This window comes from Chryseobacterium endophyticum, assembly GCF_056333165.1.
Window position 1 is genome coordinate 387,458 of record NZ_JBWGXE010000002.1, and the last position, 57,671, is coordinate 445,128.

Sequence of the window (57,671 nt, forward strand, 5' to 3'; positions counted from 1 at the left end):
AATTAAAATAAACTTTGTTTATTCTTAACCTTTACACATAACGTTCTACTCATAAATAATTTTTCAACCTAAAAAAATCTTAACTCCTTAATGTTTAAATATAAGTAGAATGCGAAAAGACCAGTCCGGCGTAAATATTATTTAATTCAAATTTAAAGTTGTTGTAACCTCCGGAAACTTTTCGATCAATAGTTTTGCGCAAAAAATTAAATGAAGTTTTATCCGCTGGCTGTTATCTTTATATTGCTCGGCATTGCCGCAATGTCTTTTAATCCCGTACACAAAGGCTATGCCTCTGAAAATTCCATCATTAATGCAGGCTTAACGGATTTTAAAACAAAACTCGACCATTTAAAATCAGATGCCTACCGATTTTCCGATGATAAAATAGCGCTTGAAGAACTCCGCAAAACATTAAGAGAAACCAGGAACGCTTTCAAGGAAATAGAATTCTACGTCGCATACCATTATCCCGAATTCACCAAAACGCATCTCAATGCTGCGCCCTTGTTCCATATCGAAGCGGCGGGTACTACGGCTTATACACTGCCTCCCGAAGGGCTTCAGGTTCTGGACGAGATGATATTTTCCGACGAAGCCGATGAAAAAAAGGAAGAAATAAAAACCATCACCGATTTTCTTTTTAACAGCTATGCTAATTTTTATATCAGCTCCGTAAAGAACGGACTCAGCAAGGGAAACAATAAAACCCTCCCGCTGAGAGTGGAACTTATAAGAATATACAGCCTTGGGGTTACCGGATTCGATACCCCGGGATCGCTCAACATCTCCGAAGAAACGCGGCATGCATTTTCAGGGATGCAAAAATACATGAATGACGATCCTTACTTTAAGAATTACAAAACGGAAAAAGCCAATGCTTTATTCACTTCAGGCATAGAATACCTTTGGGCCTATACTGATTTCGAAAGTTTCGACCGGATCGAATTTTACAAAAAATACATTCAGCCCTTATACAAAGAACTCGGAAACTGGGACGGAAGAACGGATGACCTGAAAGAATTTTCCGGTTGGAATGCCGCCAGTACCGATTTTTTCAGCAGCGATTTCCTCGATCCGTATTTCTATACATTGCTTGATAAAGAAGAAGACAGCGAAACATTACGAAAACTGGGAAAACAGATCTTTTACGACACCAACATCAGCGACAACGGCAAAATGAGCTGTGCAACCTGCCATCTTCCCGAAAATGCATTCACCGATCTTAAGGCCAAATCCCAGAGCAACGTCGACGGAAAGACCGTGTTAAGAAATTCGCCTACTTTATACAATGCCGTTTTTGCCAAAAGATTCTTTTATGATCTGAGAGCATTCTACCTTGAGCAACAGGCCGAACACGTTATTTACAACAAAGACGAATTCAACACCAGTTACGAAAACATCATTAAAAAGCTCAGAGCAAAACCCGAATACAAAAAAGCATTTGCCAAAGCTTTCGGCAACCGTAATATCAGTCGCGAGCATTTTTCAAAAGCCCTCAGTTCATATGTAGCCTCCTTATATTCTTACGAAAGTGACTTCGATCAATTCATGAGGAATGAAAAAGAAATCTCTGCCGATGCCAGACAGGGCTTTAATCTGTTTATGGGAAAGGCCAACTGTGCGACCTGTCACTTTGCCCCCAACTTCTCAGGACTGGTTCCCCCCTTATTTAATGAAAATGAATCTGAAGTACTGGGCGTAACGGCAAAACCGATCAATCAGAAACCGGTTGAGCTCGATGCCGACAAAGGAAGAATCAACAGCCCGGTAAGGAAAGAGAATTCATGGATCTACGAAAACTCTTTCAAGACCGTCACCGTAAGAAATATTGCATTGACAAAACCGTATTTCCACAACGGTGCTTTCAATACCTTGGAAGAAGTTCTCGATTTCTACAACGAAGGCGGGGGAGAAGGATTAGGAATAAAAATGAAAAACCAGACCCTCGCTCCCGACAAGCTCAATCTCTCAAAGACTGAAATCAGGCAGATCATCGCATTCCTTAATTCGCTTACCGACATCAGCAAAACGAAGGTTAAGTAATTACTCCCGCAGATTGTGCAGATTGAGCAGATTAAAAAAAATCTGCATAATCACCATGATCTGCGGGAGCTTATTTTTCGGTAGCACCTATATTCATCACCATTTTAACCGAGTGCAAAACGTCATTTACCTACTGCAAACGATATTTGCCTGCAATAATCACCATTTACCTGCTGCAAATCCATTTTAACCGAGTGCAAAACGCTATTTACCTATTGCAAATCGATATTTGTCTGCAATAATCACCATTTACCTGCTGCAAATCCATTTTAACCGAGTGCAAAACGCTATTAACCTACTGCAAACCCTCTTTAATCAAGTGAAGTAAGGTTTTAACCATGAAAAAGAGCCGTCAGCCATGTTAACTAAGCAATAATCCGGGTGCAGTAAGCAATAATTCATGCAAAACAGCCGACAGCCATGAAAATCTCAGATTTTTATTCTTATGTGTTCTGACTATCTTCACGCTGAGCAGCTTAAATCTTTTGTAACTTTTGACTTCGTCGAATCTTCGATTTGTGGTTAAAACTTTAACCCGTTTTTACTCTCTATAAATCCTGAGCATCATTTAACACAAACTTAACCCCATTAACATTAAATTTTCCATTAATTAATATTTGGGCAGATTTATTTAAACTCCTATTAATAGGCAGTTCACCGCAAAAAAATAGTTTTGCAATGTCTTAATAAATCGAAATTTAAAATGAAAAGAAAACTACTAACAGTTGCAGCTCTTGCAATGGTCACGGGTTCTTTATTGAACGCCCAGACCTTTATCTTCAACAAGAATTCTTCTTGGAAGTACAACGACACCAACACCGCACTGGCTTCACAATGGAAAAATGCCAACTTTGATGTATCGGCATGGTCACAGGGTAACGGACCGCTGGGATATGGTGATCCTGTAACCACAACAACCGCTACAGGGCTTATCACGGCTTATTTTGCTAAAGATTTTACCGTAAATCTTAATGACCTTTCTTCCACCATGGAATTTGGGGTAATGAGAGATGACGGAATCATTGTGTACCTGAACGGAGAAGAGGTGGTAAGAGACAACATGCCTTCAGGAGCAGTTGATTTCACGACCTGGTCTTCAACGACCATCAGCGGTTCTGATGAAAATATTTACAATATTTTTTCCATTCCCAAATCAAAATTCGTAAACGGAACCAACAGGATTTCGATCGAACTTCACAACAGAGGCGCAGAAAGCTCAGATCTTAGAATAGATGCTTACCTGAAAACAACCGGTACCGGAACGCCTGTTCCTTGTAATGCTGCCCATATCAGCTGCTTTACATCCATCGTACCGACTGCGCAAACCGGAAAACTGATCATCCCTGCAGAACACAAATATCAGCTGATCCTGAAAGAAGGAGACAACTATACTGAAGGAGGAGGATTAGTAGGCGGACAGAATGACTTTACAGCTTATGTCGCTAAAAACGCCAGCAGCACCAACGGTTATCTTTCCGTAAACCATGAAACCAACCCGGGCGGGGTTACCATGGCGGAAATCAACTATAATGCAACATCTAAACTTTGGGAGCTGACAAGATCCAGAGCGGTAAGCTTCTCTGCACCGAGCCTTGTACAGACCATCAGAAACTGTTCGGGAGGCGTTACCCCTTGGGGAACCATCGTAACGGCAGAAGAGCAGACGACTTCCAATGACGTGAATGCAGACGGAATGAGAGATTACGGATGGCTGGTAGAAATCGATCCTGTAACCGCTCAGGTGATTTCTCAGAACGCCGACGGATCTAAAGGAAAACTTTGGCAGATGGGTATCATGAACCACGAGAATGTCGTGATCAACAATGCCGGAACTATAGCTTATTACGGTGAAGACGGCGGTACGCACATGGTATATAAATATGTAATGGATACGCCGAACAACCTTTCTTCAGGAAACCTTTATGTACTGAAACTTGATCAGGGATTAAGCGGAGGAGATCCTGTAGCTACTACGGCAACATGGGTTCAGGTTCCTAATAAAACAAAAGCCGATCAGAACAACACGGCATCTCTGGCACAATCTCTTGGAGGGACTTCTTTCAACGGGATTGAAGATGTCGATATCAGTCCGATCGACGGGAAAATTTATTTTACCGCTAAAGGATTGAATAAAGTATATCGATTAAAAGACGACGGAACTACCGCTTCACAGGTGGAAACTTTCGTGGGAGGTCTTAATACGAACTATTCTTTTGAAACCGCTCAGGGAACAAAAACGGAAGCCTGGGGGGACGGAAACGACAACCTTACGTTTGATGAACTTGGAAACCTTTGGGTACTTCAGGATGGTGGTAAAAACTACATCTGGGTCGTAGCTCCGGATCACACGCAGGCCAACCCTAAAGTGAGATTATTTGCTTCCATGCCGGCAGGTTCGGAACCGACAGGTCTTACCTTTACCCCGGATCATAAATTCGGATTCTTCTCGGTTCAGCATCCGGATTCTACCATCTCTACCGATGTTGATGCTACAGGAAACACCATCGACTACAGAGGAAAATCTGCAACGGTGGTTATCGCTCTTAAAAACAATTTAGGAACAACCGGAACACTAGGTACGATCGATACCCATACGGAAAATACAGTGACTGTAGCTCCGAACCCTACCTCAGGAATGGTAAAGATCAACGCTCCGAAAGGATTGAAGAATATTGCGGTAACGGCTTACAGCATTGACGGTAAAATTGTTTTCACCCAGAAATATTCAGGGCTGAACAAAATGCTGGACCTTGATTTTACGAGACAGCTTGAGGCCTCAAGAGTTTTGATTTTAAATATCGAAGCAGAAGGAGGATTCCAGCAGACCGTAAAATTGCTGAAAAAATAAATTATTAATTACTACACAGCTGCCGGTAATCTTCATTGCCGGTAGCTTTTTCTATTCTATGAAAAAGTTGTTTTTCTCTGTCTTTATCCTTATCCTTTCACAGGCAAAAGCCCAGATCGATCCTGTAAAATATCCCACCTACACCAATGTAGACGAGGCGCTGAATAGCGGGAAGAAGGTCTACAGCATGAGCTTCAGGGGTAAAAAGATCTTTAATCTTCCGGCTGACATCCAAAAACTCAATTCCATATTCTTTCTGAATTTAATGGAAAACAAGCTTGAGAAAATGGATGAATCGATCTTTAAACTGAAAGAATTATCGATCTTAAATCTTAATGAAAACAGCATTAAGTATATTCCGGATGAAATCGCCGAGCTTCAGAAGCTGGAAAGCTTTTCCATTAATTTAAACGGCCTGACAAGCATTAACCCGAACCTGGCCAAACTTCAGAAACTGAAAGTCATTCATCTGGATGCCAACAATCTTAATGTTTTCCCGGAAGCTTTACTAAAGATTCCAAGCCTGGAAGAGATCAACCTGCAGGGAAACCAGATCAGTTATATGGCGAAAGACCTTGATGAAATTAAAAATTTAAAATCATTAAACCTTTCTGCCAATCAGCTCAACGACCTGGGAGCGCTGGAATTTCCGAAGCAGATCAAATACCTGGAACTGCAGCAGAATTCTATTAGGAAACTTCCTGACGGTTTATTCAGATCAAAAAATCTTGAGTTTTTAAATGTAAGCCAGAACAGCATCCAGGAAATTTCACCCAAAGTAAAAGGCCTCAAAAATGTAGTCAGCATGAACCTGGCGAATAACAACCTGAAAGATCTCCCGAAGGAATTTTCAAAGCTTAAAAATCTTAAAACCTTAATATTAACCGGAAACCCGATGGAAAAAACAACCATCGAAAACCTGAAAAAAATAATGCCGGAAACGCAGATTTATTTTTGAAAAATATTGGAATATATTTTTAACGCAATGATCGCAAGGATTGATTGAAATGGTTGCGTATATTTTTTTGATCGCGAAGGCACTTCGTTCAGCAAATGATAGCAGAACACTTAAATCAAATGAAAATTGAAGATTGGATATAATCGATGCGAATATGAACGAAAAAAAACACTCTACATCCGTGTAGTTTCGCAAATATTACGTTAAAAACAATTCTTAAATCTTAAGGCTCAGACTTTTATAATTTAAACCGCAAAAACTTCTTTTCTGCTACCATTTGCTGAATGAAATGCCCTTGCGATCGAAGATATACGCAATAATTTCAACAAATCCTTGCGATCCTCGCGTTTGAAAACGAGCTTTAGTAAAACAAACCTATCCGCCGACTCTTTTGGTTTTATACCCCATTTCTTTAAGGATATTCATGATCTTATCACGGTTATCACCCTGAATAATGATCGTTCCATCCTTTTCAGAGCCACCGATTCCTAAGGTGGTTTTTATTTTTTTAGATACTTTCTTAAGATCTTCTTCACTGCCTTCCCATCCTTCAACAATGGTTACGGGTTTACCGTTCCGGCCTTTCTTCTCAAATTTACAGATAAGCGGTTCTTTTTGTTTAAATGCTTCTTCAGGCATTTCAAAATCCTGCTCCTCATGATCAGGAAAAAGGTTTTTTAGTTGATCTCTTAAGTCCATGAGGCAAAATTAATAAAATATTTTTCCAAAATTTTCAAATCCTTATAGGTAAAACTCAATTTTAAACAAATTTTAAGTCTGCCTGTTCTTAAATTCATTTCAAAATAGATAAATTTGTCATACAAAAGTTTATACAAAATGTCGAAAAAAGCAATATTGGCCATCCTTGACGGATGGGGATTGGGAATGAATCCGGACGTTTCAGCCATTGACAAAGCAAACACTCCATTTATAGATAACTGTCTTAAAAATTTTCCGCACACCACGCTTGAAGCGAGCGGACTGGCCGTAGGATTACCTGCCGGGCAGATGGGAAACTCTGAAGTAGGACACATGAACCTGGGCGCAGGAAGAGTCGTATACCAAAATCTTGTAAAGCTGAACATGGCCGTGGAAAACGGATCATTGGGCCAGCAGAAAGTGATTCAGGATGCCTTCGAATATGCTAAAAGAGAAAATAAAAAACTGCACTTTATCGGGCTGGTTTCCGATGGTGGTGTACATTCGCATATCAATCACCTGAAAGGCCTTTTAACGGCTGCTCACGAATTCGGTTTACATGAAAATGTTTTTGTTCACGCCTTCACCGACGGCCGTGATTGCGATCCGCATTCCGGAAAAGGATTTATTGAAGATCTCCAGCACCACATGGAAAAAACAGTCGGAAAGCTGGCTACCGTAGTAGGAAGATACTACGCGATGGACAGAGACAAGAGATGGGAGCGTGTAAAAATTGCTTACGATGCAATGGTAGAAGGTGTAGGTGCCCAAACGACCAATGCATTACTGGAGATTCAAAAGTCTTATGACGAAAATATTACCGATGAATTCATGAAGCCGATCATCATGATCGATTCTACAGCGATCGGAAATGTTGTTCCTGTTGCTAAAATCAACGATCATGATGTCGTGATCTGTTTCAATTTCCGTACAGACCGGGGCCGTGAGATCACAGAAGTGCTTACCCAGCAGGATCACCCGGATTATTTTATGAGAAAACTGCCGCTTTATTATGTGACTTTGACCAATTATGATAAAACCTTTAAAGATGTACATGTCGTTTTCGATGAAGAAGTCCTTAAGGAAACCATGGGTGAAATCCTTGAAAGAAACCACAAAACACAGATCAGAATCGCAGAAACGGAGAAATATCCGCACGTAACCTTCTTCTTTTCAGGAGGAAGAGAAGAACCTTTCAACGGGGAAAAAAGATTACTGTGCCCGAGCCCTAAAGACGTACCGACGTATGACCTTAAGCCGGAAATGTCAGCGTATGATATTACCGATGCCATCGTTCCTGAACTGGAGAATGAAACCGCAGATTTTGTTTGTTTAAATTTCGCCAATACCGATATGGTAGGGCATACCGGTGTTTTTGAAGCAGCGGTAAAAGCAGCGGAAACAGTAGACAAGTGCATAGAAAAGGTAGCGACTACGGCTTATGAACATGGCTATGCCGTTTTCATTCTTGCCGACCACGGAAATTCTGACGTGATGATCAACCCGGACGGTACCCCGAATACACAGCATTCCACGAATCTGGTTCCTTTCATTGTCATGGATAAAGACCACACCTGGAATCTGAAACCCGGCAAACTTGGTGATGTGGCCCCGACCATTTTAAAGGTAATGGGAGTAGAAATCCCGGAGATTATGACAGGGGATATATTAGTGAGCTAGGTACAGAATAATATAGAAAAATTGCCGTTATACTTTATATGACGGCAATTTTTATGACCAATATCAGAAGAATTAACAGAATATTATGTTTTAAATAATAAATAAAACTTTAACTTTGCGAATTAATCCTAAATTTAAAAAATGTATCAAAAGCTTGTAAGGAAAGAAGTAATGGGAATTTTGGAAAAGGAAGTGGGCTCTTTTCTGGATAAATTTTTAACGCCAATTGAAAAAATTTGGCAGCCTTCAGACTATCTTCCTGATCCTTCAAGCAATGAATTTAAATATGATCTTGAAGAGATCCAGACCTTTGCCCGCGAAATGCCGTATGATCTTTTCGTAACCCTGATTGGTGACTGTATTACGGAAGAAGCATTGCCCTCTTACGAATCATGGCTTATGGGCGTGGATGGCGTAGACCAGGAACAGCGAGAGATCGGATGGGCACACTGGGTAAGAGCATGGACCGCTGAAGAAAACCGCCACGGAGATCTTCTCAGCAAATACCTTTACCTCTGCGGAAGGGTAAATATGAGAGAAGTAGAAGTGACAACCCAATATCTGATCAACGATGGTTTCGATCTGGGAACAAGTATGGATCCTTACCGTAACTTTATATACACAAGCTTTCAGGAAACCGCTACCAATATTTCTCACCGAAGAGTAGGTACACTAGCAAAACAATCAGGTAACGGAAAACTTGCCAAAATGTGCGGGGTGATCGCAGCAGATGAAGCAAGACACGCCAAAGCATACAAACATTTCGTAGCTAAAATCCTCGAAATCGATCCTTCCGAAATGATCCTTGCCTTTGAAGATATGATGCGTAAGAAAATCGTGATGCCGGCTCACATGATGAGACAATCCGGTCAGAAAGCGGGAGAGCTTTGGGGTCACTTTTCAGACGCCGCACAAAGATGTATGGTCTATACCGGACAGGATTACATCAATATCATGAAAGAACTCCTTGACGAATGGAAGATCGAGCATGTGAAAGGTCTTAACGAAAAAGCCGAGAAAGCACAGGAATACCTGATGAAACTTCCGGCAAGACTTCAGAAAATTACAGACAGGATTTCAACGCCTGATCTTCAGTTTCAGTTCAATTGGGTGAAAAGTTAATTTAACCCTTAAATTATAAAAGTAAAGAGTGCCGAATTATTTCTGGCACTTTTTTTATTTGTATCTTTGCATCTCTAAAAACAAATTCACAGAATGAATAACAAAAAAATTGCTGTTGATTTCGACGGAACTATTGTTGATGATGCTTATCCGGCAATCGGCAAGCCCAAAATTTTTGCTTTTGAAACCTTAAAAAAACTTCAGGCTGAAGGATACCGTCTTATTTTATGGACGTACCGACATGGAAAAACACTGGATGAAGCGGTAGAATTCTGCAAGAAACAAGGTGTTGAATTTTATGCGGTAAACTCAAGTTTTGAAGGAGAAGTTTTTGATTCTGAAAATCAATCCAGAAAAATTGATGCAGACTGGTTCATCGACGACAGGAATTTGGGAGGTTTTCCGGGTTGGGGAGAAATCTATAATATTATTCAGGAAAGAATAGAATTCCGCGTAGAAGGAAAAGAAGTTTTGGCCTATTCAAAACTTAAAAAAGAAAAGAAAAAAGGATTATTCTGGTAAAGAATAAATCTAACAATGTATCAGTGTAACAGCTTACCAATTTTTAATTGTTACATTGTTAATTTTTAAATTGTTACATTAATTTACATGATTCAGTTAAAAACAATAGACGAATTGCGTCTTATGAAGCAAAGTGCTCAGTTGGTTTCCAGAACATTGGGGATGCTGGCCAAAGAGATCAAACCTGGAGTTACCACTTTGCATTTAGATAAACTGGCACACGATTTTATCAAAGATCACGGTGCCGAACCTGCATTTTTAGGATACGGAGGATTTCCGTATTCACTATGTATTTCACCGAACGAACAGGTTGTTCATGGTTTTCCGAGCAAAGAAGAGATCAAAGAAGGAGATGTATTATCCGTAGATTGCGGTGCCATCTTAAACGGATTTGTCGGAGATCATGCCTATACATTCGAAATCGGAGAGGTAAAACCCGAAACCAAAAAACTCCTGAAAGTTGCCAAAGAATCTCTTTATAAGGGGATCGCGCAGTGTGTAAGAGGGAAAAGGATCGGAGACATTTCACATGCGATCCAGGCACATTGTGAGAAAGAAGGCTATGGCGTGGTGAGAGAACTGGTAGGTCATGGAGTAGGAAGACAGATGCATGAGGATCCGCAGGTTCCTAATTACGGAAGACAGGGAAGCGGAAAAGTTATCAAAGACGGTTTAACGATTGCAATTGAACCGATGATCAATCTCGGCACCGAAAAAGTGAAGTTTCACAATGACGGATGGACGGTTACCACTCTTGACAATCAGCCGTCTGCGCATTTCGAGCATGATGTGGCCGTCATTAACGGTAAACCGGTGCTGTTATCCACTTTCCAATATATTTACGATGCTTTGGGCATTGTAAGTGACGAGGAAAAAGCTTTCCAATTGGATTTTTAATGAAAAAGGTTGCTAAACTTGTATTAAATAAAATTCCCCGACCGATGCTAATTAAAATAAGCATTTGGGCGAGACCTCTCATTTATCAGCTTTTTAAAGGTGACCGCTTCGTTGATCCTATCGACGGGAGGTCGTACAGGAAATTCCTTCCTTACGGCTACGGAAAACAAAGGGAAAATGCATTGTCACCCGGCACATTGAGCCTGGAAAGACACCGCCAGATGTGGCTGTACCTTCAGAATGAAACTGATTTTTTCATTAAAAATTATAAGGTCCTACACATCGCTCCGGAACAGGAATTTTTACGTAAATTTAAGAGAATGAGAAACCTGAATTATATTTCAGCAGATTTATTTTCTCCGATTGTGGACGTAAAAGCAGATATTCTTGATCTCCCTTTCGAAAACGAAAGTTTCGATATTATTTTCTGTAATCATGTACTCGAACATATCGAAGACGACTCCAAAGCAATGAGCGAACTCTACAGGGTTTTAAGACCAGGCGGATGGGGAATTCTCCAGGTTCCTATGAAAAATGCTCTGGAAAAAACGTACGAAGATTTTACCATTAAAGATCCAAAAGAACGTCAAAAACACTTTGGGCAGTATGACCACGTTCGATGGTACGGTATGGATTATTTCGACCGGCTTCAGAAAGCAGGTTTTGAAACGGATGCCAATTTCTATTCCCAGCAGTTTTCTGATGAAGAAATTATGAAATACGGACTCAGAAAAAATGAAATTTTACCTTTAGTATATAAAAAATAAAGTCTCCGGATCGGGAGACTTTTTTTCATCTTTATTCTTTTATAAATTTTTGAGGTTTTCTTCCCTGAACGATCACGAAATACTGGCCTATAACGATATCTGCCGTATTGATCTGAGTTTCTTTTCCGGATGTTTTTCCTTCAATAACGATCTGTCCTGCAGCATTTACAATCTGAAAAGAAAGACCGGGCTCAACATTTCTCAATACAAGATTTTCTTTGACAGGATTCTGCGAAATCAAAAAAGATTCTTTTTTTGAGGTTTCTTTGCTTTAAAGAAAAAAACTGTTGTAATATATTTTATTGCCATTGGTACTGTCTGTAATCACGAGACTTTTCCCCGAACCGTTAGAGACCACCTGGTAATTAAAGACATAACCGGCAGGTTTTAGATAAAAGCTGCAATTCTTCTGGTCATACGCCTGAACGGCTGCCATATTGCTTCCCCAGTAATCCTGCAACGTACACCCACCAGTATTTACAATGGAAAAGGAATCTGCCGTCCCGGAAAAAACCAGTGAAAAACCACTTGAATTAACATACTTTGAATTAAAAATATAATTCCCCGATGATAAAGTAAATACAGACGGCTGCAGGACTATATCCATAGCAGGAGTAGAAGTTGTCTGCGAACCTTCGGTCATCTGTGAAATATACCAGTTTGTGTTAAGCAATTCAGAAGTGTTTTGTGCAGAGAGGGAAATACCGGCAAGTAAAAACAGTAAAGTTTTTTTCATAATATTAGTTTTTGCTAAGATATAAAATTTAATTTCCTCTAATTTAAATTTAGTGTGAAGAAACCGCTTTTAAGCCGACAACAGACCCGATAAGCGTCACAATAAAAAATATTCTCCAAAAACTTACGGGATCTTTAAAAAAGAAAATTCCCATCAGTGCTGTTCCTACGGCACCGATTCCTGTCCAGACTGCATAGGCGGTTCCGATGGGCAGGGTCTGTGTTGCTTTGATGAGTAAAAGCATACTGATGGTCAGCGAAACCAGGAAACCTGCAAACCACCAGTACATCGTCGTTCCGGTGGTTTCTTTTACTTTTCCGAGACAAGATGCGAAGGCAACTTCAAATAATCCTGCAATAACTAAGATAATCCAATTCATTTTTCCTGTTTATGCTGCAAAGTTCAGAATTTAAAAACAAAAATCAGAAAAAACTGATTTTAAAAAGGTTTAATTAAGAATTTAAAATGAGCTTCAGATATAAATTTTCCGGTTGATAATTTTCACAAAATCTTCTCTTTCAAGCTTTTTGATGGTTCTGATGACTGTTTCTACACGTAAAGCGGTGATGGATGCAATCTGCTGCCTGGTGAGCGGTACCTCGAACGAAAATTTAGACTGGTCGGCACTGAAGCTTTTCTGGTAATTAAGCGCTCCTTTGATCCGTACATCAGGACGCAGGGAAGCATTATTTTCAAGCATAATATATTTCTGATAAAGACGCTCGGATAAAAATTTATTGATATCTCTTGAAGTCTGTGGGTTTTCATCAAGAAGTCTGACGAAATATGCTTTTGGCAATTTTAATACGGTTGTATCCTCAAAGGCAATGGCATTGACGGGGTATTTTTCATCGATAAACAGGAGTAGCTCACACACGCTCAGCCCTTTGCTCAATATGGCCAGAATGAGTTCTTTCCCCTCATCGTTATAATGGTTAAGCTTTATTCTGCCGTTGATGATCTGGTAATAATAGCGGGGCGTACTGTTTTCTTCAAATATAACATCTGAAGGTTTAAAGTCTTCTTTTTCGGCTCCGTAAGAAAGTAAAAGTTCTTCTTCAATTAACATAAAATAAAAAGGTTTTATTTAAACATAACCTCTGATACCACATTGATTAAATGTATTAAAAGGGAAAGATGATGTTTATGACTGAGATCATAAAGATAAACAATAAAATCTTATGTTGATCAAAACCCGGTACCACTTGTGATCTCTGTCATAAAATTGATATGAATAATTAAATAAGTTTGATCACATCAAAAAAATTAAGATATATGAAAAAGATTATTCTTGCAGCATGCGTGCTGTATCTCCTCACGGCCTGTACCAAGTCTGAAACACAGTATACCGATCAGAACAATAAAAGAGAATCTGTAAATAATCCACAGTCGGATACGATCAATACTTTGGAACAGCGATCAGACACCCTTCAGGACCAGGACCGCCTTAAAGATGTACATACAGACAATGAATAATTTAACGGCTAAAAAAGATTCAGATATGGTTCCGAAAGGCAGGCTTGTTATGTTAAGAAACTCTGAAGAAATTGCTGAAAACGAAAATAAAAACCGCGATCAGCACTCCTTTTTGTGTAATATCCTCAAAACAATGAAAGTGGATAAACGAACTCCGTTGGAATTTGTCATCACAGGAGACGGCAAATATGAAATTATAAAAATGTACTCTGAAAAGCTGCTGGAGGCAGGATATCACAACTTCAACTTCCTGAACGTTAGTAGTGAAGACAAAAACCAGGAAATGGTTTCATCCCGTCTCGCAAGGGCTAATATCGTCATCTTTATGGATGATCCTGCCAACATCTGCCGCATTCTGCAGAAATCTTCGATATTAAAAATTCTTTACAAAAAATATCTTCTGGAAGAAAGTTTTATGATTATCGGGATCAATGTCGGAGCTATGTGTATTCCGGGTGCTTTTATGCATGGATCGAGAGTGGTAAACGGGCTGGGATTTGTCAACAGCTGCATTATCGACACGGAATTCGATTACGAGACAGGATTCAGAAAGCTTATTAAAACCGTGATTCTCAATAAAGAATATTTCGGACTAGGGTTGAGTGATAATACGGCACTTATTATTGAAGAAGGCGTAAAAGCTACATGTAAGGGAGATGGTCCGGTGATGCTTATTAATGCCAGGAACGTTAAGAATTTCAACACCAGAGATTTCAACAGCGGCAAAACAATGTTTGTGAAAAATCTTAAAGGACATATTCTCATTGACGGCTGTACCCTGAATCTCAATAGTGGGGAAGTAACCACTCAGAAATTTTAATAAAAATCACACCTTTAAAAAGTTTTCTGCGGCGAATGTTAAACAATTACTTTAATAAGACTGTGATTCTTAAAGTGGTTTTCGGCTAAAGATAATAAACCCCTGATTTACACAGGGGTTTAGAAATTGAAAGTATATATTTAAGTGAAAAAGTGTTGTCAGTCTTTATTCAAACACTGTGCCGTGAATTATGATTTTTAAAGAAAATATATGACCTGCTTTTTAAATTTTGTTAATATTATTTCTAAAACATTGATTTAGTGGAATAAATATTGCTGCGTGTTTTAGAGATTTTTTTTTAAGCCTGAAAATAAGTTGATCCTGCTGTGGCAGGCACAAGTATAATCACGAAAACATGAGTGTTTTTCGGAATATTGTAAGTATTTTTGAGGTTAAACTAAATATAATTAATTATTGATTTTACATTTCTATGATCTTAATTGTTGATGATAACCAGAGTAATCTTTATTCCCTGAAAAAACTTCTGGAATCAAAAGATTTTCAGGTAGATACGGCTGACTCTGGAGAAAAGGCGTTGGGAAAAGCACTGAAAAATGATTATGCTTTAATTATTTTAGATGTACAGATGCCGGATATGGATGGCTTTGAGGTAGCAGAAACACTTGCCGGATATAGCAAAACCAAGGAGGTGCCCATCATTTTTCTATCTGCCGTCAATACCGAAAAGAAATTCATCACCCGGGGTTATGCATCAGGAGGTAAAGATTACGTGACAAAGCCCGTAGATCCTGAAATTCTTTTGCTGAAGGTAAAAACGTTTTACAATCTTCAGGAGCGGAATCTGGCGATGAAAAAAACGCAGCAGAGCCTGGAACTTGAAGTAAAGGGAAGAAGAGAATCCCAGGTTACCCTGAAATCCCAGATTGACCATTTTCATCTGATGCTGGAATCGCTTCCACAAATTGCGTTTACCCTTAATGACAAAGGTGTCATAGATTTTGTTAACCGTAAATGGAACGAATATTCAGAATCGGCGGAAGAATTCCCGGAAACACATCCGGATGACTTCAATATCAGAGAAGAACTGGAACGATGCCGAAAGAAAGGAAACGCCCTTGAACTGGAAATCAGAATAAAAAATATTGAATCGGAAAATTACCGTTATCACCTTCTTCGGGTGACACCGGTATATGAAGGAGACATCATTAAAAACTGGGTAGGAACGTTTACCGACATCGACGATCAGAAAAAAGTGGAGAAGGAAAAAGATGAATTCCTGAGCATTGCAAGCCACGAACTCAAAACTCCTTTAACCAGCATTAAAGCTTATGTTCAGCTTTTGGAAAGAAAATTGAAACTCGATAAAGAAAGTGCTGAAGCCGGTTTTGTTACCAAAGTTCAGGATCAGATTGAAAAATTAAATACCCTGATCACAGATTTGCTTGATGTTTCAAAAATAGAAAACGGCAAATTAAAAATAAATAAAAAACCCACCAATCTGGAAAATGTTATCAGCAATGCCATTGACACCATCCTTCAGACTCATGATGAAAACCGTGTCAAAATAAAAAGAGACGGCATCAGGCCGGATATTCTTATTCCTCTGGATGAGATCCGTATCGAGCAGGTTTTGATCAACTTTTTAACCAATGCCATCAAATATTCCCCTAAAAACAACCAGGTAATTGTAACTACTTTTGTAGATGAAGAGGAGCAGGAAGTAAAAGTAAACGTTACCGATTTCGGAATCGGAATTCCTGATTTTAAGCAGGAAGCTGTTTTCCGTAAGTTCTACCGTGTTGAAGAATCTTCTCTCCAGTTTCAGGGGATGGGAATTGGTTTGTTTATCTGCGCCGAGATCATCAAGCAGCATCACGGAAACATCGGAGTTTCCAGTAAAGTAGATGAGGGGTCTACATTTTATTTCACACTACCATTAAATTAATTTTCATGCCGAAAAAAATCATAAGAAATCTTCAGGTTGGAGTAGGGCTTTCTTTAGTCATCCTGATTGCAAGTTCTGTTGCTTCGTATATAAGTATACAAAAACAGATGGAGAACCGGGAAAGCCTCTCAAAAAGCCGCAGATCCATCACTGCGGTTAAAGATGTCTTAGTCGCTTTACTGGACGCCGAAACGGGAAACAGGGGATATCAGCTTACGGGAAAAGAAAATTTCCTGGATCCATTTAACCGGAGCCTTATTGAATTTCCGAAAGCCATCGAACGGGCAAAAAATTTAGATATCGGCGATCAGAGCCAGGTCGGGCGTCTTCATGAGCTCGAACGAAATGTCAATACGAATATTTCAAACCTGAAACATTTTGTTGACAACAGGAAAAAAGGCATTGTCATGACCCAGGAACAGGTACTGCTGAGTAAAGTCTACATGGACAGATGCCGGAAGCTTGTTCAAGAATTTGTACAGTATGAAGAAGTTCAGCTGGCACTGAAAAATAAAGACCTGAACAAATCATCAAATACAACCGTTCTCTTCATCATATTTTCTGCCATTGCAGCGATTGTGGTAACGACCTTCTTTTATCTTAAATTAAGAGCCGATCTTATCCGAAGAGATAAACTGGAAAAAGCACTTCAGGCCAAAGATCTTGAAATCAGCAGAAGGGTAAGCGCTATTCAGCAGATTGCGAACAGGGTAGCTAACGGAGACTACAGCCAGAGAGCAATCGATCATTCTGAGGATGACCTTGGAGATCTTGCAGAATCGTTGAACCACATGACGGAATCTCTTAAAATATCATTCGATAAAATTAATGCCAGCGATTGGCGTCAGAAAGGATTGGCCATGCTTAACGAACATATGATGGGTAATAAATCTGTACAGGAAGTTTCAGATAATGCCCTTCAGCAGATCATTGAGTACGGAAAATGCATCAATGGTGCACTGTACCTGTACGATGACGGTTTGCTGAAATTAAAAGCGGCTTTCGGTCTTGAAAACAACATGAAAAAGATTTTTGAACCTGGAGAAGGAATGGTAGGACAAACTTTCGTGAGTGAAAAAACACAGGTTTATAACAATCTTCATGAAGACGACTTCGTGGTAACCTTTGCCAGCAGCACCATACAGATTTACGGCATTCTTTTGCTTCCTGTCTTTGCCGACGGCAATGTCATAGGAGTGTTGGAATTGGGATCTACCGATAATTTTGACGAAAGCAGAGTTGATTATTTCATTGAATGCACCAGAAATATCGGCGTTGCACTAAGCGCAGCCAAAGGGCGTGAAAAAGAACAGCAACTTTTAGAAGAAACCCAGGCACAGTCGGAAGAATTGCAGGTACAGCATTCGGAGCTTGAAAACCTGAATACTGAACTGGAAGCACAAACCCAGAAACTGCAGGCTTCGGAAGAAGAACTCAAAGTACAGCAGGAAGAGCTCATGCAGGCCAATGCAGAATTAGAGGAGCGTTCAAGATTACTGGAAGAGAAAAATCATCTTATTGCTGAAAGAAACAACGAGATTCAGAAAAAAGTAGAAGAGCTTGCCTTAAGCACAAAATACAAATCGGAATTCCTGGCGAATATGTCTCACGAACTCCGTACTCCACTGAATTCAATCCTTCTGCTGTCTCGTCTGATGGCTGAAAATCCGGAGGAGAACCTCAATGAAGATCAGATCGAATCGGCCAAGGTAATTCAAAGTTCTGGAAGCAGTCTGCTGACCTTAATTGACGAAATCCTCGATCTTGCTAAAATTGAATCCGGTAAAATGACCCTGGAATACCAGGAAGTGCCGATTTATGATATTGTAAAGGATTTAAAAAGTCTTTTCAATCCGATATTCCAGGAGAAAAAACTTGACTTTAATATCCAGATCGATAATGATTTGAGTAATACGATTGAAACTGATCGTTTAAGAGTGGACCAGGTTCTGAGAAATTTACTGTCAAACGCTTTAAAATTTACCACAGAAGGTAGTATCGATTTAAACATTAAAAAAGATCCTAAAAAGAAAGATTTCATCATATTCTCCGTAAAAGATACGGGAATTGGTATTGCAGAAGATAAGCAGAAAATTATTTTTGAAGCATTTCAGCAGGCTGATGGTTCTACCAGAAGAAAATTTGGAGGAACAGGTCTTGGATTATCGATCAGCAGGGAAATTGCGAGGCTTTTAGGCGGCGAACTCACCCTGGAGAGCCATGTGAATGAAGGAAGTGAATTCTGCCTGATCATTCCTGTAAAAGCCATCGCTGAATCTGAAATCGAGCATATCGAAACCGATCAGGATCTGGTAGAGATCATTCGTGAAGATGTCACGGAAATAAAAAATATCCTGGATGACGGAGAAGAAGAATATTACAATACCATCAACACCCTGGAAATTCCTGAGAGTGTGCCGGATGACAGGGAAAATATTCAGGACGGCGACAGGGTAATTTTAATCATCGAAGACGACACCAATTTTGCCAAAGCACTTCTGAAATATGCCCGCATGCAAAAGTATAAGGCTGTCGTAGTGGTACGAGGAGATCATGGCCTTTCTGCGGCTCTGCAGTACCGTCCGCATGCTATTCTTCTGGATGTACAGCTTCCGGTAAAAGACGGCTGGCAGGTTATGGATGACCTTAAATCCGATCCTGAGACCAAGCATATTCCGGTACACATGATGTCGGTTCTTCACGTGAAGAAAGAAAGCCTGATGAAAGGAGCCATTGATTTTATCAACAAGCCTGTAGCACTGGATCAGATGAACGAAGTCTTCAGGAAGATTGAGGAAGTCATCAGAAAATCTCCGCAGAAAGTTCTTATTGTAGAGGAAAATGCGAAACATGCCAGCGCGCTTTCGTATTTCCTGGGCAATTTCAACATCTCATTGTCTGTGGAAAATAATGTAGAAGATAGTGTAAAAGCCCTTACGGAAGGCCACGCAGACTGTGTCATTCTGGATATCGGCTCGTCGAGAGGGAATGAATACGAGATTATAGAATCCATTAAAAGCTATGACGGTCTGGAGAACCTTCCGATCATCATATTTACGGAACGGAACCTGTCGAAGTCGGAGGAACTGAAAATAAAGCAATATGCCGATTCCATTGTGGTAAAAACGGCACATTCTTACCAGAGAATCCTGGATGAAGTCGGTTTGTTCCTGCATCTTGTGGAAGAGAAAAATAACTCTATCGAAACGGTAAGAAGCAAAACTTTGGGCTCGCTAACGGAAGTTCTGAGCGGAAAAAAGATTCTCATAACTGATGATGATGTACGGAATATATTTTCGCTTACGAAAGCTCTCGAGAAATATAAGGTAGAGGTCGTGGTTGCCATGGACGGAAGGCATGCCCTTCAGCAAATGAAAGAACATCCTGATGTAGACGTTATTCTGATGGATATGATGATGCCAGAAATGGATGGTTATGAAACCATAAGACAGATCCGGAAAATGCCTATGTTTACAAGACTCCCGATCATTGCCATTACGGCAAAATCCATGATCGGAGAACGTGAAAAATGTATCACTGCAGGGGCTTCGGATTACATCTCGAAACCTGTGGACATCGATCAGCTTTTATCCTTACTTAGAGTCTGGTTATATGAAAATTAAACAGCTAAAATTCTGATGAATAAAAAAGTTTTAATTGTGGACGACGATCCGCGAAATATATTTGCCCTCAAACTGACCCTGAAATCGCGGGGCTATCAGATTGAAAGCTGTACCATGGCCCAGGAAGCTATTGACATCCTGAAAAAAGACCATCATTTCAATGCTGTTCTTATGGACATGATGATGCCCGAAATGGATGGCTATGAAGCCACAAGGATTATAAGAGAAACGCCTTTTATCAGTGAAATACCGGTAATTGCAGTGACCGCACAGGCCATGCCTGAAGACAGACAGAAATGCCTTGATGCAGGGGCAAACGATTATATATCGAAGCCTATAGACGTAGATCAGTTAATAAAAGCCCTGGAAAAACTATCGTAAATGCTTGAGCCCAGTATCATAAAAGACGAAGAGGTAGAATACTTGATTAAAGATGTTTATGAAATGTATGGCTACGATTTTTCGGAATACAGCAGAGCTTCGTTCAAACGCAGGGTAAATCGGATATGCCTTATCGACCGTTTCACCAGCTTTGCCGAACTTCGGTATACCATTCTGAATGATCCCGAGTACCTGAAACGTTTTATCGAGGAAATTACCGTGAATGTAACAGAAATGTTCCGTGATCCGTTGTTCTTTAAAGCTTTAAGAGAGAAAATACTTCCTCAGCTGGGAACGTATCCTTTAATAAGAATCTGGGTAGCAGGATGTTCTACGGGAGAAGAGGCTTATTCCATAGCCATTCTACTGAAGGAAGCGAATCTGTATCACAAATCACTGATTTACGGAACAGACCTCAATCCATCTGTGCTGGAAACGGCAAGAGCAGGGGTTTTCCCGCTTCAACAGATGAAATTGTATTCGGAAAATTATATTTCATCAGGAGGAAAAAAGGATTTTTCAGATTACTACACGGCAAATTATGACAGCGTGAAATTTGATAAAAGCCTTCAGGAAAAACTGATTTTGTCGACCCACAATCTGGTTTCAGACAGCTCTTTCAACAGCTTCCAGCTGATCGTGTGCCGGAATGTTCTGATCTATTTTGACCGCGGCCTGCAGGAAAGAGTTTTTCGTTTATTCGATAATAGCTTAGAAAATTTAGGTTTTTTAGCTTTAGGAGCGAAAGAAACACTAAGATTTTCTAAATTAGATGAAAATTATCATCAGGTGGATGACCAGAGGATCTGGAAAAAACTGGACCATAATTAATGATTTTAAATAAAGGAAATATAAAAACGGAATTGATTGTCATCGGAGGCTCTGCGGGGAGTCTTCAGGTCATCCTTGAGATGATCCGGAAGATTGATGAAAACCTGGCGGTTCCGATTCTCCTGGTGCTGCATCGCAAGGCACATTCCACCAATATACTACAGGCACTGCTACAACAGCTTACTCCTGTGGAAGTCATAGAGATCGATGATAAAACAGAAATCGAACCCAATAAAATATACATTACGCCGGCAGACTATCATCTTCTTTTTGAAGACCGGAAAATAATGTCGCTGGACAGTTCCGAAAAGATGAATTACTCACGTCCGTCCATTGATGTGACTTTCAAATCGGCAGCAGAGATTTATGGTGAAAACCTTATCGGAGTCCTTCTGTCCGGAGCCAATGCCGACGGCGTGGAAGGTTTATCTTACATCAAGAAAAACGGCGGAAAAGTCTGGATTCAGGATCCGAAGACTGCTGAAGTAGATTACATGCCGAGACAGGCCATGGAGCAAATTAAATATGATATGATCATCAGACCCGATGATCTTCCAATATACATTAATCAATTATAATAGTAAATCCCTAACAATTACGTAAGAATATGAACAAAAAGAAAATCCTGATTTTTGATGATGACACCACCATTCTGGAAGTGATCAGCATCATTTTTGAAGAAAATGGTTATCAGGTGGAAATTTCCGAAACCTCACACGACATTTTGGAGCGGGTCGAAAGATACAAGCCGGACGTTATTCTTATGGATAACTGGATTCCAAAAATCGGCGGGGTGGAAGCAACAAAACTCCTGAAGAATCATGAGGACTTCAAGCACATTCCGGTCATCTATGTAACGGCCAATAATGATATCGTTGCCCTTGCCAAGCAGGCGCAGGCAGACGATTATGTTGCTAAACCATTTAATCTTGAAGACCTGGAAAATAAGGTTGCTAATTTTTTACAGTAACATGATGAAAAAACTTTTACGCGCTTAATCAGCAAACAAAAATCCCGGTAGCATCTACCGGGATATATTATGTCATTTGGATGTGTTGCGAATCTGATCCCTGTATTAATTTTAGTTTTGATTTAATAAATTCCCAACTGCATTTTTCGTAGTTAATTTCCGCAATCAATGAGGTTAAAAATAACTTCAGAGCCGGTCTACCAAGTATCTTTTGGGTAAAAGTAGGCGCTATAATAGGCTTTTTCGAAACAATATTTTCCGTTAACGTATATTCTTTTTCAAGATCTATGTCCATATCAAACTGAGATTTTACACTCGTCGTTAGATATTTTCTGATCATCTTTGTCATTTCTGCATTCCGTGTCATCGTTTGGTATTTTTATTTAAATACTATAAATATCTGTGCCACAAATCATATTATGTGAAAAATTTAGCATTTTTTATTATTATTTAAATATTTAATAAAAACGGATGATGCACCATACGATACATCATCCGTCTGTCAATGAGGAATGTTATTTTTTATTTTCCGCCGCCGCCGTTCTTCTCAACATCGGTTTTGGTATTTTCTTTTACCTTCTGGTTTCCAAAACGTTTTACAAATGAAATGGAAGCGCCGTACCAGTCCCAGGTTGATGCACTACGCACAAATCCCTGTTGATTGTAAGTGGTTGCATCATAGTTGGGTCTCTGGAAAATATTCATCAGCTGAAGGCTGACTTCCATCTGGGTTTTAGGGAATATCTTGGTTACGGAAATATTGTGAAAAATATTGGCCTTGTTCGTCGTAGAGTTCCCGTTGTTCTGGTTGGAGATCTCCATCCATGCGCTTACGTTAATATTTTTATTGAAAAGATTGGTATAAGAGAGATTCGTAGATGCGCTCAGGTAGCTGATGTAAGCGTTTCCTTCAATGCCATTTTTCATATTAAAATCACTGTTATCAATATAGTACCATCCAAGTCCAAGATTTACAGTAAATTTATTTTTAAAGAAGGTCTGATTGGTATTGGCATACAGATAATATTTGTGAACCTTTCCGGTAAAATTTGACGGTTGAGTAATATTGATCTTCTTCTTTCCGGTACCATCCGGAATCTCTTCCTGCAAATAGTCGGTCCAGTAATCCTGGTCTGTGTACATGTATCTTGCAGAAATAAAATACTTCTTCAAAATACCGAGCTTCATGTAGAGCCTGTCGCTTGGGTTAGGATCCAGATCAATATTCCCGCGGCTGTAAATTCCGTTGGTATTGGGTGTCATAAAAGGATTGAATTCTGCGTACCACGGTCTCCAGATATTGCGGTTGTAGGTCAAGCTTAAATCATATTTATCCGAGAATGTATATTTCACTAGAATATTAGGAAGGAAAGTACCGTAAGAGTCTTTTCGAGAAGCACCAGCCACATCCTGACGGAGTTTATAATCGATATATTCGTAACGAAGGCCGATTCTGGTTTCTAGCTTTTTAAAAAACGTCCTGCTGTAGTTCGCATATAGTGAGCCTATATAATCTTCGTAATGGAAAACATCGTGACTGCTGAGGCCACTGAGCATATTTCCGGATAAATTATTCGGAATGACATTATTATTAAAATTTATCTTTCCTCCGACTTCAAAGTTTGCTCCGGATTTACCCAAAGGCTGGGTGTAATCTATTTTTGCATAGTAATTCCGATTTTCAGTGTCGGTGATGACACCAAGGGTCTCAGTACCGTCAGTCCCGACCGGTGCAGGAATAGTGTTTCTGATAAAATAACTGTCTTCTGCCTGTCCGTAATAATTGGTTCCGAGATTGACATCCAGAATTTTATTCTTTTCCTTATCGTACCATTTGTAAAAAATATTGGTTCCCAGATTGCGGTTGAGACCTGTTGAATTCTGGTTTTGTTCGGAAGAACTTTTAAAAATATTGTCGATATAATCAGTTCTGTCGGCACTGGAATTTGAAGTGGAATTACTCTGGTAATATTCAAGGATAACCCCAACGGTATTTTTGGCATCAATTTCATATTCTGAAGTGGAGGAAACCGACGGACTCTTGTTTCTGCCAATGACATAGCTATTGATCTGGTTGGTAGAATTATCGGCGTACCACGAGTAAAAACTTGAATCTTTCTGCACATACGTATTGTCACTGTAGCTTCCGATAAGCGTTTGGGTAAAATTCTTTTTATGGTAATTCAGGTTAAAATTGGTGTATTGTGAATTCTTGGTGTTCTGGCGGTTGTTGAGCGTTACGCTTCCCTTCAATCCTTCGTCATCGCGTTTTTTCAGGACAATATTAATAACGGTTCCTGTCGCTTCGTATCTTGAGGAAGGGCTGGTAATAACCTCAATTTTCATCAGATTATCAGCGGGAATCGTCTTCAGGTATTCTTTAAGCTCTTTGCCCGTAAATACGGATTTCCTGTCGTTGATGTAAACCGTTACAGATTCTCCTTCTGCTTTTATCGCATCATTATTGTCGATACTTACAAGAGGAGTCATTCTCAGAACATCCCAGGTGGTATTACCGGCAAGTATGGAGCTGTTGGAAACATTGAAGACCGTTCGGTCTACTTTAGACTCTACCGTTGGTTTTCTTACGGTAACGGTTACGCCTTCAATTTCTTTTTCTTTGGATTTTATAGTATCTTTTTCTGTTTGTGCAAATGTCAGAATACCTGCCAGTAAAGCGATCGATGTTAAAATGATTTTCATTATGAAACTAGGTTTTACATATAAGACACTCCAGGGTGGATTATTGTTACATCGGCAGAATTAATTTTATTTTATTTTTTCTTAATCTAAAGTTTACAAGGAAGTTATGTATCGAATAAAAATGAAATTATTTAAATTATTATATTTTTGCTGAAATTATCATGGCTATGAAGAATGCGTTAAGCTGGATCCTCGTTTTATTCATTCTCGTTTCAGTTTTCAACAACTGTCTGAATCATTCGGTAAAGAAAGAAATAAGACAAAAAGCGGCTTTTATGGACAACCTGAGAACATTGTATTCTTCAGGTGATTCTTCAAGTTGGCCTAAACCGATCCTCGATCCCGAATCGGTTTCATCATTTTCTGAAATCGGTCATTTGCCGGAAATCTCTTTTCCTGCTGACAATCCGTATTCTGTTGATAAAGAATTATTGGGGAAAACACTTTTTTTTGATCCACGGCTTTCAAAATCCAATCAGATAGCCTGTGCTTCATGCCACGATCCTGAACTGGGCTGGTGCGACAACAGAACTTTTTCTTTTGGCCACGATCGCCAGCAGGGATCCCGCAATGCCATGAGTATTTTCAATGTGGCCTATGCCAGGGCCTTATTTTGGGATGGCCGCGCCGCATCGCTGGAAGATCAGTCTAGGATGCCTATTGAGGACCATAGGGAAATGGGGGAGCACATGGATATGGCAACGGGTAAAATTTCAAAGATAAAAGGATACGAAACCTTATTGAAAAGGTTTTTGGCGATAAGGCCGTAACGAAAGACCGTATATCAAAAGCGATCGCCACTTTTGAGAGGAAAGTGGTAAGCTCACCAAGTAAGTTCGACCTCTTCATCGACGGAAAATCCGATCTTTATACCGATGATGAACTTATGGGACTGCATCTTTTCAGAACGAAGGCTCAATGCATGAACTGCCATAATTCAGGGTACTTTTCAAATAACCAGTTTGAAAATATAGGAACATCGTTGTTGGGCGAAAAAGGAGAGGACGCGGGTAGGTATCTTATGACAAAGGATCGCAGTGACGCCGGAAAATTCCGGGTGCCGGGGCTGAGAGAAGTATCTATGACAGGACCTTATTTTCACAACGGATCCATGAAAACCCTGGAAGAAGTAATCCGGTTTTACAGCAATGGAAATCCGGAGCATTCCCAAAGACGGGCAACCATTCACGAAGGTATATCATTGAAGTCTGAAAAATCAGGAATGGTCAGGATGCTCGATTTATCCGATCGGGAAATATCGCAGCTGGAAGCTTTTCTGCGTACACTCACTTCTAAGCCTGAGAAAGTTTCAGTTCCTCAATTGCCACAATAAAACAAAAAGCAGCTGTACAAAATATTGTAAAACTGCTTCCCCTAAGATTAATATACTAATTTATAAAATTAATTCTCTGAAAAAGAGAGCACTCCCATTTGGGAGCGTCTCTCATATAAAATATTCCCTTTACTTTTTATTAGCGACAAAGGTTTAAATCTTAATTACCTTTTGTCTTGAGTAAAAATATTAATAAAGAATAATATATTGAATTACTGGATAAAATTTAGGTATAAATACTTTTTAACGTTATTTTTAAAGAATTAAATTCTTTAAATTTGTTTTAAAATTGATATTTAAAGAATATTATTCTATGGACAACCTCGATGACAAAGATCTGCAGCTCCTCAGACTCCTTCAAAAAGATGCAAAACTGACCGTTAAAGAACTTGCGAAAGAAGTAAACCTGTCACCGTCACCGGTTTTTGAAAGGGTGAAAAGACTGGAACAGGAAGGATACATTAAAAAATATGCGGCTTTACTCGATGCTGAAAAACTCAATCTGGGCCTGACGGTTTACTGTCAGCTTAAATTAAAAAGCAACGACAGCTACCTGGCGATAGAGTTTGAACGCGAAATTCTGGAAATTGAAGAAGTGGCAGAATGCTACAGTATTTCCGGGGATTTTGATTTTTTGCTGAAAGTATATGTAAAAGATATGAAGCAGTATCAGAATTTTGTATTCAATATCCTTGGTGCGGTACCGTCCATCGGCAGTACACACAGTACTTTCGTAATGGCCCAGGTGAAGAACACTTACGGACTGACCATCTGAGAACGGAAGATCAGGCATAAAAAAAGAGGTCTGTGCCAGACCTCTTATATTTGATTAAATTTTTGATTACATTGCTTTGCTGTTAAGGTTGGTGTCAGCAACTTTAGTCAGTAGCTGGTCACATTTTTTTTCTTCGTTTAAGGTTTCCAGAAGGTGTTTAAGGCAATCTTCTTCCTGGAGAACTTTTGCAAAAGCGGCCAGCGTACCGTAAGTGGCGATTTCATAATGTTCCACTTTCTGAGCTGCTGCGATGATCCCTGCATCTCTAACGGTTCCGGGTTCTGTTTCTTCGATGATGCTTTTGCCTTCGTCAAGAAGTCCCTGCATGGCATCACATTTTTTTGCCTGAGCTTTTTTGCCTAATGCTTTAAAGCACTCTTCCAGTCTTTGCACATGGGTTTCTGTTTCGGCAAGGTGATTTTCAATGGCAGTTTTCAGCTTCTCGTCGGTAGCATTTTTCATCATGGTCGGTAATGCTTTTACCAATGCTTTTTCAGCCCAGTAAATATCTTTTAATGAATCTTCAAACAGATCTTTCAGTTCTTTTGCCGCACTTTTTTTAGCCGGCGTTTTTGAAGTTGATCTTGAGGTAGTCTTCGCTGAAGTAGTCTTTTTTGCAGCCGTTTTCTTTGCTGGTGTTTTAGTTTCCATAATAAATTGTATTTAGTGATTATTGATTGGTGATGAATCTGCAACTATAAGACCATCTTTGACCCAAAAAGCAAGATGTGGTATCTAAAAATTTAATGATTATGAGGCGACTCATAAACGCAGACCTTTCTTTTGGTGTACATTTAAAAATCATCAAATCTAAAGACAATATGAGTGCAAAGAAAACTTTAAATCTTACCCTGAAAATCTGGAGACAGAAAAACAGAAATACCAAAGGACAGTTTGAAATATACAAAGTTTCTGATATTTCAACAGACACCTCTTTCCTGGAAATGCTGGATATTTTAAATGAACAGCTGATCCGTGAAAACAAAGAGCCTGTCGCTTTTGACCACGACTGTAGGGAAGGAATCTGCGGAACGTGCTCACTGTACATTAATGGAAGAGCACACGGACCCGATACCGGAATTACTACCTGTCAGCTTCACATGAGAATGTTTACGGACGGTGAAACCATTGTAGTGGAACCCTGGAGAAGTGTGGCATTCCCGGTCATCAAAGATCTCATCACCGACCGCAGTGCTTTTGACAGGATCATGGCGGCGGGCGGATTTATTTCCGTCAATACTTCAGGAAGTACTCTTGATGCCAATGCTATTGCAGTTCCCAAAGAAAATGCGGATAAAGCCATGGACGCCGCCTCATGCATAAGCTGCGGTGCCTGTGTTGCCTGTTGTCCGAATGGTGCTGCGATGCTTTTCGTGGGTGCCAAGGTTTCTCATTTTGCCCTTTTACCCCAGGGAAGGGTGGAAGCAAAAAGAAGAGTACTGAATATGGTTAAAGCTATGGATGAAGAAGGTTTCGGAAACTGCTCCGTTATAGGAGCCTGCGAAGTGGAATGTCCCAAAAAGATCTCCCTGGACAATATAGCCCGGATGAACAGAGAATATATGAATGCATGGATCACGAAAAAGTGATTCATGCTAATCATCATTTCAGAAATCAAGTAATCCTTCGGCCAGCATCTTCCATTGGATTTTAGAAAACCCCATCATGCCTCCCACAGCAATCATAAAGTTTCTTATTTTATCTAAAAATCCTGCATCAAAATTGGGTTTTTCATTTCTGCCGTAGATAGCTGCTTTTAATGTATTTCCCTCTTTGGCAATCATGAAGTTGGAAGTAGCTGAAGCGCTGTAAAAATGCGCGACACGGCCTTTGGGCTGGTTCGGGTCTTTTGATGGCATGCAGGAAATAAGATACGATTCATCATTATCAATCTGCCGGTGAGCAATATGGGTTACTTCCACCCAGTCGTAGCCGCCGGCTTCTTCCGTACCCGGTCCGGGAATACCGATCCTGATGAAATCTCCGCGTCGAGGAACCCTATCAACCGGCTGCCCGGATTCACTAAAATGTTTAAATTCTGATGAGGCCTTTCCTGAGTATTCCCTCCAATGATTAATTGAAAAAAAACGCTTTTTCAGGATCTCGAATTTAGCATCAGCTTCGGTAGCTTTGTATTGCTTTATGCTTTCAGTATCATGAAATCCTCCGCTTTTTTGCTGAGGAACTCCCGGGATCTGTTTAGGTTTCATATCTTATTTTATGGGTGTTTAACAAAGATAGCATCTGCCGCGTAAAATGATTATGAGCAGAATCACATCCATCTATCCACAATTGACTTCAATCATACGTTTTATTAAATTTATTATTGAAATTAGTATTGAATAATGATTAAACATGAATTGCCATATATGAACGGAGTAATCATTCAATATTTTCACTGGTATTATAAAGGCCACCTTTGGAATGAATTTGCAGAACAGACAGAATATCTAAAAGACTTAGGCATCACTGCAGCCTGGCTTCCTCCTGCTACCAAATGTAATCTCGGTCTTGATGGGAGAGGATATGATATATATGATCTTTATGATCTCGGAGAATTTGATCAGAAGGGAGGAATTCCAACGCGTTACGGTACAAAAGAAGAATATATCCATGCTATTGAAAAAGCGCATCAGCAGGGAATTGCAGTGTATGCCGATATCGTGCTCAACCACAGGATGGGCGGTGATGAAGAAGAGAGTATCACCGTTCACAAAGTCAATGAAGATGACCGCAATCAGGTAACTTCCGGTGCGTTTGAAGTTTTAGCCAACACAAAATTCACTTTTCCCGGTAGAAATGGAAAATATTCAGATTTTATTTGGGATCATCAGTGTTTCAGCGGTATTGATGTTGTTCAGAAAGACGGCGAAAAGCTTTATGGAATTTTCAAAATTCATAATGATTACGGAACGGAATGGACAAATGACGTAAGCCACCAGTTTGGAAACTACGACTACCTGATGGGTGCAGATGTAGAATACCGCAATCCCAAAGTGAAGCAGGAAATGAAAGGCTGGATTAAATGGTATCTTGAAACAACAAAGGCAGACGGCCTCCGGCTGGATGCACTGAAACACCTTTCATCTGATTTTCTGAAAGAATGGATCACTTACATAAAAACAGAGCTGAATCCCAATTGTTTCGTACTCGGTGAATTCTGGAAAGACGATGCTGAAAAAATAAGATCTTTTTCTGATAAAATGAGCGATCTCATCTCATGTTTTGATGCTCCTTTACATTATAATTTTTTTAAAGCTTCCAAAGAGGGAAAAGACTATGATCTTTCTCAAATTTTAGAGGGAAGTTTCTTAGAGCAAAAGCCTTTACTGTCGGTGTCATTTGTCGAAAACCACGATACTCAAAAGCTTCAGGCACTGGAATCGGCTGTCAAAAGTTGGTTCAAACCTCTCGCTTATGCAATCATCTTACTTTCGGAAGATGCTTATCCCTGCGTCTTTTATCCTGATCTGTTCGGAGCGGAATATACCGATATGATAAACGGTGAGGAAATAAAAATCATTATGCCTAAGATTGAAATTCTTCCAAAACTTCTCAAAGCCCGGCAACGGTTTGCCATAGGGCAACAGATCAGGTACTTCGATCATTCGAACTGTATTGGCTGGGTTAGAAAGGGAAGTGACGATCTTTTCGGATGTGTGACCATCATCTCAAATAACGAAGAAGGATTTAAAGAAATCAATCTTGGAAAAGAGCATGCCAATTCCATATTTAAAGATTTCCTTCATAACAGAGAAGAAGAAATAATGACAAATGAAGAAGGGAAGGCTGTTTTTACAGTAAATCCCTGCTCAGTGAGCGTCTGGGTTAAAGCAGATGTGATGTAGCCTTAGATTATTTAAATATAAAAGCCTGAAAATTTCAAATGAGATTTCCAGGCCTTCTTTAATTTACCAAATTTTTACTTTTTACTTTTTACTTTTTACTAAAATAATTTGTTAATGCTTCATGATCTTTTTCACTGAAGTTTTTCCATCGTCGAAGGTTGCTTTCAGGAAGTATACCCCTTTAGGTGCATCGGAAATATCCAACTTCTGATCGGTCATTTTTGTGCTCATCACCTGTCCGGAAACGCTTATTACTTCAGCCGATTTTATTTTTTTGTTGTCTTTAATGTTAATTATCCCAGTCGTAGGGTTAGGATACACAGCGAATGAATCATCTTTTTTAATATCATTTACAGAAAGGCTGTTTAAGGCAATTCTTTTTACAGCAGTACCATTTTGAGAGTAGGCTACAAGGAGGTAATTGTTTACGTTGTCTATTGCAATATCATTAAAAGTAGAAACTCCTGATGAGATAAAATCGCCACCCACTTTTTGCCAGCTTCCGGTAGAGGCATTTAAAGTATACACAAAGTTTCTTCCATGATCGGAAAAAGAGCTGTCCCAGATCCCGGCAACCACAAAAGGAGTTCCGTTTGCTGACACCGCCAGCCCCGTATTATTGACTACCGTATCCGAAAAGTTTGCATTACCGACCTGCACCCACGACGTCCCGTCGAATTTTTTTACGTTTAATTTCCTGCCTTCAGCTGCACTTGAAACATACAGGATAAAAGGCGTGTTATTGTACAGCGCAATATCCGAATAAGAATTGTCTGAGCTATAGGCATTTCCGGCAGCCGCTCCGCCAACCTGCGTCCATGTGTCTGAAGAGGAAGCATCAGCATTTATGCTGTACACTTTAATACTGCCGCTGTTTAGCTGACAGGTATAAATTTTGTTATCCGGACTTACCACCATTTTGGCAAATGTAGCGCCACCCGCAAAACCTGCATTTCCAACCTGCTCCCAGGTTCCGTTTTTATATCTTCTTACCGTTCCTGCACCGTCTGATCCATAGGCATAAAGGATATTGGAAGATGAAACAGCAATGGCCTGATACGTTAAGCTCGAGGTTGATGCCGGCGGCAAAGCGCTCCAAGCTCCTGCACTGTATTTTCTGACTTCCATACCCGTACCCGGATAGCTGGCCTGGTTACTGTAATAAACATTTCCCTGCCCATCTACGGTTAATGCATTAAAGGTGGCAACCCCATTGGTAATTCCTGCTGAACCTCCGAGATAAGACCATGATGTTCCGTCGAATTTCTGTACAGAACCTTTTGCTACAGAGACATCATAATAAGAAACATAATAATTGCCCGACGCATCAACGGATAAATTATTATACCCCGAATTTCCTGCAGAGATAATTTCAGAAGAACCAATGTTCTCCCACGATTGGGCATTTACAAAAAGACTACATCCCAGCCCTAAAAGAGCCAAAGTTTTTTTGAATGTAAAAGAAGAGTTTTTTACCATAACGAATAATGTTTAATAAGTGTGAATTTTTTAGATTTTAGTTTTAATATGATGTGAATGGTATGGTGTTTCTGACATTTGAATACATTAACAAATTTATAGATTTCTTTACATAAATCACATTTTAACCATCAATATGATAAAATATCACGTGCTCATTTGATACTTTTATTGTTGATTCGACGTTATTTTTACGATATTACCAATTGTAAATTAAATTTAATACGTTGAAAGTAAATGAAAAACGGACCAGAAAAATATCCGGTCCGTTTATTTTGATTATTCAGAAATACCAGTAAAAAATTTCACTAAATATTATCTATCCAGTTATAAATATCTACAGATTGAGGAATTTCCAACTTTTTTCTGATTCTGTATTTCTTGTTCTGAACCGTTCTTGTCTCGATGAAGGTATATTTTGCGATTTCTTTAGTAGAAAGTTTTAATTTCAAAAGTGCACAAAATTCAATTTCCGACTGTTGCAGCTCGGGATTGATCTTTAGCAATTTATCGGAAAATTCAGGAAAAGCATTTTCAAAAGCAAACATAAATCCCGGATCATTGTTTTGCAACAACGCGATAAGGTGGTGATAGAGATCATGCAGATTCTGATTTTTTTCCACGACTTTTTTCTTTCTCAATTTTAGATAAAAGAATATGGAAACCGCCAGAACGATCATTATGGAAACTGCCCAGATGAAAAAATTCAGGGTCAGTTTTTTATTTTGCTCTTCTTCATCTTTATTCATCACTTCCTGAAGTGAATTGTATTTACTCTGAAGCATCTGAAGATCATTTTGCTTAATTTTATTTTCATAAAAATCGGCACTGTCTTTTCTTCCCGTCTCCAAGTAAATCTCCTGTAAAGATTTGTAAGTATCGTTGATATTCAGCTCAATCCCTGTGCGCTGACTGATTTTCAATGCTTTGTGGAAATTTTCTATAGATTTTCCATACTCCTTCCTTTTCCGGTAGTATTTTCCGATGACTGTAAAATTTCCAATCATCGATTTCTCCTCAGAAATGCCGGCAGGTTTTATGTCAATCGATTTATTAGCGAAATAAAATGCGGAATCCAGATTGTATTCGGAGTAAATGCTTGAAAGATTCGAATAGTTCAGATACTGAAACTCGTCATATTCATTTTTGTTTTTTATTTCATGCCCGGTTTTTATTTCCTGCAGTATTTTTTTAACAGCATTCCTGGGCTCTCCTTTGTCCAGATAAACATTCGCAAAACTGCTGAGTACATTGGCTTTGGCATAAAATATCTTTTTACTGTCAGAATGATCTTTTTGCAGGATAGAATAGGCATTATCCAAATGGACAATAGCTTTGTCATACAATTTATTTACAGAATAAGTCTCGGCAATATAAACATTCGCCATCGCTTCGTAATAGACGTTGCGATAGCGGTCTGAAACCTTCTGCAATTGTTCTGAAGAAATAATAAGGCTGTCGACAAGATTCTTATTATAAAAATACCTGCATTTTTTTTCCAGCAGCTGCATCTCCGACAGAGAATCTTTGAGAATTCTGGAAGTCCTGATAAGCCCGTTAAGCTCGACATAAGCTTTATTGATATCCGAAATGAAGAGCTTTGAATTGGCCTTTACTTTACTTTTGAATTTCTCACGGTTGTTTTTAGACTGAGAAAAGATCAGAGAATGAAAGAATAAGATAAATAAAAATGCCAGACGAACGTTTCTCATCATTAAATACGATACAACTTAAAATTACGGATTCTGTGTAAATTTAAGAATAAAATTAATATTTCGTACAAATTTTAGAATTAACAAATAATAAATACAACATTACCGGCAATAGTTCATTAATATCCAAATACAAAGGTTTTCATTTCATTAAATTTATTAATAATATATTTGTAATGAATTTTTAAAAACTGAAAAATATTTTTATGGATGATATCAGGATGATCGTAACGGATATGGACGGAACTTTTCTCAATTCAGAACATGAAGTAAGTCCCGACTTTCCGAAGGTCTATGAAGAACTTAAGAAAAGAAATATTTTATTTGTTCCGGCGAGCGGCAGACAGATGCTCGGTATTACCAAATACTTTGGAGATCAGGAAAATGAAATGGCTTTCATTGCTGAAAACGGAGGCTATGTAATCTATAAAAATAAAGAGCTTTTTGCCGATAGGATGGAGCAGGAGTACATTGCTGAGATTATCACGGCCATACGAAAAATCCCGGGGGCTACAGCTGTCCTTTCCGGAAAGAAAAAAGCCTATGTAGAAACTGATAATCCCGATTTTATCAACTATATTTCACAATTTTACACTGACAATGAAGTGGTGGAAGACCTTACCTTTGAAAACAGCGACATTTTTTTTAAAATTGCCGTTTATCATCCTGAAGGCTCTGAATTAAACGTTTATCCTTTTGTGAAAGATTTTGAAAAATACAACCTGGAAGTCGTTGTTTCCGGGCAGTACTGGCTGGATATCATGAATAAAAATATCAATAAAGGAAACGCGCTGGAAAAACTTCAGGCCGCACTGGATATCACACCCCAGCAAACCATGGCTTTCGGAGATTATATGAATGATATAGAAATGCTGAAAAACTCCAAATACTCTTATGCGATGAAAAATGCTCATCCGTCTGTAAAAAAAGCAGCCAATTTTGAAGCATGTTCCAATGATAATTTCGGAGTTCTGAAAATCATAAAAGACTATCTTAACGAAAATTAGATCAAAAAAAAAGATGCTGTATCAATGTGATACAGCATCTTTCTGATTGGAAAATATATTATAATTAAGATTCGGTGCCTACTAATCCGTAGTTCATGGTTGCCGGTTCTTTTCCGAAAAGGCAGGAGAAAATATTCTGGAACTCGTGAATGTATTTACATCTGATCGAGTTTCCATAAATTTTTAATCCGTCTACGATTTTTCTTGAGCTGAGATCAATATCATATTTTATAAATGCTTCCGGTCTTTCGTATCTTATACGCTGCTCTGAGCTGTATGTTCTTGAAAAACCGAATTTCTCCAGCCATTCTTCAGTAATCTGAATCGGCTTAATAGATTCTGCCGGAACAGAAAGACTGTAAATGTCGTTTTCAATTTTCACAAAATAATCTTTTTCATTATCCTGAAATATTTCAGTGATATTATAAATCTGATTTTTGTATTCTACTAAATTTTTGATTTTTAAATCTGCAACGTTCATGATATTTTGTGTGTTTGAGTTTGTATTCCAAATTAGGTGAAGTGTCGTGTGTAACTATTTACAAATACTATGCCTTATGTTTTGAATACTATTTAAACACATATTAATTTTTAGATTAAAATTTATTTAAAGTGCTCACAGACTCACTGTTTACTGCTATTGAAAGGAATTAAACAGGAAAAAAAACAAAATAAAAACGTGGTATTTGTGTGGTAGCATTGAATTCCGGGATTTTAGAAATTATCTATTTCTGGTGATGTATTGAAGCATTCCTGAAAACATAATTGCGATATTTATGCTTCTAAACTTCGTTAATTTTTACTGAAAATGATTAAATTTATTCCGTCAATATCTAATGAATGATTGAAAATTTTCCTTTTTATTTAACGCTGATCATCATCATTGTGCTGCTTATAATGCTGGCCAATAAAATCAGGGTGGCATATCCGGTATTACTCGTTATTGCGGGAGTGGCGATCAGTTTTATTCCGAATATCCCTGTTGTAAAAATAGATCCGGAGCTTATCTTTATCATTTTCCTGCCTCCATTATTATATGAATCGGCATGGTCTATCTCATGGAAGGAGCTCTGGAAATGGCGGAGAATTATCGGCAGTTTTGCATTTCCCATTGTTTTCCTTACGGCAACGACGGTTGCTTTTGTGGCCAACCACTTTATTCCGGGATTTTCAATTGCCCTCGGTTTTTTGCTGGGCGGAATTGTTTCCCCTCCGGATGCCGTGAGTGCAGGAGCCATTCTAAAGTTTGTAAAAGTTCCCAAAAGAATGTCTTCAATCCTTGAAGGGGAGAGTCTTCTCAATGACGCTTCATCACTTATTATTTTTCGTTTCGCACTTATTGCTGTAGCTACGGGACAGTTCGTTTGGCATGAAGCTGCTCTGAGTTTTTCATGGATGCTCGTTGGCGGCATCGGAATAGGACTGCTCATTGGCTGGCTGTTTATGAAAGGGCAAAAGGTCCTTCCTACGGATGCGAATATGGATACGATCCTTACCATCGTGGCACCTTACCTGATGTATATTGCAGCTGAAGAGGTACATAGTTCAGGAGTTCTCTCGGTAGTAAGCGGTGGTTTATTACTTTCAAATCACCGGCATACATTCCTGAGTACTTCATCCAGGCTCCGCGGGATTAACGTTTGGGAAAGTCTGACCTTTGCGTTAAACGGCATCGTGTTTATTTTAATCGGCCTCGATCTTCCTGAGATTATTTCAGGATTGGAAGCTGTAAGTATTTCATCCGCTATCGGTTATGGTCTTTTAATTACAGCAGTACTTATCGTAGTAAGGATATTATGCGCTTATGGGGCAGTAGTGGTAACGCTCATTGCAAGGAATTTCATAACTGTCGCAGACTCCCGGCATCCTGGATTTAAGGTTCCTGCTATCTTGGGGTGGACAGGCATGAGAGGAGTTGTATCCTTAGCAGCCGCACTGTCAATCCCTGTGAAATTACATGAGGGCGGGCCAGATTTTCCCCAGCGGAATCTTATTCTTTTCATCACCTTTATCGTTATCCTTACCACTTTGGTCGTTCAGGGATTTACTTTGCCTTATATCATTAAAAAAGCGGACCTCCCTGATTATGATGACCATCTGCCGGATGAGGAAGCTGAAGATATGATCCGCCGTGAGCTGGCAAAACTTACCGTTCAGTATCTTAGCGATAATCATAACGAACTGCTTGATAAAAGTTCGTTTCTGCAACAGGTTCACGAAAAATGGAAGGGCAAAATAGAAAAGGAATCAGATATAAAATTATCCTCCGAAACCAAAGATGCTTACCTGAAACTGCTTGATGCCCAGAGAGCATGGCTCATCGAACAAAATCATGATGAGAAGCAATATTTCGACGAAGATCTCATCAGGAAGCATCTTCTGAAAATTGACTTGGAGGAAGAAAGAATTTTATTGATTCATTAAAAACACAAGAACTTTCTGCAGATATTCATCTTCCTTCAGAACCTTATTATAAGACTGTCTGGCATATACAGGAGAGAGCTCGTAGTTATCAGGCTTGGAATTGATATCTTCGTTTTCAATATAGTTAAGGTGTCGGGTATAGTCTTTAATGAGTTTATTAATCGTTTTTTTCTTCATTTTGCATAACGTGTTGTTCTTTATCTTTTGTAAAGAATTAAGAATAAAAGATTTGTCTCCGTGGAAATTCACAACATTTTTAACAAAAGAAAGATTGTGATTATCCTGCATTACAGAATGTTCATCTTCAAAAATCATGATCGTCAAAGGTTTTAATGGTTTTAAAATATAGATGAAAACACTTAATTATAATAATAATAAAGAATCAATTGACGGGAATGGAAAAAGACTTCCACAATATCCTGATGAGGCGGTCTTCCGGTGTTATAAAGTGTGTTGACATCATATTAATTTTAATAGGTGTTTGATATAAAAGATGATAGAATATGTATCATCCGATATTAAAAATCTTCATTCAAATATCTAACCAAATAATATATTTATATTAAAAATATTAAATAATTGTAATAAAACCATCAAAAACTGTAAAACGTAGTCAAAAAATTACAATTTTGTGGTATCTGATGCTAATGAATGTAAATAAAAAAACCTCTCTGATCAGGAGAGGTGTAATAAAATTGACTGATTATTGAAATTTTAATTCAATCTATTGGTTTTCTTTCAGCCATTTCAGACGGCGCTCATCAGGTAAATGTTTTACACTGAAATTTTCAAACGTTGCATTAAATCCTTCGCCGTCCGGACAGGCTGCCATAAGGCCCACCATCACAGGAGAATTATCCTGAAGATGGGCATTACGCATCATGGTATAGTTCTTATCATCAAAAGAGTAGAATATTTCTACCGCGTCAAGCCTTCTTACTGCTTTTATCCAGATATCGGAAGGTGTTTTATCCAGTGTTATCACGCTCCAGTCGCTGGTTGTATGCGTGACCACTGTACTGAGATTATATTTTCCGTCGACAAATTCAATTCCTGCTTTGATGTAATTTTCCTTATCGATTCTCAGCATAAGACCCATCTGGTCGAATCTCGCTTTATAGCTTCCTTTTATTTTCACTTTCGCTTCAAACTCTCCACCGTATGTCGAATACAGAAAGGGCGCATCATCCACCGTAAAACCATAATGTGAAATGCGCCAGTAATCACTCTGGGGCGTTACGAACATGCTCAAAGTATTGTTTTTGATTTCCCATTTTGATGGTTCATTAAACCATGTCATTTTTTCTAACGTCTGTGCCAGGCTTTTATTGATCATGCACAACGCACAAAAACTTAAAAATATTCTCTTCATTTCAAAACTCTACGCGTAAATATTATTATTTTAGCAAAAGTATTATTTAATGGTACTCGGTACAATACTGAAAAATAACCATTTTATGAAAATTGTAAAGACTCTTAACGAAACCCTTCTCCAAAATCAAACGAAAGAAGATCAGATATGCCTCATGGATGTTGAGGTGTACAAAAGCATTGCAGATGCCTATGTGAAAACCGAAAATTCAATCGCTGTGCTGAGTGATATGCAGCTGGACAGAAGCTATATCTTCACGTCCGGAACGGCTTCAGAGCTTGGGTTAAATTTCAGCCGTTATCCGACCGTTATTGATTCTATCTGGGAAGAAGAAATATTAAAAAAAATCCATCCTGACGACAAACTCAAAAAATATGTCCATGAAATGAGATTTTTCAAACTCTTAGAATCTCTTTCCCCAGACAAACGCCCGGAATTCAGTGTTCTTTCGAGAATAAAAATAAAAGACAAAGACGAAATATACCGGTTTGTAAAACACAGGATGTTTTATTTCTTTTCTCCTTATAATAGGAAGCTTAGATTCGCTCTTTGTCTATACAATATCGATCTGGACCAGTCGAAACGGTCACCGTCAGCATTTTTAATCGTTAATTCCGTAAAAGGTGAAATCATTATAGAAGACAAACTGAACTACGATAATATTCTTTCCAGTCGTGAAATGGAAGTCCTGAAATACGTTGGGGAAGGATACACAAGCAAAGAAATTGCAGAACAACTGTCAATCAGCATTAATACGGTAAACCGGCACCGGCAGAATATTCTTGAAAAATTAAAAGTGAAAAATTCGGTGAGCGCGTTTAATGAAAATAAACAGATTTTAAATTTATAAAACTTTGATTTTTAACAAAATGTAAAGTTATTCAATTAATATTTAATTTATATTTTTCATCCTGTTTAGTTGGAATTATTATGAATAAATAATCCAATTATGAGTTTTTAATAAAAAATATTTCATGCATTACATTTTTTTTAATGAAAAATTGATTTTGTTTTAAATAAAACTTATATTTGTTATAATAACAATTAAACATTAAAAGGATGAACATTAATTTTTCGACGGCAACATTCAAAGATTTTGAAAACGTTCCGGGACTTGACATGATGGAGAGAGCAGATATATACTATGACTTTTTAGAATATATGAAAAAAAATGGCCACAGGTACAGATTGCAGAACAAAACAGGATGCAGCTCTGTAATGAACGTGGGAACAGAAAATACAACAAAAGAATTTGTCAGTTTTGTTACAAGTGATTATTTAGGATTTACACAGCATCCTAAAGTAAAGCAGGCCGCTATAGAAGGGATTGAGAAATACGGAACCGGAACAGCAGCTACGCCACTCATAGGAGGCTATTACTCGTACCATACTCATCTGGAAGAAAAAATATCGTCATTCTTCGGGAGATCCAAAGATGAAGTGGCAATATTTACCACAGGTTACACGGCAAACAGCGCAACTTTGCAGATATTGCTCCAAAAAGAAGATATTGCGATTATTGATATGGCCGTACACGCAAGTGTCTATGAAGGATGTATCCTGACCAACCGGAAAACATTCCCTCACAATAACCTGGAAGCATTGGAACAGATTTTAAAACTTTCTCAAAACCAGTTCCGTACAAAGCTCGTAGTTATAGACGGTGTATATTCTCAGGACGGAGATACCGCACCTATCGAAGAAATTTATAAATTAGTAAAAAAATACGGCGCTTATCTAATGGTTGATGACGTGCATGGCGTAGGGATTTTAGGAAAAACAGGAAGGGGAACCATCGAAAATACTGGACTACTTGATAAAATTGATATTATCACAGGGACATTCAGTAAAACATTCGGTAACCTCGGGGGATATGTTATTGCGAATGAAACACTGGCAAATTTCGTAAGATTTCAGTCCCGCCAGCAAATATTTTCCGCCACAACACCTCCCGCCATAGCGACGGGAATTGTAAAGGCAATAGAGTTAATCGATGAAGAACCGCATTGGCGCACAAAACTTTGGGAAAACATCAATTATTTCAAAAAAGGACTTGATGATCTGGGACTGAATACAGGTACGACATGTTCCGCTGTTATCCCTGTGAAAATAGGCGATCCTCACATCACGGGAGACGTAGGAAAGATGCTTTTGGATCATGGCATCTATACCAATCCCATTATTTATCCTGCGGTTGCTAGAAAAGATGCGCGGATAAGGATGAGTATGACCGCCACACATGAGCGGGAACACCTCGATAAAACACTCAATGCATTTGAGGATATCAATAAAAAGTTGCATATTGCAAAAAAATAATTACAAATGGCTAGAAAAGTTGTACAAGGCCCTATTAGGGATAAAGAAAAAACTAAACAAAAACTGCTGGGAGCAGTAGGGAAAATTTTAAGAACAAAAGGCTACGCCGGTCTGAAAGTGAGCAAGATAGCAGCCGTAGCAGGCTTCGACAAAAAACTGATTTATGAGTATTTTGGAAATACTGACAAGCTGATTGATGAATACATCAGAACTCAGGATTATTGGAGCAAAATGAATCAGGATAATATTGAAGTAGATATTTCGGATGGCGGAAAAGAACTTTCCAAAATGGCGATTCTTACTCAGTACGAGCAAATCAAAAAAAATAAAGAACTTCAGAAGATTATTCTTTGGGGGCTTTCAGAAAGCAAACCGCTTCTTAAAAAGATCGCTGATGAAAGAGAAGAAATGGGAGAATTACTTTTTAAAAATATTGTAGACCCTCACTTCAAAGAAAAATCCACGAGATACCGTGCGATTGCTGCTATTTTAGTATCAGGAGCTTATTACCTTAATCTCTATACTGCGCACAACGCAAGCCTGTTTTGTGGAATCGACCTGAAATCTGATGAAGGAAGAAACGAAATCGAAAAAGCGATTAGTGAAATCATTGATTTTGCATATTCTGAAAAATAAAATGATGAGAAAAAATTTTCCTATTGACCAGGATAAGTTTTGTGGATAACTTGAAATTGAAAATTTTCAAATTACAACTATATTTCTTATTTTTGGCCAATGGAAAATTTTATCGTATCTGCACGAAAGTATCGTCCACAACAATTTGACACTGTTGTCGGGCAATCGCACATTACGGATACTTTAGAACATGCGATTGAAGAAAATCAGCTTGCTCAGGCTTTATTGTTTTGCGGACCGAGAGGCGTAGGTAAAACTACCTGCGCAAGAATTCTGGCCAGAAAAATCAACGAAAAGGACGGCTCTGTTTCAGAAGACGGTTTTGCATACAATATCTATGAGCTCGATGCTGCCTCAAACAATTCGGTAGATGATATTCGCGAACTGATAGATCAGGTGCGTTTCGCCCCACAGGTCGGCAAATATAAAGTCTATATCATCGATGAGGTTCACATGCTGTCTTCGGCAGCTTTCAACGCTTTCCTTAAGACATTGGAAGAACCTCCTGCACATGCCATTTTCATACTGGCCACCACAGAAAAGCATAAGATCATTCCCACCATCCTGTCACGTTGTCAGATCTACGATTTTAAAAGAATTACGATCGAAGACATTCAGGAACATCTGAGAAGCATCGCTCAAAAAGAGAATATTCAGTACGAAGACGATGCTCTTTATCTCATTGCTCAAAAAGCAGACGGTGCCTTACGGGATGCTTTATCTATTTTTGACAGACTTTCCACCTTTTCACAGAAGAATATTACTTTGGCAAAAGCTGCTGAAGTATTGAATATTCTGGACTATGATCAATATCTGAAAATAGTAGACCTTGCTAAAGAAAATAAAATTCCAGAGGTACTTTCTGCATTTAATGAAATTGTAAAAAAGGGGTTTGATCCGCATATTTTTATAGCCGGTCTTGGAAATCATTTCAGAGATCTTATGATGGCTCAGAACGCTTCTACAATCGATCTTATTGAAGTAGGTGAGCAGACAAAATCCAAGTTTGTGCAGCAGGCCCAGACCTGGAATGCACAACAGCTGATCGATGCTATAGAAATCTGTAACCATGCAGATATCAACTACAAAAATTCTAAAAATCCGAGACTTACGGTAGAAATTGCATTGATGCAGTTAGCTTCCATTACCGCTAACTCCGATATATCTAAAAAAAAAAGTTTATAATATTAGCTCCTTTCCTCAGTGAAAAGCAGGAAATCAGGACGCCCGTAAAAACGGAAGAACGGAAAGTGGAGATAATCAGCCAGCCCAAAACGGAAGAGCCGATCAAACCACAGGAAGCCGAAATTAAAAAGACGACAAAACCGTTAACCCGACAGATCATTTCTTCCGGATTTAGTATTAATGCTTTTTTAAATAAAGATGATAATAAGCCCGAAGAAGAGGAAAACGTTGTCGTAAAAACGGATAACCTCCCGCAAAATCATTTTACGGAAACCGATCTGCAGGCAGAATGGAATTTACTGCTGAAGCAACTCCAGAAGAAAGATACATTTGTCTTCAATGCCATCAAATCATTCAAATTGGTGAAATCCGGAGAAAACCAGATTACGGTTCTTTTCCCGTCAGACTCTGCCAAAGTGGAATTCGATAAGGTGAGCCGCGAATTTTTCAATCATTTCAAAACCAAAGTCCATAATTTCTCCATTGAGATCTTGTACAAACGTGACGTCGAAAACCTGAAGATCGAAGTCATGACAAAAAGAAAAATCTTTGAAAAATTTGTCCAGAAAAACCCGTTGTTAAAAGACCTTGACGATCTCATGAGATTCGATCTTACCTAAGAAAAAATTCAATAAAAGAGATTTTAACAATTGCAGATGCCACATTTAAATAAATTTTATATATTTGCTGAATATTTGCAGAGAAAATCATTTTTCAACAATGGCAAATTAGAAAAGAAAGCTTAAGAATAAACGATCATCAGTGGATATTTCATTAAAACCATTTATATCTGTTTTTAAAACTGCTAAATATTTTAGCGGTTATTTTGGTTTTTCTTCAGCTTATTTCAGAAGTTCAGAAAGAAGTTACCGATTTTATTATTGGTATTGCTAACTGAATTTCTTTCCAAAAAATAAAGGGAACTTTCGTATTTATTCCCTGATTCCATTAATAAAAAATTTTAACGGCATTTTTTTGAAAGAATTATAAAGTAATTTTATAATGCTACTGCTATTGATATCTATTAACAATTAAGAAAATAATTAAGAATAATGAACTTAAAAGAATTACAGAACGACTGGATCAACGCTTTTTCGCAGCCCCTAATGATCGCAGGACCATGTAGCGCAGAAAGCGAATCACAGATGCTGGAGACCGCCAGAAGAATAAGAGAAACCAATGCCAATGTACCGATATTCCGTGCCGGGATCTGGAAGCCCCGCACCAAACCAAACGGATTTGAAGGGGTAGGAGTGATCGGTTTAAACTGGCTGAAAAAAGTAAAGGAAGAATACGGATTTAAAACGGCTACCGAAGTGGCCAATGCGCATCATGTGTTTGCTGCCCTTGAAGCGGATGTGGATATTCTCTGGATCGGCGCTCGTTCTACCGTAAACCCTTTTACCGTTCAGGAAATTGCTATGGCGCTCAGAGGGACAGAAAAAACAGTACTTGTAAAAAATCCTGTAAATCCGGACCTGGCTTTATGGATTGGTGCTTTGGAACGGCTTTTAGGCCAGGGAATAAAAAATCTGGGTGTCATTCACAGGGGATTTTCCACGTACCAGAAAACAAAATACAGAAACAATCCGAACTGGCAGATCGCCCTCGATTTTAAAAGTCAGTTCCCTAATATTCCCATGCTTATCGATCCTTCACACATCTGCGGAAACAGGACTGGTTTGGCAGATATCACCCAGGAAGCACTGAATGTTGGTTACCAGGGAGCCATCATCGAAACCCACTCAAATCCTGATGAAGCATGGAGTGATGCCTCACAGCAGATTCCCCCGGAAGTCCTGTCAGATCTTATCGGTAATCTTAAAGTGAGAAGTACAGATCTTGCAGGTTTTGAAGGAGATATGGGAAGACACCGGACCCTGATTTCCGATATTGACTTTCAGCTTATTGAATTGCTGTCACAAAGAATGAAGATTTCGGAGAAAATCGGGAAGCTTAAAAAAGAAAATGACATTGCCATATTTCAGCCAGAACGCTGGAAAGTAATTACTGAATACGCTACACAGAAAGCCGTGGAAACCGGTATGTCTAAAGAATTTATTGAAAAAATATTCAAAGCCATCCACGAAGAATCCATCGAGGTGCAGAATAACATCATGATCGACCGGTAACCATCGGATCATAAACCTATTGAGGGCTTAGAATTCAGATAATGGATATGTAATCTCGCATATCGCTTAAATCCTGAATTCTAAGCCTAATTTATTATATTTGCACCAAGTTACTATATGAAAGGAAAAATCGTTAAATCTACGGGAAGCTGGTATCAGGTTTTGGAAGAAGAAACCGGAAAAATCTTTGAAGCCAGAATCCGGGGCAAATTTAAGCTGATTAAAACAAGACTTACCAATCCTCTTGCAGTGGGTGATTTCGTTGAATTTCAACTTGAACAGGATGATATTGCCTGGATCACAAAGATTGAACCGAGAAGAAATTACCTGATCAGAAAGTCCGTAAACCTTTCAAAAGAAGCTCATATCATAGCTTCCAATATTGATCTTGCCTGTTTTATTTTTACCTTAAAACACCCCGAGACCTCTCTGGGCTTTTTAGACCGCTTTCTGGCGTGCTGTGAAGCCTACAATATAACACCTCTTATTTTATTTAACAAAATTGATGTTCTCACTGAAGAAGAAATCGAAATAGTAAGAGACATCGAATTTCTGTACAGTGAGATTGGTTACAGATCCCGTGAAATTTCTTCCTATTCCGGATTAAACCTGAATGAGCTTAAAGAGATGCTTAAAGATGAAACTTCAGTTTTTTTCGGACATTCGGGTTGTGGCAAATCTACACTTGTGAACGCTTTACAGCCTGGTTTAAATCTTAAAACTTCAGAAATTTCGGACACGCATCTTAAAGGAAAACATACCACCACATTTGCCCAGATGTATTTTTGGGATTTTGGGGGTAATGTGATTGATACACCGGGTGTGCGCGAATTTGCCATGATCGACATCCAAAAAGAAGAAGTACAGCATTACTTCCCGGAAATCTTCAAAAAGAGAGAAGAATGCAAATTCCATAACTGCCTTCACATTAATGAACCGAAGTGTGCCGTTATTGCCGGTCTGGAAACAGGAGAGATTCAGCACTCCAGATATTCGACCTATATAAAGCTCATGGAAGAGGCCGAAGAATCTGTTCAAAAATAATTCATCATTTAGTTAAAAATAATTCATTTCAACCTTCATTGATTTAAAATGAAGCAATAACTTACTGATTCCATTTACCTTACATTTTGTTACGGCAATTTCATGATAACAATCCTCTGAAACATGCATCAATAAAAAACCCAGCCTAAGCTGGGTAAAAACTAATAACCATGAAAACTCAAATTAAACATGAGAATCGGAATATAATAAACAATTATTGTGCCAAACTTTTATTCATGATTTCTTAACAAATGTTATATTTATGTTAAAATTTGTTTAAAATTAAACTAACAGATTTTTTTTGTATTTTTGCGGCATTAAAAAAATATACATATATGTCTAACATTACATTCACCATGATTAAGCCAGACGCCGTTGCAGATGGGCATATTGGTGCTATATTAGGTAAAATCGCAGAAGGAGGTTTCAAAATCAAAGCATTAAAATTAACTCAGCTTACTGTGGCTGATGCTAAAAAATTCTACGAAGTACATGCTGAAAGACCATTTTACGGAGAATTGGTTGAGTTTATGAGTTCAGGACCGATCGTGGCTGCTGTTCTTGAAAAAGACAATGCTGTTGAAGATTTCAGAACTTTAATAGGAGCTACCAACCCAGCTGAAGCAGCAGAAGGTACCATCAGAAAAATGTTTGCAAGAAGCATCGGAGAAAATGCCGTTCACGGTTCTGATTCTGATGAGAACGCACTTATCGAAGCTTCATTCCATTTTTCAGGAAGAGAAATTTTCTAACAAGAAATTCATCAACAATACACGTCCGGAGAAGTTATTTTCTCCGGATTTTTTTTGCTCTGAAATAAGTAACTGTAAATCACCTGCTAACTCCCGTTAATACTTAATACTCCGTATTTATACCTAGTGGTAAATTCCGTATTTATACGGATGTACAATGCCACATTTTTTTGCAATTTTACAGTGTTAAAACAATAAGAAAAATCTAAGCATAATAAGTCTAAGCTAATAACCATTAAGACTAATTTCGTGAAAAAGAAAAGGCAGCCGTTTATGGCTGCCTTTTTGTCATATTTTATTGTTCTAAAACTAGATCTTTAAAAGCTCTATAGTTCTCTCCGGGTTTTCTGCCGAAAAGACAGCATTTCCCGCCACCAGGACATCTGCTCCGGCTTCAAAAAGCCTGGCCGCATTATCTACATTTACACCTCCGTCAATTTCAATAAGTGCCGTAGAATTGTTACTCAAAATGAGATCTTTTGTTTCTGCAATTTTCTTGTAGGTATTCTCAATAAATTTTTGTCCGCCAAAACCGGGATTTACACTCATAAGCAATACCAGATCAACATCTGCAATAATATCCTCAAGCATCAGTACCGGTGTGGAAGGATTCAGAACTACGCCGGCTTTTGCGCCAAGGCTCTGGATATGATGAATGGTCCTGTGCAGGTGAGTACAGGCTTCGTAGTGCACGGAAACAAGATCAGCCCCCAGATTGATAAACTCGTCGACATATTTTTCGGGTTCCACAATCATAAGATGTACGTCAACAAATTTTTTGGCGTGCTGCTGAACAGTCTTCATCACAGGGAAGCCAAATGAGATATTAGGAACAAACCTGCCATCCATTACATCCACATGAAACCAGTCTGCCTGTGAATTATTTATCATTTCGATATCTCTTTGCAGGTTTCCAAAATCTGCAGCTAAAAGGGAAGGAGCAATAAGCTTGGTTTTCATTTTAATATTTATAGTTTATTTTCTTTATAACAATCCATCATTGGATCAAAATGTACAGCAAGAAGCCCGCGAAAATCGAAGCTTCAATTATACTCAGTTTAATATTACTGAACTTTAATACCAGAAATCTGTCAAAAACAAAAAGCCATAGAGGGACTATACCGCTAATCATTAACATTTCCAGAATCATTTTATAGGCCGAACCATTTATATACAACAAGAAAAACGATATAAGCAAAATATAATGCCGTCATGACGGATACAAATGTCGGTTTTCTGACCAGATGATTAAAGAAACGGTTCATCCTAGTGATATTTTAGCTTCATTTCCGGCTGGATTTTAAGAAGAGTTTCATAGATCAGTCTGATTACGTTTCCTACATCTTCTTTAGAAACCATTTCAACCGTAGTATGCATGTAACGCAATGGAAGTGAGATCAATGCACTGGGAACACCTCCGTTAGAATGCGCGAAAGCATCGGTATCGGTGCCGGTCATTCTGCTCGCGGCAGCTCTTTGGAAAGGGATTTTTGAGGTCTTGGCTGTCTCAATAATCAATTCTCTGATGGTATGGTGAACACTTGGAGCAAAAAACACAACCGGTCCATCCCCGCATTTCTGATCACCTTCTTTTTTCTTCTCGATCATCGGAGTAGAGGTATCGTGGGTTACATCTGTTACGATGGCGATATTAGGCTTGATGGTATCTGCAATCATATCCGCACCGTACAATCCGACTTCTTCCTGAACAGAATTTGTAATATACAGCCCAAAGGGAAGAAGTTTTTTATTTTCCTTTAAAAGACGCGCCACTTCTGCAATCATAAATCCGCCGATTCTGTTGTCTAAGGCTCTGCAGACAAAATAACGGTCATTCATCTCGAAAAATTCATCGCGGTATGTGATCATGCAGCCCACGTAAATTCCCATTTCTTCCACCTCTTTCTTTGAAGTTGCACCGCAGTCGATGAAAATATTCTCGATTTTTGGGGTCGGTTCGTTCTGGTTGGTTCTTGTATGAATGGCCGGCCATCCGAAAACACCTTTCACAATTCCGTTTTCGCCATGGATATGCACGACTTTGGAAGGCGCAATGGTCTGATCTGAACCTCCGTTCCGAATCACATAAATCAATCCGTCATCGGTAATGTAATTCACATACCATGAAATTTCATCAGCATGAGCCTCAATCACCACCTTGAATTCAGCTTCAGGATTGATGATCCCGTAGCATGTCCCGTAATGATCGATCTCAATTTTGTCTACATAAGGTTTTATATAATCCATCCAGATTTTCTGCCCTTCATGCTCATAACCGGTTGGTGAAGAAGTATTTAAATATTTTTCTAAAAATTTCAAAGATTTCTTATCAAATTTCATAAAAAGGAATGATTTTTGCGTTTAAATTGCTTTATAATAGGTGTAAAAATAATGAAATTTAGCAAGATTATTTGTCTTTATCTTTTCTTTTTCGGAGTGAGTGTTTTTGGTCAGAAAGATTCTGTTATCGCTAAACCTCTCAGCCAATACCCTCAGGAACTTTTAAAGGTGGACGAATTCGGAAATAAATATTTTTATGATGAAAGGCAGAAGGCGAAGATCTATGAAATAAACGGGGAGACGGTGGTTGTTATGGATGAATTGATTTTGCTTAATAAACCTAAATTCAATAATCAGCTAGACAGGAATTATTATTATTTTTTAAATAAAAAACTATACCGGGTTTATCCTTTATTTTTAACAGCTTTACAACAATACAGAGACATCCAGGCAGAAATGACCAATCTTGACAGCAAAGCCAAAAGAAAATATATAAAAGACCGCCAGAATATGCTGGCTGACCAGTATGAGAAGCAACTTCGGGATCTTACCACCACAGAAGGGCAGATCTTCGCTAAACTCATGAACAGGGCCACCGGAAAAAACGTATATGAAATAATCAAAGAATTAAGGGGCGGGTGGAGCGCATTCTGGTGGAATCTAAAAGGAAAAATGGCAGATATTGATCTCAAAGACAAGTATGATCCGCATACAAAAACTACCGATCAATACCTTGAGTCGCTCCTTCAGTCAAACTGGAATTCAGGCTACCTGCAGCCTTATCCGGGGGCAAACAATTTCAAAATTTACAAATAATAAATCATCATAATTAAAATTCCTGTAAGTCTTTTCTTACAGGAATTTTTCTTTTAATTTATCAAAAACAATTTTGTCAATGGGAAGAACAAAAGGATTGTCGGCTCTGTTGATATCTAGCCATTCCGTTTTTTCTATACACGGGTCGAGGATCAGAAAGTCTTCTTCATTCATGATATTGACGATATAATAAATGGTTATTAACTGCTCATTTTCCCTGAAACGCGATACGAGAAAGTTTTCCTGAGTATAAAAATGTTCTACAATTTCGATCTTTACGTTCAGCTCTTCATCAAATTCACGGTGTAAACAATCCAATACGCCTTCGCCAAATTCCAGTCCACCGCCGGGAAATTTCATTAAAGGCTCGCCGGCATACTCTTCATATAAAGTCAGAACTTTTTTATCTTTCACCACACATGCATAAACCCTAATGTTTATCTTGTCTATCATATTTAATAATTTGTAAAGCTAATGTAAGGAATTATGAAGAAAAGGGCAAAACATAGTCGAGAGAGATTCATGACTAAAAATCACAATAATTTCAGATATGATAGGATAATTCTCAAGGTTTTTGGATTTAAAATAAATTTTAACTATCTTAAGAAAGATAAACGTTTAACTGAAACATCTTTTAAAAGTATTAATTTTTTAAGGTAAAGAATTTAAAGAATATCAAGTTTAATATATAACCTTCTATAAACTAATCGTTTGCATCTTTAAATATTTTAATTTAAAAAATCGCGAAACTACAATTATTTTTCGAATGTCCAAAAAATAATGCTCTTGTTTTTTTGCAGCATTAAAGAATAATTTTGCGATAAAGCAAACCATAATGAAAAGAGCTTCTATAAAAGATATTGCAAGAATAGCAGAAGTTTCTGTGGCAACAGTTTCGTATGTTCTCAATCAGAAAGAGGGAAGCAGAATCAGTGAAGCCACCAAAAAGAAAATTCTGGAAGTCGCACAGGAAATCAACTACACCCCGAATAAAATTGCGAAAAGCCTTAAAATGAGCAAAAGCAAGCTAATTGGCCTTATTGTGGCTGACATTTCCAATGACTTTTATTCTAATATTGCACGCAGTATTGAAGATGAAGCGATGAAGCTAGGATATACGCTTCTGATCGGCAGCTGCGATGAAAATCCTGAGAAATTCAAAAAGCTGACAGAGCTGTTTTCCGAACAGCAGGTTGACGGCATGATCGTGGCGCCTGTTGTAGATTCCGACGATGCAATTCAGCGGCTGATCAGGGAAGAATATCCCATTGTAACGATTGACCGATACCTTAAGAATATTGATCTTCCGGGCGTAATGATCAATAATGCCGAAGTTTCTGAACAAATCTGTGATTACCTGCTCGGCAAAAATTTTGATGAATTGATCTATGTAGGATATGATACAGAATTGCCGCACCTGTTGGATCGCGAAAGTGGTTTTTTCAAAAGCAGCGAGAAATCTGATATCAGGGTGAAAAAAATTTTAACCGACATTCATCATATTACGGAAGAAGTGCATCAGAAACTGAAAATCAATCTGGATCTTACCAAAAAAACAGCGATCTATTTTTCAAGCAATAAATTAGGCATCGCAGGGCTCCGTTATCTGATCGACAATAACGTTAAAGTTCCCGAAAATGTTTCTCTGGTAGCTTTTGACGAAACGGAAGCCTATTACCTTTTTCCTACCGAGGTAAGCTTTGTTCAGCAACCCCTTTATGATATGGCCAGGGAATCTGTAAAACTCCTTGACAGCCAGATCAACGAATATGTACCGCACGGAAAAAGAGTTACTTTTCCGGCAAAGTTTATCAAACGGAATTCGGTACGATAATATCATGACAATTTAAAATGAATACTAAACCCTATGTAACGTGTTTCGGAGAAGTACTCTGGGATATTTTCCCTTCAGGATCCAGGGCTGGCGGTGCACCTTTTAACGTTGCCTACCATGTTCATAAAATGGGTATCAATGCGGTAATGCTCAGCAGAACGGGAAATGATGATCTTGGCGATGCCCTGAGAAAAAAAATAAGCGACTGGAACCTATCAACCGAATTTCTGCAGTGGGATTACGACCATCCTACCAGTACGGTAATCGCCAGAATCGATGAGCACAATGAAGCTACGTATGACATTATCAATCACGTGGCCTGGGATTATATCGAATTCCTTCCGGAACATAAGGATCTCGTTTCTAATGCAGAAGCATTCGTATTCGGAAGTCTTTCTTCAAGAAATGAAAAATCGAGGGAAACGCTGCTTCAGCTTTTGAAAATTGCAAGACTTAAAATATTCGACGTCAATCTGAGAGCTCCGTTTATTGATACAGATTTTATAAAAACCCTTCTTCATCAGGCTGATATTGTAAAGGTCAATACTTCCGAGCTTAAACATATCGCTGGTTTTTCAGGCTTTGAAAGTCATACTGCTGATGAAGCTTTGAAATGTATTCAAAATGAATATGATATCAAAGAAGTTGTTTTAACGAAAGGGGGTGAAGGAGCCAGCTATTTCTTGGGTAATGACAAATATTCCTCACCTGCGCTCCCTATTACGATTGCTGATACAGTGGGAAGCGGAGACGCCTTTTTGTCAGGCTTTATAGCCGGGAGAATTAACGACGAAGATCCTGAAAAAAACCTGAAACAGGCAGTGGCTATGGGAGCTTTTATTACTTCGCAGCCTGGCGCATGCCCGGAATATCTATATTCAGATTTTGAAAAGTTTAAAATTGAAAAATCATTATAAAAAAATCTTTACAGATACCATATTTATGAAAATTATGAAAGCTTTTTAGATAAAACTGTAATAATCCTGTAGAATTATCGTTTTATATTTAAACCAACAAAATTAAAACGATATGAAAAATTTAAAGAAACTAACGAAAACAGAACTAAAGTCAGTGTACGGAGGACAGCCGAAAAAGTATTGCGTTTACTGTGAAAGATTAAACAAGACAGTTTGCAGTGAAGTTCCTATTGCACAATGTCCTTAACAATGTATAAACCGCTTTTCTGAAGCGGTTTTTTTATTCTCATAAGATTTTCGCTTAAAGGTTTAATTCTGATTAAAACTTAAAATACAGGTTGGTAAATATTATACCGTAAAAATTAATACATTTGATGGTATAATTAAAATTCCTGTGAATCCCATTTTAGATGTTGTTGTACGCTCGCTTTGTGTTTATCTTTTTATGGTCATTGCCATCCGTCTTTTTGGTAAAAACCAGCTTTCACAACTCAACGCAGGAGATGTTGTCCTGCTTTTACTGATCTCTAATGCCGTGCAGAATGCCATGGTCGGGGAAAATACTTCCCTCGAAGGAGGTCTTGTAGCAGCCCTCGTCCTTTTTATCGCCAATTTTATTGTTAAAAGATTAATGTTTTCCAACAGAAAATTCAGCAGATTCCTGGAAGACGATCCTGTTATTCTGGTAAAAGACGGAAAGGTGGATCAGAAAGCTTTGGATAAAGTTAAAATCAGCAGAGATGAACTGGAAGAGGCCATCCGTGAGCATGGGGTAGACGGTATAAAAAAGGTAAAACTCTCCATACTTGAAGTCGATGGGAACATAAGCGTCGTATCTGAAGATGAACAGAGCAAGCAAACGCATTATTCCAGAATTAAAAGAAAATATAAGCGGAAGTATCATTAAAAATTTAAGTGAAATATAATTTATTTTTAAATGATAACAATTAACCCCAAACCCTATAAAACCTGGGATTAAAGTATTTTATTAATTTCCACCTAATTGTATAATTCACTTTTTGGCATTAACATTGTTACATTTCTTTCTGAAATTTGAAAAGTGAAAAAATGAAAAGTTTGATTAAAATTGTTGGGGTTACAACAGTTATGATGATGATGGCTTCATGCGTCGTTCATGAACATCACGGAAGAAGAGGAATGCCGCCAGGGCAGGCAAAAAAAGTCTACATCTACGAAAAGAGAGGACCCGGGCACGGACACGGACATCATAGAGGACGTGGGCATCACAGATAGAAATTAAACAGCAGACATCATTTTTTTGGTGTCTGCTTCATTTAGGGGTAAACCGATCATGGTAATGGATTTGGCACTCAGATTGATTTATATATTATAATCCAAATACATTATTTATGAAAAATTTATCCAAAATTTTAACGGCGCTGGCTCTTACTGCTGTGCTTTCGTCATGTCTGCACCATCCGCCAAGGCCACCCAGACCTCCTGAACCACCGCACAGACGCTAAAAAAATAAAGCCCGGAAATTCCGGGCTTTTATCGTATTTTAATTTAAACATCACTTAAAATCTCGACTTTTTGGGATTCAGCAGGGTATTGAAAATCATTACTTCCTGTCCGAATTTCGCTTCCACCCGCTCAGCGATATTCTGCAGTTCACTTTTCACAAAATCTTCCCTGAGATCATCCGTGTCAAAAATCAGGAGCAGATTATAATTTTTCCCATCTTCAATATAATTACTATCTACTTCCGAAAGGATGTATTTATCAACGTCCATCAGATTTTCGGTCATCAAAACCAAGGTATCATCAATATAGTTTTCCCATTCTTCCAAATTGTTTTTTGTACAATGGAAAGTTATGCTCAGCACGCTCATATTTTATGATTTTTTTAATAGTTAGAGTAAAATTCTAGGGCAAAAATCGGCAAATTTTTCGTAAATTAGCCCGTTAATAAAATTTCAAAAAAAATAATTTTCAGACATACAGCTAAGGGTCTGACTGTCATTATAATAAAATTTGTTTATGCAAAAAGAAGGAGAAAGACTGATTCCTATCAACATTGTTGATGAAATGAAGTCGTCTTATATCGATTATTCGATGTCGGTTATCGTTTCAAGGGCGTTACCTGATGTAAGAGACGGCTTAAAGCCCGTTCATAGAAGAGTACTTTACGGTATGTATGGATTAGGGGTTTTTTCTAATAGAAAATATTTAAAATCTGCTAGGATTGTTGGGGACGTTTTAGGTAAATACCATCCGCACGGAGATTCTTCTGTATACGATGCCATGGTGAGAATGGCCCAGGACTGGAGTCTTCGTTATCCTCAGGTAGACGGACAGGGTAACTTCGGTTCCATGGATGGTGATCCGCCGGCAGCAATGCGTTATACCGAAGCCCGATTGAAAAAGATTTCGGATGAAGTACTTTCAGACTTAGACAAAGAAACGGTAGATTTCCAGAATAACTTCGACGACAGTTTACAGGAACCGACCGTTTTACCTTCTAAAATCCCTAATCTTCTGGTAAACGGAACATCAGGTATTGCGGTGGGGATGGCTACCAATATGGCCCCTCACAACTTGTCTGAAGCGGTAGATGCAATCTGTGCTTATATTGATAACAGAGAGATTACGATTGATGAGCTCATGCAGCACATTATTGCTCCGGATTTTCCTACGGGAGGGATTATTTACGGGTACGACGGGGTAAGAGACGCATTCCATACCGGTAGAGGAAGGGTAGTACTTCGTGCAAAGGTGGCTTTCGAAGAGATAGGAAACAGAAATGCGATTATCGTTAATGAAGTTCCTTATCAGGTAAACAAAGCCGAAATGATTGCCAGAACCGCAGACTTGGTGAAGGAAGAGAAAATTCCGGGAATCTATGAAATCAGGGATGAATCCGACAGAAGAGGACTTCGTATTGTGTACGAACTGAAAAATGATGCGATCCCGAATGTTGTTTTAAATCTTTTATATAAATATACGGCACTTCAGACTTCTTTCAGCGTGAATAATATTGCGCTCGTTCACGGAAGACCGGAACAGCTGAACCTGAAAGACATCATCCACCATTTCGTGGAGCACAGACATGAAGTGATTGTCAGAAGAACCCAGTTTGAGCTCAGAAAAGCAAAAGAAAGAGCGCATATCCTTGAAGGGTTCATGAAAGTGATAGGCACTCAGGATTCCCTGGATAAAGCCATCTCTATCATCCGCCATTCTGCCAATCCGCAGGCTGCGAAAGAAGGTTTAATTGAAGCCTTCGAACTTTCTGAAATCCAGGCCCAGGCAATTCTTGATTTACGTCTTGCCCGACTTACAGGAATGGAGCTCGACAAGATCCGCGACGAATATGATACCATCATGAAAGAAATTGCCGATCTTGAAGACATCCTGACCAATGAACCGAGAAGATTCCAGATCATTAAAGATGAACTTATTGAAGTTAAAGAAAAATACGGTGACGAAAGAAGAACCGAGATTGATTATTCAGGAGGAGAAATGTCGATTGAAGATATCATCCCGAATGATTCTGTAGTTCTTACCATTTCCCATGCCGGATACATCAAGAGAACTTCACTTTCCGAATATAAAATACAGAGCAGAGGAGGCGTAGGAAACAAAGCCGCCACAACAAGAGACTCAGATTTCCTTGAGTATATCGTTTCCGCCACCAATCACCAGTATATGCTGTTCTTCACTGAAAAAGGAAGATGTTACTGGTTAAGGGTATTTGAAATCCCTGAAGGCTCTAAAACCGCAAAAGGAAGAGCCGTACAGAATTTGATAAACATAGAACCGGACGATAAAATTAAAGCTTATATCAGAACCAACAACCTTAAGGATTCAGAATATGTAAACCAGATGAGCGTGGTAATGGTAACTAAAAACGGTACGATTAAGAAAACCTCATTAGAAGCCTACTCAAGACCAAGGGTGAATGGGGTGAATGCCATTGAGATCCGTGACAATGATCAATTGTTAGGTGCTTATTTAACGAATGGTACTTCACAGATCATGATCGCCACTAAAAATGGTAAGTGTATCCGTTTCCCGGAAGAAAAAGTAAGAGAAGTCGGAAGAGGCTCTATCGGTGTGCGTGGTATCGCCATGGAAGATGATGATGAAGCAATCGGAATGATCGTAGTAAATGACGTAGAAAAAGAGACGGTTCTTGTGGTGTCTGAAAAAGGTTACGGAAAAAGAACGGCCGTTGAAGACTATAGAATCACCAACAGAGGCGGAAAAGGAGTTATTACTTTGAATATAACCGAGAAAACCGGAAATCTAATTGCCATCCAGAACGTTACGGATGAAGACGGTTTAATGATCATCAACAAATCCGGTGTTGCCATCCGTATGAACATGGATGAGATGAGAGTGATGGGAAGAAACACGCAAGGCGTAAGACTGATCAATCTTAAGAAAAATGACGAAATTGCGGCTATCGCAAAAGTAGAAATGGATAAAGATGTAGAAGATTCTGAAGAAAACGAAGAAATAGAAGGAACCGTAGCTGATAACCACGAAAACGACACAGAAACTCCACAGGCCAGTCAAGAGGCAGAGGAAAATGAGAATTCTGATTCGGAAGAATAATATTGTATAATTAATATAAAATAGTGATTATGAAAAAGCTAATTTTAGGTATGGCTATCGTAGCATCAGCTTTTGTTTTCGGACAGAAAGGAGATGTGAACGCTCAGCTACAAGAAGCTAACAAAGTAGCAATGGATGCGTATAACGCAAAAAACTATGCAGCAGCAGCCCCTAAGTTTATGGAAGTTTATAACTTACTGAAAACTAGCGGCCAGGATAATAAAGTATATATGTATTATGCAG

Annotated in this window: 56 protein-coding genes and 1 pseudogene (1 of these 57 cut by a window edge); 39 read left to right on the forward strand and 18 right to left on the reverse strand. The window is 38.6% G+C overall.

The annotated features are described in order from the left end of the window. The first annotated feature begins 210 nt into the window (after positions 1 to 210). The 3 genes from AC0N32_RS06115 (at position 211) to AC0N32_RS06125 (ending at position 5,852) form a co-directional block, all read left to right on the forward strand. On the forward strand, positions 211 to 2,046 hold the full coding sequence (locus tag AC0N32_RS06115) for a cytochrome-c peroxidase (protein ID WP_476392975.1): 1,836 nt from the start codon (positions 211 to 213) through the stop codon (positions 2,044 to 2,046). 703 nt (positions 2,047 to 2,749) lie between these two features. Beyond that, positions 2,750 to 4,894: a PhoX family protein gene (locus AC0N32_RS06120; protein ID WP_476392976.1), complete on the forward strand. Its 2,145-nt coding sequence runs from the start codon at positions 2,750 to 2,752 to the stop codon at positions 4,892 to 4,894. Between the two features lie 58 nt (positions 4,895 to 4,952). After that, on the forward strand, positions 4,953 to 5,852 hold the full coding sequence (locus AC0N32_RS06125; protein ID WP_476392977.1) for a leucine-rich repeat domain-containing protein: 900 nt from the start codon (positions 4,953 to 4,955) through the stop codon (positions 5,850 to 5,852). Positions 5,853 to 6,227: 375 nt separating this feature from the next. On the opposite strand, the gene AC0N32_RS06130 is transcribed toward AC0N32_RS06125, so the two are convergent. Beyond that, positions 6,228 to 6,551 (reverse strand): translation initiation factor, encoded by a 324-nt coding sequence (locus tag AC0N32_RS06130; RefSeq protein WP_476392978.1) that lies wholly within the window; start codon positions 6,549 to 6,551, stop codon positions 6,228 to 6,230. Positions 6,552 to 6,689: 138 nt separating this feature from the next. On the opposite strand from AC0N32_RS06130, the gene gpmI reads away from it, so the two are divergent. The 5 genes from gpmI to AC0N32_RS06155 all read left to right on the forward strand — a co-directional run bounded on the left by gpmI (position 6,690) and on the right by AC0N32_RS06155 (position 11,539). Next, positions 6,690 to 8,231 carry a 2,3-bisphosphoglycerate-independent phosphoglycerate mutase gene (gene gpmI, locus AC0N32_RS06135; RefSeq protein WP_476392979.1) on the forward strand — a complete coding sequence of 514 codons (1,542 nt, stop codon included), beginning with the start codon at positions 6,690 to 6,692 and terminating at the stop codon, positions 8,229 to 8,231. Between the two features lie 141 nt (positions 8,232 to 8,372). Next, complete coding sequence (locus tag AC0N32_RS06140) at positions 8,373 to 9,353, forward strand: acyl-ACP desaturase (protein ID WP_476392980.1); 981 nt, start codon at positions 8,373 to 8,375, stop codon at positions 9,351 to 9,353. A 93-nt stretch (positions 9,354 to 9,446) separates the two neighbouring features. After that, positions 9,447 to 9,875, forward strand: a complete 429-nt coding sequence (locus AC0N32_RS06145) for a BT0820 family HAD-type phosphatase (protein ID WP_476392981.1) — start codon at positions 9,447 to 9,449, stop codon at positions 9,873 to 9,875. 87 nt (positions 9,876 to 9,962) lie between these two features. Then, the gene (map, locus tag AC0N32_RS06150) at positions 9,963 to 10,772 is read left to right on the forward strand and encodes a type I methionyl aminopeptidase (RefSeq protein WP_476392982.1); all 810 of its coding nucleotides are present in this window, start codon (positions 9,963 to 9,965) and stop codon (positions 10,770 to 10,772) included. Beyond that, positions 10,772 to 11,539: a class I SAM-dependent methyltransferase gene (locus AC0N32_RS06155; protein WP_476392983.1), complete on the forward strand. Its 768-nt coding sequence runs from the start codon at positions 10,772 to 10,774 to the stop codon at positions 11,537 to 11,539. The genes map and AC0N32_RS06155 overlap by 1 nt, the downstream gene beginning before the upstream one ends. Before the next feature lie 31 nt (positions 11,540 to 11,570). On the opposite strand, the gene AC0N32_RS06160 is transcribed toward AC0N32_RS06155, so the two are convergent. The 4 genes from AC0N32_RS06160 to AC0N32_RS06175 form a co-directional block, all read right to left on the reverse strand. Next, positions 11,571 to 11,780, reverse strand: a complete 210-nt coding sequence (locus tag AC0N32_RS06160; protein ID WP_476392984.1) for a T9SS type A sorting domain-containing protein — start codon at positions 11,778 to 11,780, stop codon at positions 11,571 to 11,573. 30 nt (positions 11,781 to 11,810) lie between these two features. Further along, positions 11,811 to 12,275 (reverse strand): hypothetical protein, encoded by a 465-nt coding sequence (locus AC0N32_RS06165; RefSeq protein ID WP_476392985.1) that lies wholly within the window; start codon positions 12,273 to 12,275, stop codon positions 11,811 to 11,813. A 49-nt stretch (positions 12,276 to 12,324) separates the two neighbouring features. Next, positions 12,325 to 12,654, reverse strand: a complete 330-nt coding sequence (locus AC0N32_RS06170) for a DMT family transporter (RefSeq protein ID WP_476392986.1) — start codon at positions 12,652 to 12,654, stop codon at positions 12,325 to 12,327. Positions 12,655 to 12,747: 93 nt separating this feature from the next. Then, positions 12,748 to 13,344: a Crp/Fnr family transcriptional regulator gene (locus AC0N32_RS06175; protein WP_476392987.1), complete on the reverse strand. Its 597-nt coding sequence runs from the start codon at positions 13,342 to 13,344 to the stop codon at positions 12,748 to 12,750. Positions 13,345 to 13,550: 206 nt separating this feature from the next. Here AC0N32_RS06175 and AC0N32_RS06180 point away from each other — a divergent pair, with 206 nt between their 5' ends. The 8 genes from AC0N32_RS06180 to AC0N32_RS06215 all read left to right on the forward strand — a co-directional run bounded on the left by AC0N32_RS06180 (position 13,551) and on the right by AC0N32_RS06215 (position 22,282). After that, on the forward strand, positions 13,551 to 13,751 hold the full coding sequence (locus AC0N32_RS06180; RefSeq protein ID WP_476392988.1) for a membrane lipoprotein lipid attachment site-containing protein: 201 nt from the start codon (positions 13,551 to 13,553) through the stop codon (positions 13,749 to 13,751). Further along, positions 13,744 to 14,571: a hypothetical protein gene (locus AC0N32_RS06185; protein ID WP_476392989.1), complete on the forward strand. Its 828-nt coding sequence runs from the start codon at positions 13,744 to 13,746 to the stop codon at positions 14,569 to 14,571. The genes AC0N32_RS06180 and AC0N32_RS06185 overlap by 8 nt, the downstream gene beginning before the upstream one ends. Before the next feature lie 430 nt (positions 14,572 to 15,001). After that, positions 15,002 to 16,477 carry a hybrid sensor histidine kinase/response regulator gene (locus tag AC0N32_RS06190; protein ID WP_476392990.1) on the forward strand — a complete coding sequence of 492 codons (1,476 nt, stop codon included), beginning with the start codon at positions 15,002 to 15,004 and terminating at the stop codon, positions 16,475 to 16,477. Positions 16,478 to 16,482: 5 nt separating this feature from the next. Next, positions 16,483 to 20,100, forward strand: coding sequence for a response regulator (locus AC0N32_RS06195; RefSeq protein ID WP_476392991.1), 3,618 nt, complete (start codon positions 16,483 to 16,485; stop codon positions 20,098 to 20,100). 15 nt (positions 20,101 to 20,115) lie between these two features. Next, positions 20,116 to 20,481: a response regulator gene (locus AC0N32_RS06200; RefSeq protein WP_476392992.1), complete on the forward strand. Its 366-nt coding sequence runs from the start codon at positions 20,116 to 20,118 to the stop codon at positions 20,479 to 20,481. After that, a complete protein-coding gene (locus AC0N32_RS06205; protein WP_476392993.1) occupies positions 20,482 to 21,312 on the forward strand; it encodes a CheR family methyltransferase in 831 nt (276 codons plus the stop codon). It begins immediately after the preceding gene. After that, positions 21,312 to 21,890, forward strand: a complete 579-nt coding sequence (locus tag AC0N32_RS06210; protein WP_476392994.1) for a chemotaxis protein CheB — start codon at positions 21,312 to 21,314, stop codon at positions 21,888 to 21,890. The genes AC0N32_RS06205 and AC0N32_RS06210 overlap by 1 nt, the downstream gene beginning before the upstream one ends. A gap of 29 nt (positions 21,891 to 21,919) precedes the next feature. Beyond that, positions 21,920 to 22,282 (forward strand): response regulator, encoded by a 363-nt coding sequence (locus AC0N32_RS06215; protein ID WP_476392995.1) that lies wholly within the window; start codon positions 21,920 to 21,922, stop codon positions 22,280 to 22,282. 67 nt (positions 22,283 to 22,349) lie between these two features. On the opposite strand, the gene AC0N32_RS06220 is transcribed toward AC0N32_RS06215, so the two are convergent. Then, on the reverse strand, positions 22,350 to 22,649 hold the full coding sequence (locus tag AC0N32_RS06220) for a hypothetical protein (RefSeq protein WP_476392996.1): 300 nt from the start codon (positions 22,647 to 22,649) through the stop codon (positions 22,350 to 22,352). Positions 22,650 to 22,804: 155 nt separating this feature from the next. After that, positions 22,805 to 24,985 (reverse strand): outer membrane beta-barrel protein, encoded by a 2,181-nt coding sequence (locus tag AC0N32_RS06225; RefSeq protein ID WP_476392997.1) that lies wholly within the window; start codon positions 24,983 to 24,985, stop codon positions 22,805 to 22,807. Between the two features lie 275 nt (positions 24,986 to 25,260). Between AC0N32_RS06225 and AC0N32_RS06230 the strand changes: the two are divergent. The 3 genes and pseudogenes from AC0N32_RS06230 to AC0N32_RS06240 all read left to right on the forward strand — a co-directional run. Continuing rightward, positions 25,261 to 25,787, forward strand: a pseudogene (locus AC0N32_RS06230) (cytochrome-c peroxidase); the annotation flags it as partial. A 12-nt stretch (positions 25,788 to 25,799) separates the two neighbouring features. Continuing rightward, positions 25,800 to 26,318 carry a cytochrome-c peroxidase gene (locus AC0N32_RS06235; protein WP_476393347.1) on the forward strand — a complete coding sequence of 173 codons (519 nt, stop codon included), beginning with the start codon at positions 25,800 to 25,802 and terminating at the stop codon, positions 26,316 to 26,318. 313 nt (positions 26,319 to 26,631) lie between these two features. Continuing rightward, a complete protein-coding gene (locus AC0N32_RS06240; RefSeq protein ID WP_476392998.1) occupies positions 26,632 to 27,093 on the forward strand; it encodes an Lrp/AsnC family transcriptional regulator in 462 nt (153 codons plus the stop codon). A gap of 66 nt (positions 27,094 to 27,159) precedes the next feature. Here the strand turns inward: AC0N32_RS06240 and AC0N32_RS06245 are convergent, their stop codons facing one another. Beyond that, positions 27,160 to 27,744 carry a YciE/YciF ferroxidase family protein gene (locus tag AC0N32_RS06245; protein WP_476392999.1) on the reverse strand — a complete coding sequence of 195 codons (585 nt, stop codon included), beginning with the start codon at positions 27,742 to 27,744 and terminating at the stop codon, positions 27,160 to 27,162. A gap of 170 nt (positions 27,745 to 27,914) precedes the next feature. Here AC0N32_RS06245 and AC0N32_RS06250 point away from each other — a divergent pair, with 170 nt between their 5' ends. Beyond that, the gene (locus tag AC0N32_RS06250; RefSeq protein WP_476393342.1) at positions 27,915 to 28,682 is read left to right on the forward strand and encodes a succinate dehydrogenase/fumarate reductase iron-sulfur subunit; all 768 of its coding nucleotides are present in this window, start codon (positions 27,915 to 27,917) and stop codon (positions 28,680 to 28,682) included. Between the two features lie 18 nt (positions 28,683 to 28,700). Here AC0N32_RS06250 and AC0N32_RS06255 read toward each other — a convergent pair whose 3' ends face one another. Further along, entirely contained in the window at positions 28,701 to 29,303 is a 603-nt protein-coding gene (locus AC0N32_RS06255; protein ID WP_476393000.1) for a hypothetical protein, read from the reverse strand. 159 nt (positions 29,304 to 29,462) lie between these two features. Between AC0N32_RS06255 and amyA the strand changes: the two genes are divergently transcribed. Beyond that, the gene (gene amyA / locus AC0N32_RS06260; RefSeq protein WP_476393001.1) at positions 29,463 to 30,941 is read left to right on the forward strand and encodes an alpha-amylase; all 1,479 of its coding nucleotides are present in this window, start codon (positions 29,463 to 29,465) and stop codon (positions 30,939 to 30,941) included. A gap of 111 nt (positions 30,942 to 31,052) precedes the next feature. Here the strand turns inward: amyA and AC0N32_RS06265 are convergent, their stop codons facing one another. Next, entirely contained in the window at positions 31,053 to 32,420 is a 1,368-nt protein-coding gene (locus tag AC0N32_RS06265) for a T9SS type A sorting domain-containing protein (protein ID WP_476393002.1), read from the reverse strand. Positions 32,421 to 32,728: 308 nt separating this feature from the next. Beyond that, positions 32,729 to 34,135 (reverse strand): hypothetical protein, encoded by a 1,407-nt coding sequence (locus tag AC0N32_RS06270; protein ID WP_476393003.1) that lies wholly within the window; start codon positions 34,133 to 34,135, stop codon positions 32,729 to 32,731. Between the two features lie 203 nt (positions 34,136 to 34,338). On the opposite strand from AC0N32_RS06270, the gene AC0N32_RS06275 reads away from it, so the two are divergent. After that, a complete protein-coding gene (locus tag AC0N32_RS06275; RefSeq protein ID WP_476393004.1) occupies positions 34,339 to 35,139 on the forward strand; it encodes an HAD family hydrolase in 801 nt (266 codons plus the stop codon). Between the two features lie 64 nt (positions 35,140 to 35,203). Here AC0N32_RS06275 and AC0N32_RS06280 read toward each other — a convergent pair whose 3' ends face one another. Continuing rightward, a complete protein-coding gene (locus tag AC0N32_RS06280) occupies positions 35,204 to 35,620 on the reverse strand; it encodes a hypothetical protein (RefSeq protein WP_476393005.1) in 417 nt (138 codons plus the stop codon). Between the two features lie 359 nt (positions 35,621 to 35,979). On the opposite strand from AC0N32_RS06280, the gene AC0N32_RS06285 reads away from it, so the two are divergent. Beyond that, positions 35,980 to 37,563 carry a Na+/H+ antiporter gene (locus tag AC0N32_RS06285; protein WP_476393006.1) on the forward strand — a complete coding sequence of 528 codons (1,584 nt, stop codon included), beginning with the start codon at positions 35,980 to 35,982 and terminating at the stop codon, positions 37,561 to 37,563. Here the strand turns inward: AC0N32_RS06285 and AC0N32_RS06290 are convergent. Then, complete coding sequence (locus AC0N32_RS06290) at positions 37,549 to 37,878, reverse strand: hypothetical protein (RefSeq protein WP_476393007.1); 330 nt, start codon at positions 37,876 to 37,878, stop codon at positions 37,549 to 37,551. The two genes, AC0N32_RS06285 and AC0N32_RS06290, sit on opposite strands and share 15 nt — an antisense overlap. Positions 37,879 to 38,287: 409 nt before the next feature. Then, complete coding sequence (locus tag AC0N32_RS06295) at positions 38,288 to 38,935, reverse strand: DUF1349 domain-containing protein (protein WP_476393008.1); 648 nt, start codon at positions 38,933 to 38,935, stop codon at positions 38,288 to 38,290. 85 nt (positions 38,936 to 39,020) lie between these two features. Between AC0N32_RS06295 and AC0N32_RS06300 the strand changes: the two genes are divergently transcribed. The 8 genes from AC0N32_RS06300 to AC0N32_RS06335 all read left to right on the forward strand — a co-directional run bounded on the left by AC0N32_RS06300 (position 39,021) and on the right by AC0N32_RS06335 (position 47,000). Beyond that, on the forward strand, positions 39,021 to 39,785 hold the full coding sequence (locus tag AC0N32_RS06300; RefSeq protein ID WP_476393009.1) for a response regulator transcription factor: 765 nt from the start codon (positions 39,021 to 39,023) through the stop codon (positions 39,783 to 39,785). A 209-nt stretch (positions 39,786 to 39,994) separates the two neighbouring features. Beyond that, complete coding sequence (locus tag AC0N32_RS06305; RefSeq protein ID WP_476393010.1) at positions 39,995 to 41,251, forward strand: aminotransferase class I/II-fold pyridoxal phosphate-dependent enzyme; 1,257 nt, start codon at positions 39,995 to 39,997, stop codon at positions 41,249 to 41,251. Between the two features lie 6 nt (positions 41,252 to 41,257). Beyond that, on the forward strand, positions 41,258 to 41,887 hold the full coding sequence (locus AC0N32_RS06310; RefSeq protein ID WP_476393011.1) for a TetR/AcrR family transcriptional regulator: 630 nt from the start codon (positions 41,258 to 41,260) through the stop codon (positions 41,885 to 41,887). Between the two features lie 99 nt (positions 41,888 to 41,986). Then, the gene (gene dnaX, locus AC0N32_RS06315; protein ID WP_476393012.1) at positions 41,987 to 43,072 is read left to right on the forward strand and encodes a DNA polymerase III subunit gamma/tau; all 1,086 of its coding nucleotides are present in this window, start codon (positions 41,987 to 41,989) and stop codon (positions 43,070 to 43,072) included. A 65-nt stretch (positions 43,073 to 43,137) separates the two neighbouring features. Then, positions 43,138 to 43,692, forward strand: coding sequence for a hypothetical protein (locus AC0N32_RS06320; protein WP_476393013.1), 555 nt, complete (start codon positions 43,138 to 43,140; stop codon positions 43,690 to 43,692). A gap of 432 nt (positions 43,693 to 44,124) precedes the next feature. Beyond that, positions 44,125 to 45,204 carry a chorismate mutase gene (locus AC0N32_RS06325; RefSeq protein WP_476393014.1) on the forward strand — a complete coding sequence of 360 codons (1,080 nt, stop codon included), beginning with the start codon at positions 44,125 to 44,127 and terminating at the stop codon, positions 45,202 to 45,204. Between the two features lie 117 nt (positions 45,205 to 45,321). Then, positions 45,322 to 46,248, forward strand: a complete 927-nt coding sequence (gene rsgA, locus AC0N32_RS06330; protein WP_476393015.1) for a ribosome small subunit-dependent GTPase A — start codon at positions 45,322 to 45,324, stop codon at positions 46,246 to 46,248. A gap of 335 nt (positions 46,249 to 46,583) precedes the next feature. Next, positions 46,584 to 47,000: a nucleoside-diphosphate kinase gene (locus tag AC0N32_RS06335; RefSeq protein ID WP_476393016.1), complete on the forward strand. Its 417-nt coding sequence runs from the start codon at positions 46,584 to 46,586 to the stop codon at positions 46,998 to 47,000. A 309-nt stretch (positions 47,001 to 47,309) separates the two neighbouring features. On the opposite strand, the gene rpe is transcribed toward AC0N32_RS06335, so the two are convergent. Together rpe and chrP are read right to left on the reverse strand one after the other, a co-directional pair. Then, on the reverse strand, positions 47,310 to 47,960 hold the full coding sequence (gene rpe, locus AC0N32_RS06340) for a ribulose-phosphate 3-epimerase (protein ID WP_476393017.1): 651 nt from the start codon (positions 47,958 to 47,960) through the stop codon (positions 47,310 to 47,312). Between the two features lie 306 nt (positions 47,961 to 48,266). Further along, positions 48,267 to 49,340 (reverse strand): chryseobasin maturation metalloprotease ChrP, encoded by a 1,074-nt coding sequence (gene chrP / locus AC0N32_RS06345; RefSeq protein WP_476393018.1) that lies wholly within the window; start codon positions 49,338 to 49,340, stop codon positions 48,267 to 48,269. A 51-nt stretch (positions 49,341 to 49,391) separates the two neighbouring features. On the opposite strand from chrP, the gene AC0N32_RS06350 reads away from it, so the two are divergent. Then, complete coding sequence (locus tag AC0N32_RS06350) at positions 49,392 to 50,096, forward strand: DUF4294 domain-containing protein (RefSeq protein ID WP_476393019.1); 705 nt, start codon at positions 49,392 to 49,394, stop codon at positions 50,094 to 50,096. Between the two features lie 36 nt (positions 50,097 to 50,132). On the opposite strand, the gene AC0N32_RS06355 is transcribed toward AC0N32_RS06350, so the two are convergent. Continuing rightward, entirely contained in the window at positions 50,133 to 50,549 is a 417-nt protein-coding gene (locus tag AC0N32_RS06355) for an NUDIX domain-containing protein (RefSeq protein WP_476393020.1), read from the reverse strand. 382 nt (positions 50,550 to 50,931) lie between these two features. Between AC0N32_RS06355 and AC0N32_RS06360 the strand changes: the two genes are divergently transcribed. The 5 genes from AC0N32_RS06360 (at position 50,932) to AC0N32_RS06380 (ending at position 54,101) form a co-directional block, all read left to right on the forward strand. Then, positions 50,932 to 51,930, forward strand: a complete 999-nt coding sequence (locus tag AC0N32_RS06360; protein ID WP_476393021.1) for a LacI family DNA-binding transcriptional regulator — start codon at positions 50,932 to 50,934, stop codon at positions 51,928 to 51,930. Between the two features lie 17 nt (positions 51,931 to 51,947). Further along, entirely contained in the window at positions 51,948 to 52,847 is a 900-nt protein-coding gene (locus AC0N32_RS06365; protein WP_476393022.1) for a carbohydrate kinase family protein, read from the forward strand. 112 nt (positions 52,848 to 52,959) lie between these two features. After that, positions 52,960 to 53,094, forward strand: a complete 135-nt coding sequence (locus tag AC0N32_RS06370) for a bacteriocin-like protein (protein ID WP_476393023.1) — start codon at positions 52,960 to 52,962, stop codon at positions 53,092 to 53,094. Positions 53,095 to 53,241: 147 nt separating this feature from the next. Beyond that, the gene (locus AC0N32_RS06375; protein ID WP_476393024.1) at positions 53,242 to 53,754 is read left to right on the forward strand and encodes a DUF421 domain-containing protein; all 513 of its coding nucleotides are present in this window, start codon (positions 53,242 to 53,244) and stop codon (positions 53,752 to 53,754) included. A gap of 161 nt (positions 53,755 to 53,915) precedes the next feature. Beyond that, the gene (locus AC0N32_RS06380; RefSeq protein ID WP_476393025.1) at positions 53,916 to 54,101 is read left to right on the forward strand and encodes a hypothetical protein; all 186 of its coding nucleotides are present in this window, start codon (positions 53,916 to 53,918) and stop codon (positions 54,099 to 54,101) included. A gap of 284 nt (positions 54,102 to 54,385) precedes the next feature. On the opposite strand, the gene AC0N32_RS06385 is transcribed toward AC0N32_RS06380, so the two are convergent. Continuing rightward, on the reverse strand, positions 54,386 to 54,700 hold the full coding sequence (locus AC0N32_RS06385; protein WP_476393026.1) for a DUF4286 family protein: 315 nt from the start codon (positions 54,698 to 54,700) through the stop codon (positions 54,386 to 54,388). A gap of 148 nt (positions 54,701 to 54,848) precedes the next feature. Between AC0N32_RS06385 and gyrA the strand changes: the two genes are divergently transcribed. Together gyrA and AC0N32_RS06395 are read left to right on the forward strand one after the other, a co-directional pair. After that, on the forward strand, positions 54,849 to 57,428 hold the full coding sequence (gene gyrA, locus AC0N32_RS06390) for a DNA gyrase subunit A (protein ID WP_476393027.1): 2,580 nt from the start codon (positions 54,849 to 54,851) through the stop codon (positions 57,426 to 57,428). A 29-nt stretch (positions 57,429 to 57,457) separates the two neighbouring features. Further along, on the forward strand, positions 57,458 to 57,671 hold the 5' portion of the coding sequence (locus AC0N32_RS06395) for a tetratricopeptide repeat protein (protein WP_476393028.1). Its footprint extends 821 nt past the window's final position; only the first 214 of its 1,035 coding nucleotides appear in the window; its start codon is at positions 57,458 to 57,460; its stop codon lies off the right edge, out of view.

Bases quoted from the DNA above. Each gene is read 5' to 3' on its own strand.
- AC0N32_RS06115 (WP_476392975.1), top strand. From the start codon at position 211: ATGAAGTTTTATCCGCTGGCTGTTATCTTTATATTGCTCGGCATTGCC.
- AC0N32_RS06120 (WP_476392976.1), top strand. From the start codon at position 2,750: ATGAAAAGAAAACTACTAACAGTTGCAGCTCTTGCAATGGTCACGGGT.
- AC0N32_RS06125 (WP_476392977.1), top strand. From the start codon at position 4,953: ATGAAAAAGTTGTTTTTCTCTGTCTTTATCCTTATCCTTTCACAGGCA.
- AC0N32_RS06130 (WP_476392978.1), bottom strand. From the start codon at position 6,551: ATGGACTTAAGAGATCAACTAAAAAACCTTTTTCCTGATCATGAGGAG.
- gpmI (WP_476392979.1), top strand. From the start codon at position 6,690: ATGTCGAAAAAAGCAATATTGGCCATCCTTGACGGATGGGGATTGGGA.
- AC0N32_RS06140 (WP_476392980.1), top strand. From the start codon at position 8,373: ATGTATCAAAAGCTTGTAAGGAAAGAAGTAATGGGAATTTTGGAAAAG.
- AC0N32_RS06145 (WP_476392981.1), top strand. From the start codon at position 9,447: ATGAATAACAAAAAAATTGCTGTTGATTTCGACGGAACTATTGTTGAT.
- map (WP_476392982.1), top strand. From the start codon at position 9,963: ATGATTCAGTTAAAAACAATAGACGAATTGCGTCTTATGAAGCAAAGT.
- AC0N32_RS06155 (WP_476392983.1), top strand. From the start codon at position 10,772: ATGAAAAAGGTTGCTAAACTTGTATTAAATAAAATTCCCCGACCGATG.
- AC0N32_RS06165 (WP_476392985.1), bottom strand. From the start codon at position 12,275: ATGAAAAAAACTTTACTGTTTTTACTTGCCGGTATTTCCCTCTCTGCA.
- AC0N32_RS06170 (WP_476392986.1), bottom strand. From the start codon at position 12,654: ATGAATTGGATTATCTTAGTTATTGCAGGATTATTTGAAGTTGCCTTC.
- AC0N32_RS06175 (WP_476392987.1), bottom strand. From the start codon at position 13,344: ATGTTAATTGAAGAAGAACTTTTACTTTCTTACGGAGCCGAAAAAGAA.
- AC0N32_RS06180 (WP_476392988.1), top strand. From the start codon at position 13,551: ATGAAAAAGATTATTCTTGCAGCATGCGTGCTGTATCTCCTCACGGCC.
- AC0N32_RS06185 (WP_476392989.1), top strand. From the start codon at position 13,744: ATGAATAATTTAACGGCTAAAAAAGATTCAGATATGGTTCCGAAAGGC.
- AC0N32_RS06190 (WP_476392990.1), top strand. From the start codon at position 15,002: ATGATCTTAATTGTTGATGATAACCAGAGTAATCTTTATTCCCTGAAA.
- AC0N32_RS06195 (WP_476392991.1), top strand. From the start codon at position 16,483: ATGCCGAAAAAAATCATAAGAAATCTTCAGGTTGGAGTAGGGCTTTCT.
- AC0N32_RS06200 (WP_476392992.1), top strand. From the start codon at position 20,116: ATGAATAAAAAAGTTTTAATTGTGGACGACGATCCGCGAAATATATTT.
- AC0N32_RS06205 (WP_476392993.1), top strand. From the start codon at position 20,482: ATGCTTGAGCCCAGTATCATAAAAGACGAAGAGGTAGAATACTTGATT.
- AC0N32_RS06210 (WP_476392994.1), top strand. From the start codon at position 21,312: ATGATTTTAAATAAAGGAAATATAAAAACGGAATTGATTGTCATCGGA.
- AC0N32_RS06215 (WP_476392995.1), top strand. From the start codon at position 21,920: ATGAACAAAAAGAAAATCCTGATTTTTGATGATGACACCACCATTCTG.
- AC0N32_RS06220 (WP_476392996.1), bottom strand. From the start codon at position 22,649: ATGACACGGAATGCAGAAATGACAAAGATGATCAGAAAATATCTAACG.
- AC0N32_RS06225 (WP_476392997.1), bottom strand. From the start codon at position 24,985: ATGAAAATCATTTTAACATCGATCGCTTTACTGGCAGGTATTCTGACA.
- AC0N32_RS06240 (WP_476392998.1), top strand. From the start codon at position 26,632: ATGGACAACCTCGATGACAAAGATCTGCAGCTCCTCAGACTCCTTCAA.
- AC0N32_RS06245 (WP_476392999.1), bottom strand. From the start codon at position 27,744: ATGGAAACTAAAACACCAGCAAAGAAAACGGCTGCAAAAAAGACTACT.
- AC0N32_RS06250 (WP_476393342.1), top strand. From the start codon at position 27,915: ATGAGTGCAAAGAAAACTTTAAATCTTACCCTGAAAATCTGGAGACAG.
- AC0N32_RS06255 (WP_476393000.1), bottom strand. From the start codon at position 29,303: ATGAAACCTAAACAGATCCCGGGAGTTCCTCAGCAAAAAAGCGGAGGA.
- amyA (WP_476393001.1), top strand. From the start codon at position 29,463: ATGAACGGAGTAATCATTCAATATTTTCACTGGTATTATAAAGGCCAC.
- AC0N32_RS06265 (WP_476393002.1), bottom strand. From the start codon at position 32,420: ATGGTAAAAAACTCTTCTTTTACATTCAAAAAAACTTTGGCTCTTTTA.
- AC0N32_RS06270 (WP_476393003.1), bottom strand. From the start codon at position 34,135: ATGATGAGAAACGTTCGTCTGGCATTTTTATTTATCTTATTCTTTCAT.
- AC0N32_RS06275 (WP_476393004.1), top strand. From the start codon at position 34,339: ATGGATGATATCAGGATGATCGTAACGGATATGGACGGAACTTTTCTC.
- AC0N32_RS06280 (WP_476393005.1), bottom strand. From the start codon at position 35,620: ATGAACGTTGCAGATTTAAAAATCAAAAATTTAGTAGAATACAAAAAT.
- AC0N32_RS06285 (WP_476393006.1), top strand. From the start codon at position 35,980: ATGATTGAAAATTTTCCTTTTTATTTAACGCTGATCATCATCATTGTG.
- AC0N32_RS06290 (WP_476393007.1), bottom strand. From the start codon at position 37,878: ATGATTTTTGAAGATGAACATTCTGTAATGCAGGATAATCACAATCTT.
- AC0N32_RS06295 (WP_476393008.1), bottom strand. From the start codon at position 38,935: ATGAAGAGAATATTTTTAAGTTTTTGTGCGTTGTGCATGATCAATAAA.
- AC0N32_RS06300 (WP_476393009.1), top strand. From the start codon at position 39,021: ATGAAAATTGTAAAGACTCTTAACGAAACCCTTCTCCAAAATCAAACG.
- AC0N32_RS06305 (WP_476393010.1), top strand. From the start codon at position 39,995: ATGAACATTAATTTTTCGACGGCAACATTCAAAGATTTTGAAAACGTT.
- AC0N32_RS06310 (WP_476393011.1), top strand. From the start codon at position 41,258: ATGGCTAGAAAAGTTGTACAAGGCCCTATTAGGGATAAAGAAAAAACT.
- dnaX (WP_476393012.1), top strand. From the start codon at position 41,987: ATGGAAAATTTTATCGTATCTGCACGAAAGTATCGTCCACAACAATTT.
- AC0N32_RS06325 (WP_476393014.1), top strand. From the start codon at position 44,125: ATGAACTTAAAAGAATTACAGAACGACTGGATCAACGCTTTTTCGCAG.
- rsgA (WP_476393015.1), top strand. From the start codon at position 45,322: ATGAAAGGAAAAATCGTTAAATCTACGGGAAGCTGGTATCAGGTTTTG.
- AC0N32_RS06335 (WP_476393016.1), top strand. From the start codon at position 46,584: ATGTCTAACATTACATTCACCATGATTAAGCCAGACGCCGTTGCAGAT.
- rpe (WP_476393017.1), bottom strand. From the start codon at position 47,960: ATGAAAACCAAGCTTATTGCTCCTTCCCTTTTAGCTGCAGATTTTGGA.
- chrP (WP_476393018.1), bottom strand. From the start codon at position 49,340: ATGAAATTTGATAAGAAATCTTTGAAATTTTTAGAAAAATATTTAAAT.
- AC0N32_RS06350 (WP_476393019.1), top strand. From the start codon at position 49,392: ATGAAATTTAGCAAGATTATTTGTCTTTATCTTTTCTTTTTCGGAGTG.
- AC0N32_RS06355 (WP_476393020.1), bottom strand. From the start codon at position 50,549: ATGATAGACAAGATAAACATTAGGGTTTATGCATGTGTGGTGAAAGAT.
- AC0N32_RS06360 (WP_476393021.1), top strand. From the start codon at position 50,932: ATGAAAAGAGCTTCTATAAAAGATATTGCAAGAATAGCAGAAGTTTCT.
- AC0N32_RS06365 (WP_476393022.1), top strand. From the start codon at position 51,948: ATGAATACTAAACCCTATGTAACGTGTTTCGGAGAAGTACTCTGGGAT.
- AC0N32_RS06370 (WP_476393023.1), top strand. From the start codon at position 52,960: ATGAAAAATTTAAAGAAACTAACGAAAACAGAACTAAAGTCAGTGTAC.
- AC0N32_RS06380 (WP_476393025.1), top strand. From the start codon at position 53,916: ATGAAAAGTTTGATTAAAATTGTTGGGGTTACAACAGTTATGATGATG.
- AC0N32_RS06385 (WP_476393026.1), bottom strand. From the start codon at position 54,700: ATGAGCGTGCTGAGCATAACTTTCCATTGTACAAAAAACAATTTGGAA.
- gyrA (WP_476393027.1), top strand. From the start codon at position 54,849: ATGCAAAAAGAAGGAGAAAGACTGATTCCTATCAACATTGTTGATGAA.